Genomic DNA, 54,948 nt, shown 5'->3' with positions numbered 1-54,948 from the left:
CCCGGCACGAACTGTGCGTTCGCCGACGGCCTGCCCGTGCACCTGATCGACGAGGCGGTGTACGACGCCCGACCGACCCTGGTGATCGCCACCGTCGACAAGTTCGCCTCGATGCCGTGGCGTCCGGCGACCTCGGCCCTCTTCAACCTCGACGACCCCGACGGCGGAACCCCTCCCCCGGAGCTGATCGTCCAGGACGAATTGCACCTGATCTCAGGCCCGCTGGGGACCCTCACCGGCCTGTACGAAACAGCCGTGGACGCGCTCGCCGGCAAGCCCAAGGTGATCGCCTCCACCGCGACCATCCGTCGCGCCGCCGACCAGGGTCGCCACCTCTTCGCCCGTGGCGTGAGGCAGTTCCCGCCCGCCGGCCTGGACGCCCGTGACTCGTGGTTCGCGGTCGAGACACCGCGCGAGGAGAAGGCGAGCCGACGCTACGTCGGACTTCTCGCGCCCGGCACCAGTCAGTCCACCTTGCTGATCCGTACGTACGCCACCCTTCTGCACAGGGCCAAGCACGCCGAGACGGTGGCCGAGGTACGCGACGCGTACTGGAGTCTGGTCGGATACTTCAACAGCCTCCGGCTGCTCTCCGCGGCCGAACTCCAGGTCCATGACGACGTGGTGGCCTATCTGGAGCTGCTGGCCGAACGCGAGGAGGTGGCGGTCCGCTCGGTCGCCAACTACTCGGAGCTGACCAGCCGCGTCGACGCCAGCGAGATCCCCACCCGCCTCAAGGGCATTGAGAAGAAGCTCCCCGACGAGGACACGGTGGACGTCCTGCTGGCCACCAACATGATCGCGGTCGGAGTGGACGTGGATCGCCTCGGCCTGATGGCCGTGATGGGACAGCCGCAGACGACCGCCGAGTACATCCAGGCCACCAGCCGGGTCGGTCGCGCGCACCCCGGGCTGGTGGCGGTCATGCTCAACTCGTCCCGTTCACGGGACCGATCGCACTACGAGGGCTTCCAGCACTTCCACTCGGCTCTCTACCGCGAGGTCGAATCGACCTCCGTGACACCGTTCTCCGCCCGCGCTCGCGAGCGGGGCCTGCACGCGGTGATCGTCGCTCTCGCCCGCATCCTGATCCCGGCGGCGCGCCCCAACGAAGGCGCCGGCCGGATCGATTCGTACGAACACGTCGTCCGCGGCCGTATCAGGTCCGTGCTCCTCGACCGTGTGGCCGCGGTCACCCCGGAGGAGGCCGGCGCCACGGCCCAGGCCTTCGACGAGTTCGTCGACTGGTGGTGCGAGGAGGCCGACATCCACAGCGGCCTGCTCTTCGAACCTCGCAGGGGCAGTCGTGCCCCCGCGCTCCTCAAGACGTACGACGACGAGTCAGCGACTGCCCAGGGGATCTCCACGTTGTGGAGCCTGCGCGACGTCGATGCCGAGTCCGCCCTGTTCATGGAGGGAACCCGATGACCCCGCCCCCCGCCCGTCGCCGCCGGAACGCCGCGAACGGCAACGCGCCGGCCCACAACCTCCCGCGGCGCGGTACGGTCCGCCGTGCTCAGGCGATCACCACGTACGGCGTGGGATCGCTCATCGCCGTCGACCAGGAGTCCTTCGTCGTCTCCGGTCTGGACGGGGCGGACGAGAGCTGGAGCCTCGACGAGTCCCCGCGCATCCACGAACGGCGCCTGGCCCGTCTGCTCGACGTCGACTACTTCCGGCTGCCGCCCGCCTCCGACGACGGCAGCAAGGACGGCCTGCGCGTCCGGCGCTTCCCGTTGATGCACTCCTGCCCCGAGTGCAACGAACTCCAGCGACACCGAGACTTCAACCCCCCGGCCGGTCGCAGTGTCTGCGGCACGTGCGAGGTCGACCTCGTCCCCTCGCGTTTCGTGGTCGCCTGCGAGGCCGGACACCTCGGAGAGTTCCCTTACTGGCAGTGGGTGCACCGCTCTCCCGACCGGGGTGCCTCGGCAGCCGGCCAGTGCGGCGGGAAACTCATGCTGCGCACGTCCGGGCGTACCTCCTCGCTCCGCTCGATCATCGTCTCCTGCACCTGCGGGCAGGCACCCGAGGTGTCGATGGAGGGCTCGTTCCGCAGGAACGCGCTGAAGGACCTGGGGCTCACGTGCAGGGGAACCCGCCCGTGGCTGGGCACCTCGGCTCCCGCGTCGGACTGCGGACTCCCGCTGCGCACGTTGCAGCGTGGTTCCTCGTCCGTGTGGCAGCCCGTGCTGAAGTCGGCCCTCTCGATCCCGCCGTGGAGCGACGGCCGTGGAGATCCGCTCGCCGAACACTGGGACGCGCTCCGCCAGTACGACAGTCGGGAGCACGTCGAGTTCCACCTCAGGGTCGTCTTCAAGGGCGAAGCGTGCCCCGTCCCATTGGACGAGGTGATGGCGCTGCTCGACGCGGAGCGCGAGGAGGACCCCGACGGCGATGCGGAGCCGACCTTCGACCACCGCTACCGCGCGCTGCGCGAAAAGGAGTACGAGCGTCTCCGCTCGGGCAACCGCGAGAGCGAGCAGTCCCGCGACGAGCAGTTCGTCTGCGAGGCCCCCCTGGGTGACCAGAGCGTTCTGGGTCCGCTCGGCATCAGCGGCCCGATGCTGGTCAAGAAGCTGCGCGAGGTGCGCGCCCTGAAGGCGTTCACCCGGCTCGTCGACGCCGAGTCGACGACCGGGGCGAAGGAGATGCCGCTCTCCGATTCCCCGCTGCGCTGGCTCCCCGCGATGGAGGTGCACGGTGAGGGAGTCTTCCTCCGCCTGGACGAGGACCGGCTCGACGGTTGGGAGAAGACGACTGCCGTGGCCGCACGGATCGAACGGATGCGCACGGCGCATCAGCGGGCACTGGAACAGCGCGCAGACGATCCCACTCGGGTCGCCCCCTCTCCGGCCACCCCTCGCATGGTGCTGTTGCACACCTTGGCCCACATCCTCATCAACGAGTGGAGCCTCGAGGCGGGCTACCCGGCCGCGTCCTTGCGGGAGCGCCTGTACGCCGCCGACGACATGGCCGGGATACTCGTCTACACGGCCACGAGCGACTCGGCGGGCAGTCTCGGGGGTCTCGTCGCACAGGGTGAGCCGCAGCTCCTCGAAGGAACCCTGCGTTCAGCCGTCCGTCGCGCCGAGTGGTGTTCCTCGGATCCCCTCTGCATGGAGACGGTGGTGTCCGGCGCCGGTGGGACGAACCTCGCCGCCTGTCACGCCTGCGTGATGCTCCCCGAGACGAGCTGTGAGCACAACAACATCCTGTTGGACCGCGCGCTGCTCGTAGGGACCCCGGAAGACCCTGAGCTGGGCTTCTTCGCCGACATGGTGGCCCGCTGACGCCGAGGGAGAAGGTCGGGCTGCTTCGAGCACACCGTCAGGGGCTCGAAGCAGCCGCGGCCTCCGCTGCACGACGTCAGGACGCGTCCGACAGCAGATCGTCGGCCAGGGGATATCCCATGGTCCTCGCGGCCGCGACGACCTCGGGGACGGAGGCTTCGGGGTTGAGTGCGGCGACCAGCGTGCGCTCGAGCGGGCGCAGCTCGTACACCTGACGAAGTGCCTCGATGTCCACCGGCACCTCGTAGTAGTCCTCGGCGAAGCTCCTGAACGCCTCCGGGGTCGGGTCCAGGAGGAGTTCGAAGAGCCAGCTCGAACCGTCGGGATCCTCGTGGGGCGCGGGGAAGGTGATCCGGCCGGCTTGCCAGGACGGAGCGTTCGTCTCGCGCCACAGGCACACCGTCACCACAGGGCATCCGTTCTCGTCCATGAACGCGGGCTCGGCCACGTGACGCCGGAAGACCTCGGGCACCGAGTCCAGCACACCCGGCCAGGGCTGTGGCACGTCCTCGTGGCGGTACGGGCTCAGAGGGGACTCGTGGTCGAAGCCCCGGATGTACGCGCCTTCCGGGGCGAAGACGATGTCGTACTCGTCGCCCGAGCCATTGCGCATCGAGGCCGCCTGCTCGGTCTCCGACCACCGGGCGCTGTACGAGTGGACGCACTCGCCGTCGGGATTCAGGATCACCTCGGCCATGGCCATCGACCGGCAGAGGTTCTTCAGGGTGTCGATGTCGGGCAGGGCACCGGCGATGTCTGGGGCTGTCATGCCACCCATCCAATCGGGTGGCACCGACAGTCGGCCCCGGGTGCCGGGGCCCGAGCACGCCCCGGCTGCGGCAGGGCGCTAGCCTCGGGGAACGGACTAGGAGGCAGTCATGGCGAAGGTACCGGCCGCGGTGGTGGCCGCCGGGGGGCTTGTCGGTGGGTACGGTGTCGCCCGGTGGACGCGGAAGCGGCAGCTCGGCGGGGTCGTCCTCGCCGTCGCCGGCGTCGCCGCCGCCCGGCAGTGGAAGCAGGAGGCCGGCGGGGTCGCCGCCGGAGCGCTGACCGCCGGGTACGTCGCCGCGTTCGCCGGGTCGCATCCCCTGGCCAAGAAGGTCGGCGCCTGGCCCGCCGTCTTCGGTGTCGCCGGCGCCATGGCCCTCGCCTCCTGGGCCGTCGCAGACCGTCGCGGCTGAGGCCCCGTACAGGGCGCGCATCGGATCGGATCCGTCTGCGCCGCTGAGCCTCAGGAAGCCGGGTCCTCCGTGCCGCGGAATGCCCGGCGGTACGCGTACGGGCTCGTCCCCACCACCCGTCTGAAGCGGTCCCGGAACGCCGTCGGGGAGCCGAAGCCCGCCTGGGCGGCGATGCGTTCCACCGGGTACGTGGTCGTCTCCAGGAGGTACTGGGCGCGGCGGACCCGGGCCCGGTGCAGCCACTGGAGCGGGGTCGTGCCGGTCTGTTCGCGGAAGCGGCGGTTGAGGGTACGGATGCTCGTGCCCGCGTGGACCGCGATGTCCTCCAGGGTCAGCTCGCGCTCCGCGTTCTCCTCCAGCCACGCCAGAAGCGGCTCCATGGTCGCGCCCGCCGGGGCAGGCGGCCGGCCGTGGACGATGAACTGGGCCTGTCCGCCCTCCCGTTCGAGCGGCATCACGGACAGCCGGGCCGCGTGCGCCGCGACCGCCGAACCATGGTCCTTGCGGATCATGTGCAGGCACATGTCCAGCGCCGCCGCCGCGCCCGCCGAGGTCAGCAGCCGGCCGTTGTCGACGTAGAGCACGTTCGGGTCGACGGTCACCGCGGGGTGCCTGGCCGCGAGTTCCCCGGCCGCGGCCCAGTGCGTGGTCGCCCGCAGCCCGTCCAGCAGGCCGGTCGCGGCCAGGACGAACGCGCCGACGCAGACCGACGCGATCCTGGTGCCGTTCGCGGCCGCCGCGCGCAGCGCCTCCGCGACGCCCGGCGGGAGGGGAGCGGACGGGTCGGCCACGCCCGGCACGATGATCGTGTCCGCCTCCGCCAGGGCCTCAAGGCCGTACGGGGCGCGCAGGGTGAACGCGCCCGCGCTCACCTCCGCGTCCGCCGTCACCGAGCACACGCGCGTCCGGTACGCCGGGCTGCCGTCGGGCAGCCGGGCCCAGCCGAAGGTGTCGATCGGGGCGGCGAGATCGAACGGGATGACCTGGTCGAGGGCCAGTACGGCCACGGTGTGCATGACCGGAGTCTAGGTGTACGACGGGATCTCGCCATGTGGGTACACCTGCTGGATCCATGGTCTGTCCGCTTCGAGCAGACCTCCAGGGCCTGGCCAGAATCCGTTGGGTCCTGGCAGAAGTGCCACTTCTCCATGATCCGCCCGAGCATCTACCGTCACCCCGTGACCAAGTTCCTCCTCGCCGTCCACGTCATCGCCGCGATCGTCGCCATCGGGCCCGTCACCGTCGCCGCGAGCATGTTCCCGCCGGCCGCGCGCAAGGCGCTCGAAGCGCCGGACGACCCGGGTGCCCTCGCCACCGTCCGGCTGCTGCACCGGATCTGCCAGGTGTACGCGGTGGCGGGTGTCGTCGTGCCCGTGTTCGGGTTCGCCACGGCGAGCGACATGGGGGTCCTCGGCGACACCTGGCTGATCGTCTCGATCGCGCTGACCGCGCTCGCGGCCGTCGTCCTCGGCCTGCTCGTCCTGCCCCGGCAGAGCGCGATCCTGGAGGGAACGGCGGGCGGGACCACCGTGGATCGCGCCGCGACCGTGCGGCTCGCCATGTTCACCGGGATCTTCAATCTGCTGTGGGCCGTCGTCACCGTCTTGATGATCATTCGGCCGGGGTCCACGACGGGCGCCTAGCCGGTCGGGCGGCACCCGTTCCGGACACGGCCACCGGGCCCTAGGATCCCGCCATGGACGCGAACCAGCAGCAATCCCCGGCGGGCGCCTACCTTGCCTTCGTGGAACGGCAGTTGACCGCCGACGGGTGTGCCACGCGGTGGGAGGACTGGGCCGGGGTGCCCGTACTCGTGGGACGGCGGGGCGAGTTCCGGATGCGGTGGATGGGGACGAAGCTGCACCTGTTCACGGTGGCCGCGGCCGTCCCGGAGATAACCGTGCCGGCCATCTCCGGGTTCACCGACCAGGTGATGAAGTACGCCAAGGACACCAAGGGCGGTCTGCCCGTCGGCTTCCAGAACGGCATCGGCGCCTTCCCGTTGCTGGTCAGCGACCGGGTCGATCCGGCGGCCGTGCAGTGGGCCGAGGCGCAGCAGCGGGTCAAGTTCGCCTGTATGACACGGCCCGTCGTGGTCGACAGTTCGCGTCAGTACGTGGGGATGTACCGCGGCAAGCCGATGATCGGGCGCGTCTACGCCTCGTACTTCGATCAGAAGGGCGCGGCGTACTTCCACGGTCAGGGGCAGTGACCGTGCCGCCCGGCCGCCCGGGGCGTCTCACCAGCGGCCCGCAAGGGCCAGTTCCTCTTCCCCCGCGTCCATCAGATCCGGCCTGAACTGCCGTGCCACCGCGCTCGCGACCAGCACCGCCGCGGCGCCGAGCAGCGTGACGGCCGCCCAGGTCAGCGGCCAGGCGTCGGCGAAGCCGTCCGGGGGTCCTGGATGGGTCCGCAGGGACACGTAGAGCAGGGCGGCAGGAGGGGCCGCGACCAGGAGCAGGGGCCAGGCCAGCGCGTCCCTGAGTCCGAAGTGGACGGCCAGGAGCAGCAGGACGGCGGCGAGGGCGAGGACGCCCGTGCCCGTCACCGGGGTGGTCTCCACCTCGGAGCCGGGGGACGCGGGGCGGTTGCGCAGGTCCCAGGGGAGACAGGCGAGATACGCCGCGCAGGACAGGGCGGCGCCGAGCACACGCGTCAGCCAGCGTTCCGGCCAGGGGCGCGTTCGCAGGGGGCGGAGCAGCTTCTCGGTCATGCGTACGAGGGTCGCGCGCAGGGCGGGGCCGCGACAGAGTACGCGTACTCAGAAACACCGGCGCCCGGCCCGCTCAGCCCGCCCGTGCCGCCGGGGCCGACGACGAGGTGCCGGCCGGCGCGGAGGCCGTCGACAGCGGGGCGGCGATGTCCTCCAGGGAGCGGCCCTCGGCCCTGACCGCGAGGAACACGGCGACCAGGCCCGCGGCGCACATCAGGGAGGCGCCGATCTGGAACGCGAGCACCGTGTCGGCGACGACGCCGGACTTCGTGAGGTCGGCGAAGACCAGCGGGCCGCTGATACCGCCGGCCGCGGTGCCGATGGCGTAGAAGAAGGCGATCGCCATGGCCCTGGTCTCCATGGGGAAGACCTCGGAGACGGTCAGATACGCGCTGGAGGCGCCCGCCGACGCGAAGAACAGCACCACGCACCAGCAGGCCGTCATCGTCACCGCGTTCAGGGAACCCTGGTCGAAGAGCCAGGCGGTGACGAAGAGCAGCAGACCCGAGATCAGATAGGTCGAGGAGATCATCACGCGGCGGCCGACGGTGTCGAAGAGCTTGCCGAGCAGCAGCGGGCCGAGGAAGTTGCCGGCCGCGATGACGGCGAAGTAGTAGCCGGTGCCGCCGGTGGGCACGTCGAAGAACGTGGTCAGGATGGAGCCGAAGCCGAAGGTGATGGCGTTGTAGAGGAACGCCTGGCCGACGAAGAGGGCGAGGCCCAGCGCGGCCCGCTTCGGGTACGTGCCGAAGACCGTCCTCGCGATGGCGCCGAACCCGATGCCCTTGCGCTGCTCGATGGTGATGTCGCCCTGCGCCGCCGGCAGCGGTTCACCCCGTTCCTCCTCGATCTCCTCCTCGACGGAGGCGACGAGTTCCTCCGCCCGATCGCCGCGGCCGTGGATGAACTGCCAGCGCGGGCTCTCCGGAACGTGCCGCCTGACCAGCAGGATCACCAGGCCGAGGACCACTCCGAGGCCGAACGTCAGCCGCCAGCCGAGGTCCTCGGGGAAGATGTCCGTGTTCAGCATGACGATCGACAGCAGCGAACCGCCGATCGCGCCGAGCCAGTAGGTGCCGTTGATGATCAGGTCGACCCGGCCGCGGAACCGGGCGGGGATGAGCTCGTCGATCGCCGAGTTGATGGCCGCGTACTCGCCGCCGATGCCGAAGCCGGTGAGGAAGCGGAAGGTGAAGAACCACCAGGCGTCGAAGGACACGGCGGTCAGGGCCGTCGCCGCGAGGTACACGGCGAGCGTGATCATGAAGAGTTTCTTGCGGCCGTGACGGTCGGTCAGCCACCCGAAGAACAGGGCGCCGGCGCAGGCACCCGCCACGTAGAGCGCCGCCGCGACACCGGTGACCTGTGCCGAGGAGATGGACAGACCGCTGCCCGGCTCGGAGAGGCGGCCCGCGATGTTGCCGACGGTCGTGACCTCCAGGCCGTCCAGGATCCAGACGGTTCCCAGGCCGATCACGATCATCCAGTGCCAGCGGGACCAGGGCAGGCGGTCCAGCCGGGACGGCACGTCCGTGGTGACCGTGCCGGTCGCGGCGGGGCCGGGGGCCGGTGCGGCGGGGACTGGCATGAGGTTCCCTCTCCGTCGGGTGAACCCCGGCCGGGTTCCCGCCTCCCGGCCGGTTAAGCCCCCAGCGCGCGCGACACCACGTAGATCAGCAGTCCGGCCAGCGAGCCGACCACCGTGCCGTTGATCCGGATGAACTGGAGGTCGCGGCCGATGTGCGCCTCGATCTTGCGGGTCGTGTGCTCGGCGTCCCAGCCCGCGACCGTGTCCGTGATCAGCGAGGTGATCTCCTTGCGGTACGTCGTCACCACGTACACGGCGGCGCCCTCCACCCAGCTGTCCACCTTGGCCTGGAGCTTGGGGTCGGTGGCCATCCGGGCGCCCAGGGACAGCAGGGAGGCCCGCACGCGCAGCCGCAGTTCACTGCGCTCGTCCTCCGCCGCCGACACGATCATCGACCGTACGGCCGTCCAGGCGGAGGCGATGAGGTCCTGGACCTCGCCGCGGCCCAGCACCTCGCCCTTGAGGCGCTCCACGCGCGCGCGGGTGTCGGTGTCGGACTGGAGGTCGGAGGCGAAGTCGGTGAGGAACCGGTCCAGGGCCCCGCGGGCCGGGTGGGACGGGGAGTCGCGCATCTCGGTGACGAAGCGCAGCAGTTCCTTGTAGACCCGCTCGCCGACCTTCCTGTCCACGAAACGGGGGGTCCAGCCGGGCGCGCCGCCCTGGACGGCGTCCATCACCTGGGCGTCGTGGAACACCAGCCAGTCGTGGGCGCGGGTGACCACCAGGTCGACGAACCGCCGGTGACCGCCGTCCACGACGATCTTCTCCAGCATCTTGCCCATGCCGGGCGCGATCTCCTGGGCGTCCGCGCGGCGGGTGATCGCCTCCCCGACGACGGCCTGGACGTCGGAGTCGCGGAGCACGGTCAGCGCGCCCCGCAGGGCGGCGGCCAGTTCGGCCGTGACCCGGTCCGCGTGGTCGGGGTCGGCGAGCCAGGCGCCGAGTCTGCTGCCGATGCCCACCGCGCGCAGCCGCTGGCGGACCACCTCCTCGGAGAGGAAGTTCTCCCCGACGAACTCGCCCAGCGAGACGCCCAGCTGGTCCTTCTTGGTCGGGATGATCGCGGTGTGCGGGATGGGCAGGCCGAGCGGGTGCCGGAACAGGGCCGTGACCGCGAACCAGTCGGCCAGCGCGCCGACCATGCCCGCCTCGGCGGCCGCCGCGACATAGCCGGCCCAGGGGCCCGCGCCCGTGTTGGAGGCCCACTTGGCCAGGACGTAGACGAGGGCGACGAACAGGAGCAGACCGGTGGCGGTCGCCTTCATCCGGCGTACGCCCCGGCGCTTCTCCTCGTCGGCGGGGCTGAAGGTGTTCATCGTCCGGCCCGGTGGCGCGGCGGAGGCCGCCGAAGCACCCGCCGAAGCGCTTCCGGGGCTCGCCGCGTTCGCGGTCCCTCCGGCGCTGCTCGGGGTCCGCCCGTTCGCGGTCCCTCCGGCGCTGCTCGGGGTCCGCCCGTTCGCGGTCTCCCCTGCGCTCCTCGGGGTCCGCCCGTTCGCGGTCTCCCCGGCGCTCCCCCGGGCCCCCGCGTTCGCGGGGTCGTCCGGGCGGGCATGCTGCCCGATGCCGTCCGGGTCACCCGAATTCGTGCGTTCCATTCACTCCACCCGTTCGCCGGCCACGTCACACCCCGTGCACATTGTCCCTTTCTCCTCTCTTCCTGACCGACTCCTGGAACGCCCGGGGAGTTCCCGGCGTCTGTCCTGACGGGGAATCGACCAGGGGAACCTCAGGGTCCCCCCAGGGGGCGCGTCGGGGTCCTTCCGGTCCATGACGCATCATGGAGTGATCCCATCGGAGCCTCGCGCTCCCTCGTCCGAGGAGACACGCACCGCATGACCAAGCGTCACGGTTATGCCCTGCTCGCCGCGATCCTTGCCGTGGTCGTGGTCCTTTCCGCAGCCATATACGTCGGTGTCGCGGCCGACGACGGCCACGCCGCCAAGGCCGCCGTGACCGGTGGCCGCACGTCGCACGACGCCGCACCCGCCTCCACCGGCACCTGGGTCGGCGCCTGGTCCGCCTCCCCCGTCGGAGCCGAGCCCGGCACGGAGCCGGACGGACTCGCCGGCCGCTCCGTGCGCAACGTCGTGCACACGGCCGCCGCAGGTACGAGTGCCCGCATCACGCTGTCCAATCTCTTCGGACGGACCCCGCTGGTCGTCACGCACGCCACGATCGCCGTCGCCGCGACCGCGAACAACGCCGCCGCCGCGGCCGACACCATGCGCCGCCTCACCTTCGACGGCTCCATGACGGTCACGGTCCCGGCGGGACGACAGGTCATGAGCGACGCCGTCCGCGTACGCATCCCGCACGGCGTGGACGTCCTGGTCACGACGTACTCCCCGACCCCCTCCGGCCCCGTCACGTACCACCCGCGCGCCCAGCAGATCTCCTACGTGGCCGAGGGCGACCGCACGGAGGACGTGAGCGCCGCCCCGTACACCGAACAGAGCCCCTACTGGCGCTACCTGACCGCCCTCGACGTCCTCAGCGACGACGCCTCCGGCACCGTCGTCGTCCTCGGCGACTCGCTCACCGACGGCGTCACCTCCACCGTGGGCGCCAACCGCCGCTGGACCGACGTCCTCGCGGAGCGGCTGCGCGCCTCGGCCGGATCCGGCGACACACCCCGCTACAGCGTCGTCAACCAGGGCATCAGCGGGAACCAGGTCCTCCCCGCGGGGGCCGGCCGGCCGGCCGACAGCCCCAGCGGACTGAGCCGGTTCGGACGGGACGTGCTCGGCCGCACCAACGTCAAGGCCGTCGTCGTCGACCTCGGCGTCAACGACATCCTGCGCAACCCGGACCAGGTCGACCCGCGCACCGTGACCGACGGTCTGCGCGCCCTGGTACGGCGGGCCCACGCCCGCGGACTGCGGGTCGTCGGCGCCACCCTGATGCCCTTCCGGGGGCACCGCGGCTACACCCCCGCGCGGGACGCCGTACGGCAGGCCGTGAACGCCGAGATCCGGGCCGGGAAGGTGTACGACGCCTACGTCGACTTCGACGCGGCGCTGCGCGACCCCTACGACCCGCGCCGGCTGCGCCCCGACTACGACTCCGGCGACCATCTGCACCCGAGCGACAAGGGCTTCCGGCGGATGGCCGAGGTGTTCGACCTCAAGGCCCTGAAGGGCTCGGTCCCGGCGGACCTGTGACCCGGCGGATCCGAGCCCGGCGGACCTGTGATCGGGCGTGACCGGCGGACCAGTGCGCCGACGTGACCCTGCGGCGGACCTGTGACCCGGCGGAGTGCCGTTCAGTAGCCGCCGCGCCGCCGGTCGCGGTCCTCCCGGCGCTCGCGGTGCCGCTCCCTGCGCTCCTCGTGACGCAGCCGCCGCTCCTCATGACGCTCACGGCGCTCCTCGTGCCGCTCACGGATCAGATCGCGGGCCTCGTCGAGCGCGTCGAACATGTCCCCGAGGCCGTCCTCGCGCGAGCCCCGCAACTCCTTGCGGCCCTCCCGGCGCTCCAGCTTCTCCTGCCGGCGCTCCTCCTTCAGCCGCTGGCGCTCGGCACGGGTGAGCTTGCGCTCGACACCCACACCGCCCCAGAACGCGAAGCCCGTGACGACCACCCGGGGCGCGCCCGGGTCGCCCGGCCTGCCCTCCTCGCGGTGGTCGAAGCCGCCCATGATGCCGATGCCGCGGACCACGACCTCGACCCCGGGCGGCACGACGACGTTCAACCCGCCCATGAAAGCCACGCAGTTGATGATCACCTCGCGGTCCGCGAAGTTCGCCTCGCGCAGGTCGATCTCGCCGCCGCCCATGAAGGCGAAGGAGTTGAAGCGCCGCGGCACCGTCCAGCGTCCCTTGCGCTCGAAACCGCCGAGGACCGCCACGCCCCACGAGGACGAACCCTCGCCGCCGACGATCCGCGAACCCCAACTGCCGTCGTCCACCGGCTGCTTGACCATCGAGATCCGGGGAGCGGACGGCGCCGACCCCGGCAGGTCACGGGTGATAGGCGCCAACTCCCCGTATGTGCGGGCCGCGTACGTCGCCTCCAGCCGCTCCTCGAACTCCTCCATGTCGAGACGGCCCTCCGCGAGGGCGTCCCTCAGCTGTTCGGCGACTCGTTCACGATCGGCGTCGGAGGCACGCAGCTCCGGGAGTTCGTCGGTCATGGACAGCAGCCTACGAGGTCCCCCGTCCGCGTGCTATCCGGCCCGCCCTCCCGAAATCCTCCCTACGACACCGTCTTCCCCGCGTACATACGGCTGATGACCGCCTCGATGTCCGGCTCCCGCACCGAGAGGTCAACCAGCGGATACTCCGCCGCGATCCGCGCCACCAGCGGAGCCGCCGACGCCGAGGCCGGGAACGCCAGCCACTGGCGCGGCCCCTCCACCTTCACCACCCGCGCCGACTCCAGCTCGATCGGCGGCAGTTCACGCTCCAGGTCCACGACCAGGGTCCGCTCGCTCTCCCCCACCTCGTGCAGCCCGCTCAGCGCCCCGTCGTACATCAGCCGCCCGTGGTCGATGACCATCACCCGCCGGCACAGCTGCTCTATGTCGGTCAGATCGTGCGTGGTGAGCAGGACGGTCGTGCCGCGTTCGGCGTTCAGGTCCCGCAGGAACTCCCGCACCCGCACCTTGCTCACCACGTCGAGCCCGATCGTCGGCTCGTCGAGGTAGAGCACCTCGGGATCGTGCAGCAGCGCCGCCGCGATGTCGCCGCGCATCCGCTGCCCCAGCGACAGCTGGCGCACCGGCACGTCCAACAGGGCTCCCAGTTCCAGGAGTTCGACACACCGGTCGAGGTTCTCCCGGAACCGCGCGTCCGGCACCCGGTACATCCGGTGCATGAGCCGGTACGAGTCGATCAGCGGCAGGTCCCACCACAGCGTCGTGCGCTGCCCGAACACGACCCCGATCCGGCGCGCCACCCGGGTGCGCTCGCGGGACGGGTCGAGACCCGCGACCCGCAGCCGCCCGGCGGACGGCGTGAGGATGCCGGTCAGCATCTTGATGGTCGTCGACTTCCCGGCACCGTTGGGGCCGATGTAGCCGACCATCTCACCGCGCCCGACGGTGAACGAGATCGAGTCGACGGCCCGCACCTGCCGCCGCTCCCCCCGCAGGAACCCCGTCCTCTTGCGCACGTCGAAGACCTTCTCGACCCCGTCGAGCTCGATGAACCCGCCCCCGGGCCCCGGGTCCCCGCCCGCACCCGCCGGCTCCCTGTCCGCAGCGATGGCCACCACCGTTCTCCTAACTTCCCGTGCTCCGGTAGGCGCGCAGCCCCGCGCGCCAGGCGATCCCGGCGAGCGCGCAGCACAGCGCCGCCACCAGCGGCGGCGTGAACGCGGCCCACGCCGGCAGGTCGAGCGGATACGGCCGCCCCAGCACGTACAGCGCGGGCAGCCAGTTGACGAAGGCGAGCGGGAGGACGAACGTCACCCCGCGGAGCATGTCCTTGGCGAAGACGGTCGGCGGGTACTGGAGGAGCGTGTTGCCGCCGTACGTGAAGGAGTTCTGCACCTCGGAGGCGTCCTGGGCGACGAACTGGAACGCGCCGCCCGCCACGAACACCGCCGAGAAGATCGCCGCGCCGCTGAGCAGCATCATCGGCATCATCAGCACCTTGACCGGCGTCCAGTGGATGTCGAGGACGGCGAGGGCATACCCGAGGACGAGCAGCCCCTGGGTGATGCGGCCCAGGCGGCGCAGCGCGAAGCGGTCGGCGGCGACCTGTGCGAGCACCGGCACCGGACGCACCAGCAGGGTGTCGAGCGTGCCGTCGCGCACCCGGCGCCCCAGCCGGTCCATCGAGCCGAGCGCGAGGTCGGCGAACCCGAACGCGACCCCGGACACCCCGTAGAGCAGGGCGACTTCGGGCAGGCTGTAGCCGCCGAGCCGGTCGACCCGCGAGAACATCAGCAGGATCGCCACGAAGTCCAGGGCGGTCGCCGCGAAGTTCCCGAACGCGGTCATCGCGAACGACGCCCGGTAGGCCATCGTGGAACGGATCCACATCGCCGTGATCAGCCGGTAGGCGCGCAGCCCGTCCCGCAGCCGCTCGTACCGGCCCTGCCGCTCGAACGGACGGAACTCCACCGCCGGGACCGGCGCCTCACCGAGGGGCCCGGCCCGCGTCACCTTCTCCTCCACCGGGTCAGCCACCCTGGACCACCACCCTTCGTGTCGCCACCGACTGGACCAGCCGCCCGGCCGCCAGCAGCCCGGCCGCCCACGCGCCCTGCACCGCGTACGTGCCCAGCGGATCCGCCGTGCCCAGCAGGACGTCCACCGGCGCCTGGATCAGCGACGACCAGGGCAGTGCCCGTACGATCTCGCCGAGCGCCCCGGGGAACACGTTCAGCGGCAGCAGCATCCCCGAGCAGAAGATCCCGGCGATCGACGTCAGCTGCGCCACTCCCGCGCCGTCAAGCAGCCAGAACGCCGACAGCGCCACCAGGAACCGGATCGCGAACCCGACGACCACCCCGAGCGCGACCGCGACCAGGAACGCGAGCCAGGTCAGCGGATCCGACGGCAGCGCCAGGTCGAAGAAGAGCGCGCCGAACACCAGCGGGACCACTCCGCGGCCCAGCAGATGGAACAGCGCCCGCCCCATGTCCTGGGCGAGCCACCACAGCTGGAGATCGGCCGGACGGTACAGGTCGATCGCGATGTCACCCGTACGGATGCGTTCGATCAGTTCGTCCTCGAAGCCGCCGCCCATCATCGCGACCACCATCAGCAGGCCCTGGCTGACCCAGACGTACGTGAGGGCCTGCGCCTGGTCGTAGCCGCCGAGGTGCGGCCTGCTGTCCCACAGGGCCATGAACAGATACGCCAGGATCAGCCCGAAGACCGTGTTGGTGAAGACACCCGCCGCGGTGGCGACCCGGTAGGTGGCGTACCGCCGGAACCCGCCGGCCGCGACAGCCGCGTACAACCGCGCCGTGCCCACAACCCGTCCCCTTCCCCTGCGTTGAGCCAAAGCGCAGGAGCCTAGACCCGGCCGGGCGGGAGCCGCCACGCATTTTCCGGCACGACGCGTGCCGGGACGGGCGAGGGAACACATGGTGCGAGAGTCTTCATACGGGGCGCATCAGGCGTAAGAGGGCGCACGAGACCGTACGACGCGAAACGGGAGTCCGGCGAACAGATGAGCGACGAGCCGCAGCAGCGCAGCCAGGGCTGGGCATCCAGGGAACCGGGAACCGGCCCCCGCCCGGACCCGGCCCCCGCGGCGGGACCGCAGACAGGCCCGCGGCAGGGGCCGGGAGCAGGACCGGGCGGACCCGGCACCAGGCAGAAGCCGCAGGGCAGGGGCAGCGGGAAGGGCAAGGGGAGACAGCGGCCCAGGCGGACCGGCCTGCGCCGGCTCGTCCCGACCTGGCGCATGGTGCTCGGCACGATCCTCGGCACGGCCCTGCTCCTCACCGGCCTGTTCGCCCTCGGCTACTTCCTCGTCCGCATCCCCTCGGCGAACGCCGCGGCCGTCAAGCAGAGCAACGTCTTCCTGTACGCCGACGGCAGCCAGCTCGCCCGCGACGGCGACGTCAACCGCGAGAACGTCACCCTGGAGCACATCTCCAAGGCCGCCCAGCACGCCACCCTCGCCGCCGAGGACCGCGACTTCTACAGCGAGTCCGCCATCGACCCCAAGGCGATGATCCGCGCCGGCTGGAACACCGTCACCGGCAAGGGCCGCCAGTCCGGCTCGACCATCACCCAGCAGTACGTCAAGAACTACTACCTCGGCCAGGAACAGACCGTCACCCGGAAGGTGAAGGAGTTCTTCATCTCCGTGAAGCTCGACCGGGAGAAGAGCAAGGACGAGATCCTGGAGGGCTACCTCAACACCAGCTACTACGGCCGCAACGCCTACGGCATCCAGGCCGCCGCCCAGGCCTACTACGGCGTCACCGCCCGGGACCTCACCGTCGGCCAGGGCGCCTACCTCGCCGCCCTGCTCAACGCGCCCAGCGAGTACGACGTGATCGCCCACCCCGAGAACCGGGCCGGGGCCCTCGCCCGCTGGAACTACGTCCTCGACGGCATGGTCAAGAAGAAGTGGCTGACCCGCGCCGCCCGCGCCCGGGTCGCCTTCCCCGAACCCCGGCAGGCCAAGGGGTCGGCCGGTCTCTCGGGCCAGCGCGGCTATCTCGTCCAGGCCGTGACCGCCTATCTGACCTCGAACGGGATCCTCGACGAGGACACCCTCACCCGCGGCGGCTTCCGCATCACCACCACCCTCCAGAAGTCCAAGCAGGACGCCTTCGTCCAGGCCGTGAACGACCAGGTGATGGACCGGCTCGACCGCAAGAACCGCAAGGCGGACACCTACGTCCGCGCCGGCGGCGTCGCCGTCGACCCCGCCAGCGGCAAGGTCCTCGCGATGTACGGCGGCATCGACTACACCAAGCAGTACGTCAACAACGCCACCCGCCGCGACTACCAGGTCGGCTCCACCTTCAAGCCGTTCGTCTTCGCCTCGGCCGTCCAGAACGGCTCGGAGACCCAGGACGGCCGCCCCGTCACCGCGAACACGGTCTACGACGGCACCGACCAGCGCCCCGTCCAGGGCTGGAACGGCCCGGCCTACGCACCCGAGAACGAGGACGGCAAGTCGTACGGGGACATCTCCGTGCGCACCGCCACCGACCGGTCGGTCAACTCGGTGTACGCGCAGATGGCCGTCGACGTCGGCCCCGCGAACGTGGAACGGACCGCCGTGGCCCTCGGCCTGCCCTCCGACACCCCCGACCTGACCGCCTCCCCCTCCATCGCGCTCGGCCCGGCCACCGCCAGCGTCCTCGACATGGCGGAGGCGTACGCCACGCTCGCCAACCACGGCAGGCACGGCCCGTACACCCTCGTCCAGAAGATCACCAAGGAGGGTTCCGAGAGCGTCCGGCTGCCGGCCCGGGACGACACCACGGCCGAACGGCAGGCCGTGAGCCGCGAGGCCGCCGACACCACGACCTCCATGCTCCAGAGCGTCGTCGACGGCGGCACCGGCCAGGCCGCGCAGAACGCGGGCCGGCCCGCCGCGGGCAAGACCGGCACGGCGGAGGAGGACACGGCCGCCTGGTTCGCGGGCTACACCCCCGACCTCGCCACCGTCGTCGCCGTGATGGGCCAGGACCCCGACACCGGCGCCCACAAGCCCCTCTACGGCGCCCTCGGACAGGCCCGCATCAACGGCGGCGGCTACCCCGCGCAGATCTGGGCCCAGTTCACCCGGGACGCCCTGGAGGGGACCGACTACACGGACTTCGACCTCCAGCTCCAGCCGGGCTCGGAGGAACCGGACGAGTCCCTCTACGACCCCGGCACCACGGACCCCACCGGCGGCCAGGACGGCGGCGCCACCACCGACACCACCCAGGGCGGGGCCAACGGCAGCAGGCCCGCACCGTCGACCGGCAGGACGCCGGGCCACGGCCCCGCGCGGGAGCGGCCGCACGGGCGGACCGGCGGCGGCACGAGCGGCGGAACCAGTGGCACGGGCACGGGTGCCACCTCGGGTACCGGTGGCACGCGCACCGGCGGTGCTCACTCCGGCGGCACGCACACCGGTACCCGGGGCGGCACCGCCGGATCGGCCACCGGCGGCACCACGGGCGGCGCCGGGGGCGGCACCAGGGCGGTCAGATCCCCAGGTCCTTGATGATCTTCGCCACGTGCCCGGTCGCCTTCACGTTGTACAGCGCCCGCTCGACCTTGCCCTCCTCGTCCACGACCACCGTGGAACGGATGACACCGACGACCGTCTTGCCGTACAGCTTCTTCTCGCCGAACGCCCCGTACGCCTCCAGCACCGCCTTGTCGGGATCCCCGACCAGGGTGACCTTCAGCGACTCCTTCTCACGGAACTTCGCCAGCTTCTCCGGCTTGTCGGGGGAGACGCCGATCACGTCGTAACCGGCGCCCGCCAGCAGGTCGAGGTTGTCCGTGAAGTCGCAGGCCTGCTTCGTGCAGCCCGGGGTGAGGGCGGCCGGGTAGAAGTAGACGATGACCTTGCGGCCCTTGTGATCGGCCAGGGAGACCTCGTTGCCGTCGGCGTCGGGCAGGGTGAAGGCGGGGGCGGTGTCGCCGGGCTGGAGTCGCTCGCTCATCGGAACCTCACGTGGCCGGGGGGATGGAATGGATACGGAACGAGCGTAATGGGGGGTGCCGAGGGGTGCGGTCCGGTACGAACTGACAGACTGTCCGAATCAGGCAGTCACTACACGACCACGGAGGCAGCGCGGTGTCGGATACGTCGAGAACGCCGGATACCAGGACTCCGGCGCAGATCGAGGCGGACATCAAGCACCGCCGTACAACGCTCGCCGACACGCTCGACGAGATCGGCGTGCGGGTCCACCCGAAGACGATCGTCGGGGACGCCAGGGCGAAGGTCGCCTCGAACATCGACCACACCCTGGGAAGGGCCTACGTCGGCGTCAACCGTGTCGTCGGCGACGTGAAGGCCCAGTTCGTCACGGAGGACGGCGCGCCCCGGCTGGAGCGCATCGTGCCGGTGGCGCTCGTCGCGGTGGGGCTCGCCGGGCTGCTCGTGATGGGGACGCGTCGGCGCAAGGGCTGACCCGCCCGCGTACGGAACGGTCCGGGACAGGTAGGTTCGGGGCGTGAGCGCCAACCGTGAAACGCACAGCACCCATGACGACAAGCTGCCCATCCGGATGCTGCACGACCGCGTGCTGGTACGGCAGGACGCCGCCGAGGGCGAGCGGCGCTCCGGCGGCGGCATCCTGATCCCCGCGACGGCGGCCGTCGGGCGCCGGCTCGCCTGGGCCGACGTCGTCGCGGTCGGGCAGAACGTCCGTACGGTGGAGCCGGGCGACCGGGTCCTGTACGACCCGGAGGACCGGGCCGAGGTCGAGGTCCGCGGGGTCGCCTACGTGCTGATGCGCGAGCGGGACCTGCACGCCGTGGCCGCGGACCGCTTCGAGGGCTCCGAGGACTCGACCGGCCTGTATTTGTAGGGCGTACGGCCCCCGAAGGGGCCGGTGACCATGGTCACCGGCCCCTTCGTCATTCGTTTGCTACGGTGGAGGAACTCCCGACGAGACGCGCCGTACCGGGCTTCAGCAAAGACGACGCAGCCCTGTCCAGCCGTCGTCCCGTCTCCCGGAGGTACCCCCCATGGCCTGGGTTCTGCTGATCGTCGCCGGACTGCTCGAAGTCGGCTGGTCGATCGGGATGAAGTACACCGACGGCTTCACGCGGCCGGTCCCCAGCGTCCTGACGGGCGCGGGCATCGTGGCGAGCATGGTCCTCCTGTCCTACGCGGCCAGGTCCCTCCCCATCGGCACCGCCTACGGCGTATGGGTCGGCATCGGCGCGGCCGGCGCGGCCGTCCTCGGCATGACCCTCCTGGGCGAACCGGCCACAGCGGCCCGCATCTTCTTCATCTGCCTGCTCCTGCTCTCGGTAGTGGGCCTGAAGGCAACCTCGGGCCACTGACCCCACCGGAACACCCCTCACAGGGCGTAACCGTCCGATTAGTGGTTCGTTATTCCGTGCGAGGCAACGAACGTGTGGTCGAGATGAAGGGGGACACGGACGTGCGGAGCACAGGTGAACCGGCGGCGCGGGCCGTCCCACGGCAGGTGGCGCCGGACGCGGAACCGTACCGCAGGGAACGCCTCGCACCGGCCGTCGCCTCGGCGCGCAACTGGACCGATCTGATGCGGCGGCTCGGCCTGAGGCCGAGTGGAGGGCAGCGCCGCGTGCTCCAGGAGAAGGTGGCGGGCCACGGACTCGACACACGTCACTTCGTCAAGCGCAGCCCGTGGCACAAGTATCCGGATGCCGCGATCTCCGAGGCCGCCATGTCGTCGTCCTCGCTGCGCGAAGTCGCACTGAGGCTGGGAGCCACCCCGGCCACGGGAACGCTGTCCCACATCCGCCGGCGCATCGGCGCGGCAGGGATCGACATCAGCCATTTCCCGGGGATGGACCGGCCCGAGTCGGACCTGCCCTTCACCCCGGAGGAGTTGAGGGCGGCCGCGGCCGCGGCAACGAGTGTGCGGGGCGTGGCCCGCGCACTGGGCGTTCCTGACGACAGCCGCTCGCGTGCGACGCTGAGCCGGATGCTGGCGGCGCAGCACATCGACATCGGGCACTTCTCTCACCGGCGCACGTCGATCGCCGATGACACGTTGCGTGGTGTCGTGCAGAACTCCACCAGCTACGCCGACGTGATGCGCGGTCTCGGCATGGACGTCAACGACACCAATCACCGGCGCGTCCGGCGCGCGGCCTCCCGCCTGGGCCTCGACACCAGCCACTTCAAGCGCCGGGCCTGGGGGCGGCCTGAGCGCCCAGAACCTTCGGCAACGGCGCACCGGGTACTGGTCGTTCTGCCGGACCGGGCCGGCCGAACCAACAGAGCCCGGCTCCACCGCGCACTGAGCGAAGTGGGCGTGCCCTACGCATGCACGGAGTGCGGCAACGCCGGTACATGGATGGGTCGCCCGATGACCTTGCAGATCGACCACGTCAGCGGGGACTGGCGGGACAACCGCAGGGAGAACCTGCGGTACCTGTGCCCCAACTGTCACGCGATCACAAGCACCTGGTGCAGGGGAGGCAGAACACCGTGAGCGACTCCCGATACGATGGCAGGCGACTGGCGGCGGTGGCGCAACGGCTGACGCAGCAGACTTAGGATCTGTGGCCCGTGAAACGGCTTGAGGGTTCGAATCCCTTCCGCCGCACCCCGAACGGCCTGCGAATCGACAGATACGCAGGCCGTTCATTGTGTGCACTCAGCCCAACAGCTCCCGTACCACCGGTACCAGTGCCCGGAACGCCTTGCCTCGGTGGCTGATGGCGTTTTTTTCTGCGGGGGTCAGTTCGGCGCAGGTGCGGGACTCGTTCTCCGGCTGGAGGATCGGGTCGTAGCCGAAGCCGTTCGTGCCCGCCGGGGTGTGGCGGAGGGTGCCGAGGAGTTGGCCCTCGACCACGCGTTCCGTGCCGTCCGGCAGGGCGAGTGCCGCCGCGCAGGCGAAGTGGGCGCCCCGGTGGGGGGCGTCGATGTCGGAGAGCTGGGCGAGGAGCAGGTCCAGGTTGGCCTGGTCGTCGCCGTGGCGGCCGGCCCAGCGGGCCGAGAAGATGCCGGGGGCGCCGTTCAGAACGTCGACGCACAGGCCCGAGTCGTCGGCGACGGCCGGCAGGCCGGTGGCCCGGGCGAGGGCGTGGGCCTTCAGCAGGGCGTTCTCGGCGAAGGTGACGCCGGTTTCCTTGACGTCGGGGATGTCGGGGTAGGCGTCCGCGCCGACGAGGTCATGGGTGAGCCCTGCGTCGGCGAGGATCGCCTTCAACTCGGTGAGCTTTCCGGCATTGCGGGTGGCGAGGATCAGGCGGGTCATGCCCGCCAGTATCGCCGAGCCGCCCCCCTGACCCGGTCTCAGGTCACCCCTGACACCGGGTCCGGTGCCGCCGGTCAGCCGGGGCTCTACGGCGTGCACACCTTCGTCAGTTCGCCCGCCGCCGCCGTGACGGGGGTGATGTCGGGGGTCGTGTCGCCGTTCCTGACGGCGGTGCGGACGTTCGCGACGGCCTTGTTCAGCTCGTCGACCGCCTTGTTGACGTCGGCGTTGTCGGTCTTGTCGCCGATCTTGCCGAGGTTGTTCTCGATGGCGTTGAGGGACGCGTCGGTCTGCGTCGGGTCGTTCGCGGCGTTCTCGACGGCCTGTTGGAGCGCGGTGACGCTGTCGGCTATCGAGTCGGCGGTCTGCACGCAGTCGAGCGCCTTGCCGACCGCGTCGCAGCCGACGGCCGCCGGAAGGGCGACGAGTGCGGCGACGAGTGCGAGTGCGGCGGTACGGCGGCGGTTGCGGTGGCGCGCGGCCATGGAACGGTCCCTCCCCGTGGGCATGGTGTGGTGCGGCCACGTCGGAGGGCCGGACCGGTCCGCGGTGCGGTCGGCCCGGTCCGCCCTGGGAGGCCGGCAGGGCGCACGGCAGGACCGTACGCCCGTACCCATAAGAACGCGAAGGGTTAACCCGCGGTTGCCTGTGAGGCCTCTTCGAGTACCGCGCGCTGGATGGCGGCGAGTTCGTCGCAGCCCGCGACGGCGAGGTCCAGCAGGGCGTTGAGCTCCTTGCGGTCGAAGGGCTCGGCCTCGGCGGTGCCCTGGACCTCGACGAAACGTCCGTCGCCGGTGCAGACGACGTTCATGTCGGTGTCGGCCCTGACGTCCTCCTCGTAGCAGAGGTCGAGGAGGGGGACTCCGCCGACGATGCCGACGGAGACGGCGGAGACGGTGCCGGTCAGGGGCTTGCGGCCGGCCCGGACGAGCTTCTTGCCCTGGGCCCAGGTGACGGCGTCGGCGAGGGCGACGTACGCGCCGGTGATGGCGGCGGTGCGGGTGCCGCCGTCGGCCTGGAGGACGTCGCAGTCGAGGACGATGGTGTTCTCGCCGAGGGCCTTGTAGTCGATGACGGCGCGCAGCGAGCGGCCGATGAGCCGGCTGATCTCGTGGGTGCGTCCGCCGATCTTGCCGCGGACGGATTCGCGGTCGCCGCGGGTGTTGGTGGCGCGCGGGAGCATGGAGTACTCGGCGGTGACCCAGCCCTCGCCGCTGCCCTTGCGCCAGCGCGGTACGCCTTCGGTGACGGAGGCGGTGCAGAAGACCTTGGTGTCGCCGAAGGAGACGAGGACGGAGCCCTCGGCGTGCTTGCTCCAGCCACGCTGGATGGTGATGGGGCGCAGCTGTTCGGGGGTGCGGCCGTCGATTCGAGACATGGTGTCGAGCCTAGCCGCACGGGTGTGAGGGGCTGTCCGCCGGTGGCGGAATCAGCCCCTCACGGGTGAGCGGTGTCGCTGAGGCGCGGTGCGGCCGGTGCGGCCGGGGCGGCTTCAGCGGGTCGGGTCGCTCACATGAGGTCTTCGATGTCGGCGGCGATGGGGTCGGCGTCGGTCCCGATGACGACCTGGATGGCGGTGCCCATCTTGACGACGCCGTGGGCGCCGGCGGCCTTCAGGGCGGCCTCGTCGACGAGTGAGGGGTCCTTGACCTCGGTGCGGAGGCGGGTGATGCAGCCTTCGACCTCTTCGATGTTGTCGATGCCGCCGAGCCCGGCGACGATCTTCTCAGCCTTCGTGGCCATGTCCTACTCCCTGATCAGAACCGCTTTGTCGCAGTAACCCACAGTTGGCCCAGCTTCGCGAGCGGTCATGTCGTCGGTGCCGAATGATGGCGATCACGACAGAGCGACCCGTCGTCAACTGGTCTACACCAGTCGGCGGGCAGTCGCCAAACCGGCCCGCCCGGAGGACGCCGATGAGTGCCGTTAGTGACGTATCGCCCGCTCGTGCCCGCTGGAACACGGCGTTCCAGGGTCTTCAGAAGATGGGCCGCAGCCTTCAGCTGCCGATCGCGGTGCTGCCGGCGGCGGGCATTCTCAACCGGCTCGGCCAGCCCGACGTGTTCGGGGACGAGGGACTCGGCTGGAACAAGCTCTCCAAGGTCATGGTGGGCGCGGGCGGCGCCCTGCTCGACGGCTCGCTGGGCCTGCCCCTGCTGTTCTGCATCGGCGTGGCGATCGGCATGGCGAAGAAGGCGGACGGCTCGACGGCGCTCGCGGCGGTGGCGGGCTTCCTCGTCTACTACGGCGTGCTGCACCAGTTCCCCGAGGGCTGTCCGGGCGGTTCGAAGGCCATTCCGGGCATCGGCTGCCAGGTGAGCGAGACCGGCGGTGGCGTGACGGCGTTCACCTTCCAGAACCCGGGCGTGTTCGGCGGCATCATCATGGGTCTGCTGGCGGCCTGGTTCTGGGCCCGTTTCCACCGTACGAAGCTGGTGGACTGGCTCGGCTTCTTCAACGGGCGGCGTCTGGTGCCGATCCTGATGTCGTTCGTGGCGATCGGGTTCGCGGCGCTGTGTCTGTGGGTGTGGCCGCCGATCGGTCACGGCCTGGAGAACTTCAGCGACTGGCTGCACCACGCGGGTTCGTGGGGAGCGGGCGTGTTCGGTCTCGCGAACCGGGCCCTGCTGGTGATCGGTCTGCACCAGTTCCTGAACGTGCCCATCTGGTTCCAGTTCGGCAGTTACACCAAGCCGGACGGCACGGTGGTGCACGGTGACATCAACCAGTTCCTGGCGGGCGACCCGCACGCGGGGCAGTTCCTGACGGGCTTCTTCCCGATCATGATGTTCGCGCTGCCGGCGGCGGCGCTGGCGATGACGCACTGCGCGAAGCCGCACCGCCGCAAGGAGGTGGGCGGTCTGATGCTGTCGGTGGCGCTGACCTCGTTCGTCACCGGCATCACCGAGCCGATCGAGTACTCGTTCCTGTTCATCGCGCCGCTGCTGTACGCGGTGCACGCGGTGCTCACGGGTGTGTCGATGGCGGTGAGCTGGGGACTGGGCGTGCACGACGGCTTCAGTTTCTCGGCGGGTCTGATCGACTACGTCATCAACTGGAACCTGGCGACCAAGCCCTGGCTGATCATCCCGATCGGCCTGTGTTTCGCCGTCGTCTACTACGTCATCTTCCGGTTCGCGATCACGAAGTTCGATCTGAAGACGCCCGGGCGGGAGCCGGACGAGGAGGTCGAGGACACCACGAAGGCGTAGACCTCGGCGCGAACCGCCTGGCGCACGCGCGGCGAAGGCCCCTGGACCTGCTGGTCCGGGGGCCTTCGGCATGAACGGAATCTTCTCTTCCGGTTATGACCCGGCCCACAAAATTGGCACCTTCCTTATCCAGCCTTCACCGTGCTACAACAGGTCTACACCACTGGTGGTGTAGACCACACGGTCGCTGCCGAACCCCGTCGTACCCCTTTCCGTCCCCCGGGCAGCGCCCAGCGCATGGAGGAACTATGAGCACCGCCACCGTCTCGGCGGCACCCGCGAAGAAGCGGGGATCCGGCCTGTTCCAGGGCCTGCAGAAGATCGGCCGCAGCCTTCAGCTGCCGATCGCCGTGCTTCCGGCGGCGGGCATCCTGCTGCGTCTGGGAGTGCCGGACATCGCGCAGAAGCTGCACCTGCCCGACAAGGTCACGGAGGTGTTCGCCACCGCCGGCGGCGCGATCTTCGACAACCTGCCGATGCTGTTCTGCATCGGTGTCGCGATCGGCTTCGCCAAGAAGGCGGACGGCTCCACCGCCCTCGCCGCGCTGGTCGGCTTCCTGGTCTACAGCAACGTGCTCAAGGCCTTCCCGGTCACCGAGGCGAAGATCCAGAAGGGCGCCGACATAGCGGCGACCTACAACAACCCCGGTGTCCTCGGCGGCATCATCATGGGTCTGCTGTCCGCCGTGCTGTGGCAGCGCTTCCACCGCAAGAAGCTGGTGGACTGGCTCGGCTTCTTCAACGGCCGTCGCCTGGTGCCGATCATCATGGCGTTCGTCGGCACGGCCATGGGTGTCTTCTTCGGCCTGGTCTGGGAGCCGATCGGCACCGGCATCTCCAACTTCGGTGAGTGGATCACCGGTCTCGGCACGGTCGGCGCGGGTCTGTTCGGTCTCATCAACCGCGCGCTCATCCCGGTCGGCATGCACCAGTTCGTGAACGCCGTGTCCTGGTTCCAGATCGGCGACTTCAAGAACTCCGCCGGCGTCGTCGTCCACGGTGACCTCAACCGGTTCTTCGCCGGTGACCCGAGCGCCGGAATGTTCATGTCGGGCTTCTTCCCGATCATGATGTTCGGTCTGCCGGCCGCCGCGATCGCCATCGCGCACTCCGCCCGCCCCGAGCGCCGCAAGGCCGTGATGGGCATGATGATCTCGCTGGCGCTGACCTCGTTCGTGACGGGTGTGACCGAGCCGATCGAGTTCTCGTTCATGTTCATCGCCCCGCTGCTGTACGCGATCCACGCGGTGCTGACGGCCCTGTCCCTGGCGGTCACCTGGGCGCTCGGTGTCCACGCGGGCTTCACGTTCTCCGCGGGCTTCATCGACTACGCGCTCAACTGGAACCTGGCCACCAAGCCCTGGCTGATCATCCCGATCGGTCTGGTGTTCGCCGCGATCTACTACGTGGTGTTCCGCTTCGCGATCACCAAGTTCAACCTCCCCACCCCGGGCCGTGAGCCCGAGGAGGAGATCGAGGACCTCACCAAGGCGTGAGCCGTCCCTCCCGACAGCCGAAGGCCCCCGGAACCGTCTGGTTCCGGGGGCCTTCGCCGGTTCCGGGGTCCCCGGGCCGTGTCGACGGTCCTTCGGCCGTGCGGCGCGGCCGGTCAGATCTCGTACGTCGCCCCGGGTGCCGCCAGTTCCACCGGGCCCGGGTACGCCGATCGGGCGTCCCTCAGGTTGGTGGCGGCGTCCGTCCACGGGGGGATGTGGGTGAGGACCAGACGGCGGGCGCCCGCGCGGGCGGCGGTCTCGCCGGCCTCCAGACCGTTGAGGTGCAGGCCGGGGATGTTCTCCTTGCCGTGGGTGAACGCGGCCTCGCACAGGAACAGGTCCGTGTCACGGGCGAGTTCGTCCAGGACCTCGGTCGCCCCGGTGTCGCCGGAGTACGTCAACGACCGTCCCCCGTGCTCCACCCGGATGCCGTACGCCTCCACCGGGTGCGCCACCCGTTCGGTGTGCACGGTGAACGGGCCGACCTCGAAGGTGGACGGCTTGACCGTGTGGAAGTCGAAGACCTCGCTCATGGACGAGGCGGTGGGGGTGTCGGCGTAGGCCGTGGTGAGACGGTGCTCGGTTCCCTCGGGGCCGTAGACCGGCAGCGGGGCGCAGCGGCCTCCGTCGTGCCGGTAGTAGCGCGCGACGAAGTAGGCGCACATGTCGATGCAGTGGTCGGCGTGCAGATGACTCAGGAAGATCGCGTCGAGGTCGTAGAGACCGCAGTGGCGCTGCAGCTCTCCCAGGGCACCGTTGCCCAGGTCGAGGAGCAGCCGGAAGCCGTCGGCCTCTACGAGGTAGCTCGAGCAGGCCGATTCCGCGGACGGGAACGACCCCGAGCAGCCGACGACGGTGAGCTTCATAAAGCAGAAACCTCCGCTGGCGGGTAACGGCTGGGAAGGTGGGAGACGGGGGTCGTGCGGTCCGTCGAGCGTAAGGCGCAAAAGGGCCGGTCGCTCCTCCGCCAGGGGCTGTTGTGGGCGAACTCACCTGTGCTGTCACCGGTTCGGATGGACCTGCGGGTCGGCGTTTGGATCAGTTCGGACAGCGTTCCGGGAACGCCGGGGTGCGTCGCAGGGCGGGCGGGGGTACGCGCGCGCCGGTACCTTCTGTGCTGTGGACACGTCCTGGTGGATCGCGTTGGCGGCGGTGGTTCTGCTCGCGCTGGTCGCGACGCTGGTGGACGGCTGGGGGCGCCGCGGGCGCCGGCCGGCCGGGCGGACGCGTCCGCCGGGCCGGGGCCGGGGACCGCGCCGGGCCGCGCGCGGGCGCGGCGGGCCGTTGCCGCGGGCGGCGGAGATCTGGTGGGCGAACGTGCCGTACGAGGACGGTCCCGGCGCCAAGGACCGGCCGTGTCTGGTGCTGGTGGTGCGCGGGAAGCGGGTGACCGTCGCGAAGATCACCAGCAAGTACCACGACGAGCGGCCCGGGGTGATCCCGCTGCCTCCGGGTGCGGTGGGGGACGCCCAGGGGCGGCCGAGCTTCCTGGAGACGGACGAGCTGCGCGAGGTGCCGGTCGGCGACTTCCGGCGGCGGGTCGGTGTGGTGGACCCGGTGTTGTGGGACCAGGTCAGATACCTGGCCCGCTGAGCCGCTCCCTCGGGCCGACCGCCGGCACACTGAGCCGCTCCCCCGGGGCCGGCCGTCCGGCACGCCGAGCCGCTCCCCCGGGGCCGACGGAAACGCCGAGGGGCGCGGGGGGGGGGGGGGGGCCGTCGGGGCCCCCCCCCCCCCGCCCCTCGGTGAACACAGTCCGCGGCTAGGCCCAGAGCTGGCCCTGGAGTGTCTCGATGGCCGCTTCCGTCGTCGCCGCGGTGTAGACGCCCGTCGACAGGTACTTCCAGCCGCCGTCCGCGACCACGAAGGCGATGTCGGCCGTCTCTCCCGCCTTGACGGCCTTGTTGCCGACGCCGATCGCCGCGTGCAGCGCGGCTCCGGTGGAGACGCCCGCGAAGATGCCCTCCTGCTGGAGGAGTTCACGGGTGCGGGTGACCGCGTCCGCCGAGCCGACGGAGAAGCGGGTGGTGAGGACGGAGGCGTCGTACAGCTCCGGTACGAAGCCCTCGTCGAGGTTGCGCAGGCCGTACACCAGGTCGTCGTAACGGGGCTCCGCGGCGACGATCCTGACGTCCGGCTTGTGTTCGCGCAGGTAGCGGCCGACGCCCATGAGGGTGCCGGTGGTGCCGAGGCCCGCCACGAAGTGCGTGATGGACGGGAGGTCGGCGAGGATCTCCGGGCCCGTCGTGGCGTAGTGGGCGCCGGCGTTGTCGGGGTTGCCGTACTGGTAGAGCATCACCCAGTCCGGATGCTGGGCGGAGAGTTCCTTGGCGACGCGCACGGCGGTGTTGGAACCGCCGGCGGCCGGGCTGGGAACGATCTCGGCGCCCCACATGCCGAGCAGGTCACGGCGTTCCTGCGAGGTGTTCTCGGGCATGACGCAGACCATGCGGTAGCCCTTGAGCTTCGCCGCCATGGCCAGGGAGATGCCGGTGTTGCCGCTGGTCGGCTCCAGGATCGTGCAGCCCGGGGTGAGCCTGCCGTCCTTCTCCGCCTGCTCGATCATGTGGAGGGCCGGCCGGTCCTTGACGGAGCCGGTCGGGTTGCGGTCCTCCAGTTTCGCCCAGATTCGGACGTCCGCGGACGGCGACAGCCGCGGCAGGCGCACCAGGGGGGTGTTGCCCACCGCGGCGAGCGGGGAGTCGTAGCGCATCGGAGACCAGGGCCCGATCAGGCCATGCCGCCGGCGACGGCCGGCAGGATGGTGACGCTGTCGCCGTCGGTCAGCTTGGTGTTGATGCCGTCGAGGAAGCGGACGTCCTCGTCGTTGAGGTAGACGTTCACGAAGCGGCGCAGCTCGCCGCCGTCGACGATCCGGGCCCGGATGCCCGTGTGACGGGTGTCGAGGTCGGTGAACAGCTCGGCGAGGGTCGCTCCGCCGCCCTGGACGGCCTTCTCGCCGTCGGTGTAGGTGCGGAGGATGGTGGGGATGCGGACCTCGATGGCCATGGTTGCGGGCTCCTGTCGGAAGGTGTGTCAGGTCGGAAGACGCGCGGCGGCGCGGGCGGGGAAGGGGTACGCGGGTTGCGGAGCCGCGGCTCTCCGGCCGTACGACGGCGGCAGGTCAGTGCGTACAGATGGCGCTCTGCAACCTACAGAGGTCGACGTGCAGCCGCGCCACGAGCAGCATGCCCGGCGTCTTGTCGCTCACGTCGTTCAGAACCATGGGCTCATCGTATCGATTCCCGGTACGGCCCCCGGAGTGTGATCTCGCATTCCGGACGCTTTTCGGCCGATGGGTGAGATCAGTAGCTCTCCACGACCTTGACCTCCTCCTCCGTGACCTCCCCGTCCACGATCCGGTAGGAGCGGAACTGGAAGGGACCGGCGTCGTCGGTGTCCGCCGTGGAGACCAGGACGTAGTGCGCCTCGGGCTCGTTGGCGTAGGCGAGGTCGGTGCGGGAGGGGTATGCCTCGGTCGCGGTGTGCGAGTGGTAGATGACGACGGGTTCCTCGTCGCGGTCGTCCATCTCGCGGTAGAGCTTGAGCAGATCGCCGGAGTCGAACTCGTAGAACGTGGGCGAGCGGGCCGCGTTGAGCATCGGGATGAAGCGTTCGGGGCGGCCGGTGCCGGCGGGCCCGGCGACGACGCCGCAGGCCTCGTCGGGGTGGTCCTGGCGAGCGTGGGCGACGATCTGGTCGAACAGGGCCTCGGTGATGGTCAGCATGCTGGTCAGGATAGACAGAAGGGCCGTCCCGTACCGAGGAGTGGTACGGGACGGCCCGTATGCCGGACGTCCTGAGCGGTGGCCCGACGGCCGGGCGTCCGTGGTGGCGGTCAGCCGACCTTTTCGAGCTCCGGCTCGCGGCGCTGGGTGACCTGGGGGTTGCGTGCCTTGAGGACCGCCCAGCCGACGGCCAGGGCGGCGGCCCAGACGGCCATCACGTACAGGCAGATGCGGGAGTCGGCGTCGTAGGCGATCAGGCCGGTGACGAACAGCAGGAACGCGACGGCGACGTAGCTGCACTTGGCGCCGCCCGGGGCGGGGAAGGACGAGGCCGGGAGCCGGCCCGCGTCGACCGCGCGGCGGTAGAGGATGTGGCTGACCAGGATCATCAGCCAGGTCCAGATGCCGGCCGCGGTGGCCACCGAGGTGACGTAGCCGAAGGCCTTCCCGGGGGCGACGTAGTTGAGGACCACGCCGATGCCCATGAACAGCACGGAGACGGTGACGCCGAACGCGGGCGTCTTGCTGGCCGACAGCCTGCTGAAGACCTTGGGGGCCTCGCCGCTCTCGGCCAGGTTCCGCAGCATGCGGCCCGTGGAGTACATGCCCGAGTTGCAGGAGGAGAGGGCGGCGGTGAGGACCACGAAGTTGACGATGCCGGCGCCGGCCGGGATGCCGATCTTCGCGAAGGCCGCGACGAACGGGCTCACGCCCGGCGCGAACTCCGTCCACTTCACGACGCAGAGGATGACCGTGAGGGCACCGACGTAGAAGAGGGCGATGCGCCACGGAAGGGTGTTGATGGCCTTCGGGAGGGTCTTCTCCGGGTCCTCGGACTCGCCCGCGGTGACGCCGACGAGCTCGACGGCGAGGTAGGCGAACATGACGCCCTGGAGGGTCATCAGGGACGAGCCGATGCCGTTGGGGAAGAAGCCGTCGAACTGCCACAGGTTGCTGACGGAGGCGGTGTCACCGGCGGAGCTGAAGCCGAAGGTCAGCACGCCGATGCCGATGATGATCATGCCGAGCAGGGCGGTGACCTTGACCATCGAGAACCAGAACTCGATCTCGCCGAAGAGCTTCACCGAGATCAGGTTCGCCACGAACAGGACGACCAGGAAGACCAGCGCGGTCACCCATTGGTGGATGGCCGGGAACCAGTAGTGGACGTAGATGGCGGCGGCCGTGAGCTCGGCCATGCCGGTGACCACCCACATCAGCCAGTACGTCCAGCCGGTGAAGTAGCCGAAGAACGGGCCGAGGAACTCGCGGGAGTACTCGGCGAAGGAGCCCGAGACCGGGCGGTAGAGCAGGAGCTCGCCGAGCGCCCGCATGATGAAGAAGATGATCACGCCGGCGAGGGCGTACATCACGATCAGGCTGGGTCCGGCCTTGGCGATGTTCGCCCCGGCTCCCAGGAAGAGGCCGACGCCGATGGCGCCGCCGATCGCGATCATCTGGACCTGACGGCTGCCGAGCCCGCGCTCGTACCCCTCTTCGGGGGCGTCGCCGCCCACGGCCTCACTGCCGTCGTGGATCTTGCCGACCTGCGATGAGGTCATGTCTGGTGCGCCTTTCTCCAAACCGGTCCGAGCCGGTCCCACGGCTTCGAATCGGCTTCCGATCCCCCCGGACAGGTGGAGCTTGTGCCTGGCCGGCGGTCCGCCGGCTCGGTGGCGCACCCGGCGGGACATGGGTGGTGTCCTGCCGGGCGGTCGTGAAGATTTATCACGGTGGCGGCGCTGATCGGGGAAGGCCGGTGTTGCGCAGACCACAGGAAGAACCGGACAAAACGATGAACCGCGCCCCAAAGGACGCGGTTACGGTGACGTGATCGTTATCCGGATTTGAGCGTCCGCTGAGCGACCGCGGGCCCTGTCGTCCGCCTCCCGCGGGTCAGGGCAGCAGCGTGGTGACCAGCGTCTCCTGGAGGCCGCCCAGCCAGAGGTACGCCATCACCATCGGCTTGCGCGGGTCCTCGTCGGGGAGGCGGTAGAGGAGCTCGGTGTCCTCCTCGTCGACGACGTCGAGCCGTGAACCGATCGCCAGACGAAGGTCGTTGAGGGCGCGGAGCCACTGCCCGGACTGGGCGGGGGTCAGTTCCAGGACCGCTCCGCCGTCGCCGCCGGGTGTCAGCGCGTCGAGCGAGCGGATCACCGTGAGGGCGTTCTCGCGCTTGCCGGCGCGCAGGTCGTTCTCGGTGAAGCGGCGGAACTCGGCGGAGTGGGCCTGCTGCTCGTCGGCCTGCTCGGGCGTGTCGGCCTCGACGCCGGGTCCGCTGTAGGCGTCGGGGAACAGACGCCTGAGGACCGGGTCGCTCGGCGGCTCGCTGGGGCCCTCGGCGAACAGCTCGGCGAGCGGGTCGGCGGAGGCGTTCTCCGCGGGGCCGGGACCGATGAGTTCCAGGAGCTGGACGGCGAGGGTGCGGATGATGGAGATCTCGACCTCGTCGAGCGCGACGGCCGCGCCGCCGCCGGGGAGCGGTTCGAAGTGTCCGGGCATGGAGTGAGTTCGCTACTTCCGGTCCTGCGGGCGGTCGGTTGACAGGGGGCCGGCTACTTCCGGTCCTGCTGAAGGGTCGCCCACAGACCGTAGCCGTGCATGGCCTGCACGTCGCGTTCCATCTCCTCGCGCGTGCCGCTGGAGACGACGGCCCGGCCCTTGTGATGGACGTCCATCATCAGCTTGGTGGCCTTGTCCTTGGAGTAGCCGAAGTACGTCTGGAAGACATACGTCACATAGCTCATGAGGTTGACCGGGTCGTTGTGGACGATCGTGACCCAGGGGACGTCCGGCTCGGGTACGGCGAAGACCTCCTCCGCCGACTCGGTCTTCTCGATCTCTAGAGGTGCGGGAGCCGTCACACCGCCCATGCTCCCACCAGAGGGGGTCACCCGCATAAACGGACCCCGGGAACGGGCCGCCACCACGGGAATCGCCGACCAGGAAACAGAAATCGTCAAACTGACGAGATGGGGGTACGATCCCTGCCATGAACACAGCGGACCTTGGGCTGCCGGTGGATGTTCCGTCTACGGCGCTCTTCACGGACCAGTACGAGCTGACGATGCTGCAAGCCGCGCTCGCGGCCGGGACCGCCGGGCGGCGCTCGGTCTTCGAGGTCTTCACCCGCCGGCTGCCCGAAGGACGGCGCTACGGGGTTCTCGCGGGCACCGGACGCGTCCTGGACGCCGTCGAGAACTTCCGCTTCGACCCGGACCTCCTCGGCTTCCTGCGCGAGCGCGGGATCGTGGACGAGCCGACCCTCGAGTGGCTCGCCTCCTACCGCTTCGGCGGGGACATCTGGGGCTACCCCGAGGGCGAGGTGTACTTCCCGGGCTCGCCCGTCCTGCGGGTCGAGGGCAGCTTCGCGGAGTGCGTGCTCCTGGAGACGGTGATCCTCTCGGTCCTCAACCACGACTCCGCCATCGCGGCGGCCGCCTCCCGCATGGCCTCCGCCGCGGGCGACCGGCCGCTGATCGAGATGGGCGCCCGGCGCACCCACGAGCTGGCCGCCGTGGCCGCCTCGCGCGCCGCGTACATCGGCGGGTTCACCAGCACCTCCGACCTGGCCGCCGGTTTCCGTTACGGCATCCCGACCGTGGGCACCTCCGCGCACGCCTTCACGCTCCTGCACGACCACGAGCGGGACGCCTTCCGGGCCCAGGTGGACTCGCTGGGCCGCGGCACCACCCTGCTCGTGGACACCTACGACGTCGCCGAGGCGGTCCGCACGGCCGTCGAGGTCGCCGGGCCCGGACTCGGCGCGGTGCGCATCGACTCCGGCGACCTGCTGCTCGTCGCCCACCGGGTGCGCCGGCAGCTGGACGAGCTGGGCGCGACCGGCACGAAGATCGTCGTGACCTCGGACCTCGACGAGTACGCCATCGCCTCGCTCGCCGCGGCGCCCGTGGACGCGTACGGCGTCGGCACCCAGCTGGTGACGGGATCCGGCCATCCGACGTGCTCGATGGTCTACAAACTGGTCGCCCGTGCCGAGTCGGCCGACCCGAAGGCGCCGCTGGTGCCGGTGGCCAAGAAGTCCACGGGCGGCAAGACGTCCGTCGGCGGCCGCAAGTGGGCCGCGCGCCGCCTGGACGGCCAGGGGGTCGCGGAGGCCGAGGTCATCGGCGTCGGACCGGTGCCCGCGGAACTCTCCGACCAGCAGCTCCTGGTCCAGCTGGTCAAGGGCGGACAGGTCCTGGCCCGCGAACCGCTCGACGTCGTACGGGACCGGCACGCGGAGGCCCGCGCCCGGCTGCCGCTGTCGGCGACGCAGCTCTCGCGCGGCGAACCGGTGATCCCCACCGAATACGTCTGAGGCGTCCGGGGCGGATGGTGCGGGCGGTACCGGAGTGGCACCGCGCATGAACCCTCGGTGAGCGGGAATGCAACGGCAGCGTGCCCGAGCGGGCCGCGAAGCCGAATACCCCCTCCCGCACCGCCCCGGAATTCTCTAGGCTCGGAAGTTCAACGGCCGGGCCCGCACCCTTGTCTGCCGCACCCATAGCCGAAGGACACAGCCCATGCGCCGCGCCTTGATCGTCGTAGACGTGCAGAACGACTTCTGCGAGGGAGGCAGCCTCGCGGTGGCCGGCGGCGCCGACGTGGCCGCCGCCGTCACGGAGCTGATCGGGCAGGCTCCCGCCGGATACCGGCACGTGGTCGCCACCCGTGACCTCCACATCGCCCCCGGGGGCCACTTCGCCGACAACCCCGACTACGTGCACTCCTGGCCCGCGCACTGCGTGGCCGGCACCGAGGGGGTGGGCTTCCACCCGAACTTCGCCCCGGCCGTCGCCTCCGGCGCGATCGACACGGTCTTCGACAAGGGCGCCTACGCGGCGGCCTACAGCGGCTTCGAGGGCGCCGACGAGAACGGGATGGCCCTCGGCGACTGGCTGCGGGCCCGCGGGATCGGCGAGGTGGACGTCGTCGGCATCGCGACCGACCACTGCGTGAAGGCCACGGCCCTGGACGCGGCCCGGCAGGGCTTCCGCACGACCGTCCTGCTGGACCTGACCGCGGGAGTGGCGGAGGAGACGACCCAGCGGGCGCTGGAGGAGATGCGCGCCGCCGGGATCGAGCTCACGGGCAAGCCCGTGGTCTAGGGCCCTTCCGGAGCCGCCGTGGCCCGCCGTGGACCGTCACGGCCTGTCGCGGCCCGGGACAGGAGACGGCCCGGACCACGTGACAGCCCGGGGGCACGTCACGGCCGGAGACGGCGTCACGGCTGGGGTGCCGGGCGTCTGAGGAGGGTTCTGGCCGGGTGCCAGAGCTCCTGGGAGAGCTCGGTGCAGCCGCTCTCGGGCGCCGTGCGCCATATGAGCCCGTCGGGATGGTGCAGGACGGCGGTGATCTCGTCGGGGGTCGGCGGGGCCGCGTTGCCCCGCAGATAGACGGCACGCAACCCCAGGTTGCGCAGCCGGGTCAGGGCACGGGCCCGGTTCGGGGCGAGGACCAGGAACCGCACGCAGCCGCCCGCCCCACCTGCCGGACTGGGCAGGTTCAGCGCCACGACGACGCTGCCGTTGGGCAGTCTGGAGAAGCCTCCTGCGGCCATGCGGTCACACCCCCGTGTGAGTCGATGTCGATGTCGGTGTCAATAAGCCGGGCACAGGACGCACCTAAACACGATCGGCGGCAACCCGCCAGGGGTTGCCGCCGATACGCTTCTGACCTGCGCAAATACCGATTACTTCACTGCGGGGCCGACCTTGAGGGAGATCGTCGAGCCATCCTTGGCCTGCTTGACGATCTCGATCTTGGTGTTGGTGTCAGTGACCTTGACGCCGCCGGTCGGGTTCCGGTTGTCGTAGTAGTCGCTCGTGTGGTCGTTGAAGACCGACACGCCCTTCGACGACGGGATCTTCGTGGCGACGTCGGCGCTGTGCAGCGTGATGCCGCTCGTGCGGTACAGGCTGAACGGGGAGTCGTAGGCCTGGATGCGGTTGCGCATCAGCGTGCCGTTGTCCCACCACAGGGCCTTCGGGTGCGAGTCGACCGGAAGCGCGAGGCCGACACCCGGGTGCTGACTGGTGTTGTTGTCGGCCTGCGAGGTGTCCCACTTCCAGATCAACAGACCGGTCTGGTACGGGTAGTGCTCCACCCAGTCCGGACGGGTCGTGGAGAAGCCGAAGTTGTACGGGCCGACCTTGAGGGTCTTGTCGTACGAGACGTACTGGCGGTTCTCCGCGATGTAGTACTGCGCGTAGGCCTTGGTGAACGAGGAGCCGATGCGCGAGAAGCCGGCGGCGGTCCAAGCGGGGTCGGCCGTCTCGGCGTTGTCCGAGAAGAGCGCGGTGCCGTCGGCGGTCACGCTGATCTCGTCGGCCGCGAAGCCCTTGAGCGCCACGCCGCCGTCGCTCTGGTAGCGGAAGCGGATGTCGATCTTCTTGCCCGCGTAGGCGTCGAGCGGGTACACGAGCTTCTTGTACGCGTCGACCGTGCCGGTGAGGGCGGGCTTGTCGCTGCCGTCGCGCGGGATGGCGGCGCCGTCCACCGTGCCGTCCAGGGCGGTCCAGTTGGCGCCGCCGTCGGTCGAGACCTCGGTGTACAGGTAGTCGTAGTTCGCCTCGATGTCGTACCAGCCGTCGAGGGTCAGCTTCGCCGAGGACTTGCCCGTGAGGTCCACGGACCGGGTCAGCGTGTTCTTCAGGTTGTCACCGCTGCCGCTCCACCACTGGGACGAGCCCTGCGCGGGGTTGACGACCGTGGTCGTGACGTCCTTCTCCGGCAGGTCGACGACGAGTGCCTGCTTGTTCCAGGTGTTGTACTCGGCGACGCCCAGCTTGTGGGTGGACTGCTTGCCGGCCTTGGCGGTGTCGTAGTTCAGCCAGCCGAGCTGGAGCTTGTCCCAGGCGTTGAAGTCGCCGGGGAGGTCGCCGATGGACTGCTTGCCGGTGCCGAGCCACGAACCGGAGGACATCAGGGTCCAGAAACCGGTGGAGTTGTCGCCGCCGGCGGTGTCGTAGTGGTCCGGCAGACCGAGGTCGTGGCCGTACTCGTGGGCGAAGACGCCGAGTCCGCCGTTCTCCGGCTGGATGGTGTAGTCGCCGACCCAGATGCCGGAGTCGCCGATCTGCGCGCCGCCGAGCTTGTTGTCCGCGGGGCCCGTGGCGCCGGCGTCGGTGCCGAAGGCGTACCAACGGTGGGCCCAGATCGCGTCCTTGCCCTGGGCGCCGCCGCCCGCGGACTCGTCCTCACCGGCGTGGACGATCTGGAAGTGGTCGATGTAGCCGTCCGGCTCGTTGAAGTTGCCGTCGCCGTCGTAGTCGTAGCGGTCCCACTGGTCGAACTGGGCCAGGTCCGCCTTGATGGCCGCGTCGGTCTTGCCGGCCGCCTTCTGCTGGGCGACCCAGGCCGTGACGCCGTCCTTGACGACGTTCCACACGCTCGGGCAGTTGGTGCTGCCGCAGGCGTTGTTGCCGTAACGCGCCTCGTTGTAGGGCACCTTGACCCAGTCGGCGACCTCGCCGTCGACCGAGTAGCGGCCCGAGGACTGCGTCTCGTAGAACTTCTTCATCGACTCGGTGTTCTTGCCGGTGCCGAAGTAGAGGTTCTGGAAGTGCTTCTGGTTGTAGTCCGCCTGCCAGGCCGTGCTGTTGTCCTTCGCACGGTCCGGCGCGGCTATCTGGTTGTGCGCGGGCCCGGCGGTGCCACCGAACTTGGGGTCCGTCTTGTCGCCGAACTCGACCAGGATCGTGAAGATCTTGTCGGTCTTCTCGCGGCCGAGCTCCACGTACTTGGAGTCGCCCTTCTTGCTCTTCAGCTGGACGACCTTGGAACCGTGACGGTCCTGCACCTTGGCGTCGCCGGAGATGACCTGGTTCAGCGCCTCCTGGCGCTGGGCGTTCTGGGTCTTGCTCAGCGGTCCGTCCAGGTCGTGATCGACCGTGTTCCGGACCGGCTGGGGGTCGTGGCGTTCCACGACCGGTGACGCGTGGGCCGCATCGGCCTGCGCCACGGCGTACGTCGAGAACGTGGCGGTGGCCGCCGCGAGGGCGACGCCCACCGCGGCTGCTCTGAACGTCCATGGTCTGTTGGTCACTTGATGTCCTCCCCCGCGCACGTTCGCGCGGAGGGGGTTTCCGGGTCATGGAGGTCCGCGCGCGCCACGCGATTCAAGTGACGACATTTGACCGGAGTTACCAAAGAAAAAACAGATCTTGACTTGAACCTGGCAAGTGCATTATGCGGAGCCTACGTTCGGTATCCGGACGACTCCAAAACGGTCAACAGGCGCGCTCTCCCGTCCACTTGGTGGACGTGATGACTCCGTGCGCCCCCTGTGCTCCGGCACCGTGGGTAAGGTCACGCTTACCGGACGTTCCACTCGGGCATGCAGGCGAATAGAGTCGATTGGCGAAGCGTCGGAAGCCGGCGGACAGCCACGTCGACACCGTTGTCCCACCCCCGACATCTATCCGCACCCTCCCCCATCGCGAGAGGCACCGGGGGGAGAACCCCCATCCGAGGACACGATTGCCATGCCTCGTCCGACCGCCGCACAGCTCGCCTACGGTTCCTGCACCGTGATCTTCTCCACCCTCGCCATGCTGCTGCTGTCACAGACGAGTTCGAGTCTGGGGATCGTGCTGATCACCCTCTCGGCGCTCGCGCTCGGACTGCTGGTGGCCATGACGGTCCCGCTGCCGAAGCCCGCGCCGGCCGCAGCCGCGCCCGTCGTCCCCGAGCGAGTGCCGGCGCGGCGCGAGACCGCGTCCGTGTCCGCCCCCGTACCCGCCTCCGTGTCGGCAGCCGCGTCCGCGGCGCCCGAGCCGGTGCGCGAACCCGCGGGGCCCTGAGACCTCCTGCGCACGCCCGCGCGACCCGGTCCCCCCGTGGACCGGCGGAGCGCCGGCATCCCGGCCGCGTACCGCGACGGCGGGCCCGTGAACCCACGGGCCCGCCGTCGCGTCGTGCTCCCCCGCCGCCCGGCCGCCGTCCGCGCCGTTGCGGGGCGGTGTCCGGCCGTCGTGCGCGGCGGTGTCCGGCCGTCGTTGCGCGGCGGTGTCCCGCGCGAGCCGTCAGCCGGTGGCGTCGACCACCACCGTCTTGGCCGCCTTGTCGTGCAGTCCCTGCTTGTAGGGCTTGTCGAAGAAGCTCCAGCCGCCCGCGATCGCCGTCCAGATGCAGGCGCAGCAGAACGCGAACGGGATCCACAGGACCAGGGCGCGGACCAGGGAGGTCTGCACGGACGGGGTCGAGCCGTTGTCCAGGTTGGCGACCCGGTGGTTGAACAGCCGCTTGCCGAGGGTCTGGCCCGTCTTGCTGATCATCACGGTGTCGTAGGCGACGTAGAGCACGGCGGCCACCAGGGACTGCCCGAGCGACTTGCTGTACTCGATCTTGTTCGAGTCCACGTTGTACTCGGTGACCCCGAACGCCCAGGACAGCAGCCAGACCACGATGCCCACCAGGATCATGTCCAGGATCCTGGCCAGCACCCGCTTCCCGCTGTCCGCGAGCGGCGGCATGCCGGCGAGCGGGTCGCCTCCGTACGGGCCGCCACCGCCGTAGGGGTCACCGCCACCCTGGTACGGTCCCCCGCCCTCGCCGTAGGGGCCGCCGGCGAACGGGGGCGGCTCGCTGCCGTAGGGCGGCGTCCGGTCAGCCGGCGGGGGCGGCGGGTCGTAGGGGGAACCGCCGCCGGACGGGGGCGGCGGGTCGTACGGGGAGCCCGCGCCCTCTCCTGGCGGCGGCTGCTTCTTGAACGGGTCGTCGTCCGGTGGCCGGCCGGGGCCCGGGGGCGGCGGTTCGCTGCTCATGGCCCGAGTCGACCGCGAACCCCCCGGCTCCGCATCCGGCGAAGGGCCGTACGGGGGACCGGATTACCGGGCCGGCCCCGCCACGAAGGTGTGGGCCGCCTTGTCGTGCCAGCACTGGCCCCAGGGCTTGTCGAACAGACCCCACAGGACGCCGAGGAAACCGACCACCAGCAGGCACGGCACGGTGAGGACGAGCCAGCGGACCAGGGCCCGCCCGAAGCCCGGCGGTTCATGGCCCTCGATGTCCTGCACCTCGATGCCGCACAGCTTCTTGCCGAGCGTACGGCCCCACTTGGCGGTGGGCAGGACCTCGTAGAGGACGCCGAGGACGAGCAGGATCGCGAGGACGGCGCCGAGGCAGGAGGCGGTCGTGCCGTCCAGGAGCCAGACGGTGACCTTCTCGCCCGAGAGCTTGGCCGCGTCGATCTTCTCGTCGATGTGGTCGGCGGCCCTGATACCCAGCGGCACCGCGGCCGCGGCGGTCACACCGGCGACGACGACGGTGTCCAGCAGCCGGGCGGCCAGCCGTCGGCCGACACCGGAGGGACGGGCCGCCGCCTGGCGGCGCGCGGCGGCCTGGAACACGTCGTCGACCGGCGGCTTCCACGGCGTCACCCGCCCGCCGTCCTCGGCCGGTTCGCCCGCGAGCCGGTGCACCTGCTGCGCCCAGGAGGGCTGGCCGCCGCCGGCCCCGGAGGCCATGGGGGCGGAACCGCCGGGCTGCTGGGGCACGGCGGGGGCGGGCGCGGCCGCCACGGGACCGGGGCCGTCACCGGCGGACGCGGCGGAAGGAGCGGGAGCGGCCGTACCCGTTCCCGGGCCGGTGCCGGCCGGCGCGGGGGATGCGGCGGACGCGGGAGATGCCGGAGATGTGGCGGACGGGCCGGAAGGGGCCGTGCCGGTTCCGAAGCCGCCGCCGGCCGGCGCGGCGGGTGAGCCTGGTGCGGAGGGTGCGGCGGACGGGCCGGGCGCGGGCGTCGGGTGCGCGGCGGACACACCCGGCGCACTCGCCGGGTCTGTGCCCCCGCCGGGCCGCTCCGTACGCGGGGAGGGCGCGCGCAACGCCGTGTCGCCCCCTGGGGGAAGGGGGTCCGGTGCGGCGGGAGTCGCGACGGGACGCCCCGGCCCGGACTGCCCGGCACCCACGGCGGCCCCGGCGCCGGTCCCGGACCCGGAGCCCACGGCGGACCCGAACCCGGAAGCGGAATCAGTCCCGGCTCCGAACCCGGATGCGGACCCGGTCCCGGCGCCGGACCCCGGACCGGCTCCGAACCCGGAAGCGGCCCCCGTCCCTGCGCCGGTCCCGGAAGCGGACCCGGTCCCGGAACCGAACCCGCCGGAAGCGGACCCCGTCCCGGCGCTGCTCCAGGCGTCGGCCGCGCCCGAACTCGCCTCACCCGTACGGCTCGTACCACTGGTGCCGTCCGTACCGCTCGCGCTCCACGCGCCCTCGGGTCCCTCGGACGCGGCCGGTTCCGCGGGGCGGCGGAAGTCCACGGAACCCGCGGACGCCGGGGGCCGCGCGGTGCCGCCGGAGCCGGCCGGCGGGATCGTCGCCGTGCCGTCCGTGCTCGCCGAAGCCCCGTCGGGCGGGCTCGCCGCCTCGGGAGCGGACCCCGCGGACTCCCCCGCACGCGGGTCGGACCTGGGCGAGCCCCAGGACACCCTGCGGTCCTGGTCGCCGCCGAAGCCGGACTGCCGGGAGCGGTCTGCGCCCCAGGAGGCGGCGGGCTCGGGCCGGCTGCCGTGCTGGGACTCGGCGGCGGCGCGGGGCTGCGGGTCCTCGTCGAAGAAGTGCGGCCCCGTCTCCTCCGTGACGGGGACACCCGTCTGCCCCCGGGCGGCCGTGAACTCGGGGGACGACGCCGGAGCGGGCACGTGCGCGGAACGCACCACGGCCGGCGGGGCGAGCGCCTCGCCGGCCGACGGCGCCGGGCGGCTCGTGCCCGGCACCCAGGCGGCGCCGTTCCAGTACCGGACGTATCCAGGGATGGAGGGGTCCGGGTAATACCCCTCGCGGGGCCTGTCGTCACCGGGGGCCGGGGTTGGGGCACTCATGTCCGTCGTCCCGTATCTGCTCGGGGGTCGTGTGGGAGGTCCACATCTACCAGACCGGCGCACGCGTCACGGCCGGTCCCGCGGTACCCACTCCTTCGGGGCATGGTTCCTCCCCGGCCCGCGGCCCGGCGCCCGAGGCTGTACGCGGTGCACCGGAGAGGAGGGCGGGGCGGGCCCGGAAATTTTCCCGAACCCGCGTAATGGCAGCGGCGCGAGGCGCTCTCCACTCGTACGGGCCCACCCGCAGGAGCCCGTACGACGAAAGGGAGCGCTTCGACATGCACACCGTGGTGGAACGCGAGCTTGAGCTTCATCTCGTCCTGTCGCCCGAACACAGCGTCCCGGTGCCGGCGCGGCTGAGCTACCGCGCCGACGACCCGTACGCCGTCCGCATCATCTTCCACGTCGGTTCCGACCATCCCGTCAAGTGGACCTTCGCCCGCGAGCTGCTGGTCGAGGGGGTGTTCCGGCCGTGCGGCCACGGCGACGTACGGGTGTGGCCGACGAAGGTCGGCGGCCGGAGCGTGGTCCTGATGGCGCTGAGCTCACCGGACGGCGACGCGCTGCTGGAGGCGCCCGCCGCGCAGATCACCGCCTGGCTGGAGCGCACCCTCAGGGCGGTCCCGCCGGGCACCGAGACCGGGCGGCTCGGCCTCGACGACGGTCTGGCCGAGCTGCTCGCGCCGTCCCCGCGGCTCTCGCCCTCGCTCGACCAGACGGGAGCCCCCTCCCCCGACGACCTGTGGCTGCGCGACCCGTGGCCCTCCGACGAGTCGGCGGACGGCGAACCGTCCTGACGGGCCGTGGGACGACCGGGCCCCGGCGTCAGAACAGCTTGCCGGGGTTCAGCAGGCCCAGGGGGTCGAACGCCGACTTGACCGCCCGCTGCATCTCCACGCCCACCGGACCGATCTCGCGGGCCAGCCACTCCTTCTTCAGCACGCCCACGCCGTGCTCACCGGTGATCGTGCCGCCGAGCTCCAGGCCGAGGGCCATGATCTCGTCGAAGGACTCGCGGGCGCGCCGGGACTCGTCGGGGTCGGTCGCGTCGAAGCAGACGGTGGGGTGCGTGTTGCCGTCGCCCGCGTGGGCGCACACGCCGATGGTCAGGGCGTACTTCTCGGCGACGCGCTCGATGCCGTCGAGCATGTCCCCGAGCCGGGAGCGCGGCACGCACACGTCGTCGATCATCGTGGTGCCCTTGACCGCTTCGAGCGCGGTGAGCGACAACCGCCGTGCCTGGAGCAGCAGTTCGGACTCGGCGACGTCCTCGGCGGGGACGACCTGGGTGGCGCCGGCGGCCTCGCAGAGGCCACCGACCAGGGCGAGGTCGGCCGCCGGGTCGTGGGTGTCGAAGGCCGCGAGCAGCAGCGCCTCGGTGGTCTCCGGGAGGCCCATGTGCGCGAGGTCGTTGACGGCCTTGACGGTCGTACGGTCCATCAGTTCGAGCAGGGACGGGACGTGGCCGCCCTCCATGATCCGGCAGACGGCGTCGCAGGCGGCCCGCGCCGAGGCGAACTCGGCGGCCAGGACGAGCTGTTGGGGCGGCTTCGGCTTCAGGGCGAGGACGGCCCGTACGACGATGCCGAGCGAGCCCTCGGAGCCCACGAAGAGGCGGGTGAGGTCGTAGCCGGCGACGCCCTTGGCGGTCCTGCGTCCGGTGGACATCAGCCGGCCGTCGGCGAGGACGACGTCCAGGCCGAGGACGTACTCGGCGGTCACGCCGTACTTCACGCAGCACAGGCCGCCGGAGGCCGTGCCGATGTTGCCGCCGATGGTGCACGTCTCCCAGCTGGAGGGGTCCGGCGGGTAGTACAGGCCGTGTTCGCCGACGGCGCGGGAGAGCGTGGCGTTGACGACGCCGGGTTCGACGACGGCGACGCGGTCGACCGGGCTGATCTCCAGGATGCGGTCCATCCTGACCAGCGACAGGACCACGCAGCCGTCGGTGGCGTTGGCCGCTCCGGACAGGCCGGTGCGGGCGCCCTGTGGGACGACGGGGACGCGCAGGGCGGTCGCGACGCGCATGACGTGCTGGACCTGCTCGACGGTGCGCGGCAGGACCACCACGGCGGGTCTTCCCGCCTCGCAGAAGCTCGCCATGTCGTTGGCGTAGGAGGCCGTGACGTCCGGGTCGGTGAGGACGGCCTCGGCCGGCAGGCCGCTCAGCAGACGGTCGAGGAGGCTTCCGGCCGCTGCCGGGTCCTCGTCGTGCGGGGCTTCGATACGGCTCATGATCACAGCGTCGCACCAAGGGCCATCGGTGTGAACCCCATCCGCCCGGGGCTTCGCATGCCCGGATCCGGTCATCGTATTGACGCACAGTGAGCGGCATGGAGATCGAAGAGCGACAGCCGGTGTCCGCCGGGGCGGGGCGCGAGGTGCCCGCCGGTCCGCGGTCCGGGGAACCCGCCGGCGAGCAGTCCCCGGAGCCGTCCGGCCCGCGCCGCTCCCCGTTCGTCCGGCGCCCGCTGATCGCGGCGGCGGCCGGCTGTGCCGTGCTCGGCGGTGTGCTGATGCTGCTGCCCTCCGCGGACCGGGACGGGGCGGCGCGGCCCGCCCCGGGGCCGGTGGCGCGGGCGGTGACCGCGGTGGGGTCGGGGGTGCCGGCGGCGCTGCCGGATCTCGTCGCGCTCGTCCACGACCACGAGGCCCGGGTGCGGGCGCGGCCGCGCGACGACGTGGCGTGGGCGGTGCTCGGGGCCGCGTACACGGAGCAGGCGCGGCGGACGGCGGCCGTGGCGTCCTACCCGAAGGCGGAGAAGGCGCTGCGGACCTCGCTGAGGCTGCGGCCCGGGGACAACACGGCGGCGCTGGAGGGCCTGGCCTCCCTCGCCGGGGCGCGGGGCGACTTCCGGGCCGAGAAGCAGTGGGCCGAGGCCGCGGCGAAGCTGGCGCCGAAGCGGTGGACGGCGTATCCGGCGCTCGTCGACGCGTACGACGGGCTCGGTGACTACAAGGCCGTGGGCAGGACCCTGGACACCCTGCTGGCGCTGCGCACCGGGCCTGCGGCCCAGGCCGTCGCGGCGCGGGTGTACCGGGACCGTGGCCGGCGCGAGGACGCGGCGGCGGCGGTCTCGGACGCGGCGGCGGGCGCGGCCGGCCCGGCCGAACAGGCGGCCTACCTCACGCAGGCGGGGGATCTCGCGTGGGAACGCGGCGACCGCCGGGCGGCCCTCGACCACTACCGGGCCGCGGTGGCCACGGACGCGTACGCGTACGAGGCGCTGGCCGGGCAGGGGCGCGCGCTGGCGGCGCTGGGGCGCACGGCGGAGGCGCTGCGGGCGTATCGGAGGGCGCTCGCCGAACGGCCCGAGCCGCGTTACGCGCTGGAGCTGGGCGAGGTGTACGAGAAGCTCGGGCGCGGTGCGGAGGCGCGTGCGCAGTACGGGCTGCTGCGGGAGCTGGTGCGGCGGGACGGCGCGGCGGGCGTGGACGACCAGCCGGTCCTCGGGCTCTTCGAGGCGGACCACGGCGACCCGCGGGCGGCGGTCCAGGCGCTGCGGGCCGAGTGGCGGCGGCAGCCCGGCCTCGCGGTGGCGGACGCGCTGGGCTGGGCGCTGCACCGGGCCGGGGACGACAAGGAGGCGCTGGAATTCGCGGTGCGGGCCACGGACCAGGAGCACGGGGGCGGGGTGCGCAGTGCGCTGTTCGCGTACCACCGGGGGCGGATCGAGCGTGAGCTGGGACTGTTCGGTCCGGCCCGCCGGCACCTCGCCGAGGCGCTGCGGATCAGCCCGTACTTCTCGCCGCTGCTGGCGCCCGAGGCCCGGGAGTCGCTGACGGCGCTCGGGGATCCGCCGGCCGGCGGTCCGCCGGACGAGTCGGGCGACGCGGAGGGGGCGGGGGATCCGGGCGGAGCGGCCGACACCGCCGGCTCCGACCGCTCCGGCACGTCCGGGGAGTCCCGGACACCCGAGGACGGCCCGGGCGAGGCGACGGGCGCGGCCGGTCCTTCCGCGGGCGCGGCGGGCCCTTCCACGGCGGGGACGACGGGCGCGGCGGGCACGTCCGCCCCCTCCGGCCCCGCGTCCCCGGCCGCCCGGCCGGAGCGCCCCGCACCCCACTGACCCGCTGACCCACTGACCCACGGCACCGACGTGCCCCCGCCGGGCGGCGGCACGGGCGGGTCCCCGCCGAGCGGTCGAGCGGGCAAGCCCAGCCGGACGGCGGAACGCACGAGCCCCGAGTCCCGCCCGGGCGGCCGAACGGGCGGGCCCCGCGGAGCGGCGGAAGCCGGGCGGGCCCCACCGGACGATTGAACCGGCGGGCCGGACGGTTGAACCGGCCCGCCCCGCCGGCGGGAGAACGGCCGAGTCCCGGGGGACGCCGTGGGGGCGTTCACCGGGACTCGGGGGAACCGCTCGGGCCCCGGGCCGGAGCGGAGCGCTCAGGATCCCGGGCCGGGTCGTCGGCTCAGAGGTTGCCGCGCTTGTCCTGCTCGCGCTCGATCGCCTCGAACAGGGCCTTGAAGTTGCCCTTGCCGAAGCCCATCGAGCCGTGGCGCTCGATGATCTCGAAGAAGACGGTCGGACGGTCCTGGACCGGCTTGGTGAAGATCTGGAGCAGATAGCCGTCCTCGTCGCGGTCGGCGAGGATCTTCTGCTCGCGCAGGACGTCCACGGGGACCCGGGTGTCGCCGACCCACTCGCCGAGCGTGTCGTAGTACGAGTCCGGGGTGTCGAGGAACTGGACGCCGGCCGCGCGCATGGTCCGTACGGTCGCGACGATGTCGTTCGTGTTCAGCGCGATGTGCTGGACGCCCGCGCCGCCGTAGAACTCCAGGTACTCGTCGATCTGGGACTTCTTCTTGGCGATGGCGGGCTCGTTGATCGGGAACTTGACCTTGAGCGTGCCGTCGGCGACGACCTTCGACATCAGGGCGCTGTACTCGGTCGCGATGTCGTCGCCCACGAACTCCTTCATGTTCGTGAAGCCCATGACCTCGTTGTAGAAGCCGACCCACTCGTTCATCCGGCCGAGCTCGACGTTGCCGACGCAGTGGTCGATGGCCTGGAAGGTGCGCTGGGCGGGCGGCTCGACGATCGGGGCGGCGGCCACGTACCCGGGCAGGTAGGGGCCGTCGTAGCCGGAGCGCTCGACGAGGGTGTGGCGGGTCTTGCCGTACGTGGCGATGGCCGCGAGGACGACGGTGCCGTTCTCGTCCTTCAGCTCGTACGGCTCGGCGACCGAGGTGGCGCCGTGCTCGATCGCGTAGGCGTACGCGGCACGGGCGTCCGGGACCTCGATGGCGAGGTCGACGACGCCGTCGCCGTGCTCTGCCACGTGCTCGGCCAGGAAGTGGCCCCAGGTGGTGGCGGGCTTGATCACCGAGGTGAACACGAAGCGCGCCGAGCCGTTCTCGAGGACGTACGAGGCCGTCTCGCGGCTGCCGTTCTCCGGTCCGGAGTAGGCGACGAGCCGCATGCCGAAGGCCGTGGAGTAGTAGTGCGCGGCCTGCTTGGCGTTGCCGACGGCGAAGACGACCGCGTCCATTCCCTTGACCGGGAAGGGATCGGCCTGCCGGGCGGTGTCGGGAGTGTGGTGTGTGGTCTGCGTCATGGCCGCAGGCTCCCTCCGTTCCGCAAGGTGCGCAATAGTTCGCCTGTCGGCTGGACAATATGTTCAGCGAGGAGCCTGGACAGCCGGGCTTTCTGTACATGATGACCATCCCGGAGGCCGCCATGGCGATCGATCATCTGGACGGGCGGCTGCTGGTGCTGCTGGCGAAGGAGCCGCGCATCGGGGTCCTGGAGATGTCGCGGCGGCTCGGGGTGGCGCGGGGCACCGTGCAGGCCCGGCTGGACCGGCTTCAGTCGAACGGAGTCATCCGGGGCTTCGGTCCGCAGGTCGACCCGGCCGCGCTCGGCTATCCGGTCACGGCGTTCGCCACGCTCCAGATCCGGCAGGGGCAAGGCGCGGACGTACGCGCCCACTTGACGACCGTGCCCGAGGTGCTGGAGCTGCACACCACGACCGGCAGCGGGGACATGCTGTGCCGGCTGGTGGCCCGCTCGAACGCCGATCTCCAGCGGGTGATCGACCGGGTTGTCGGTTTTGATGGCATCGTCCGGGCCTCCACGGCGATCGTCATGGAGAACGCGGTTCCCCTGCGGATCATCCCGCTCGTGGAACAGGCGGCGACCGAGCGCTGAACCGAAGGAGCGGGGTGATGGCGTGAACTTCTGGCAGTACCTGAGCAGCCGCCACGAGCAGCTGCTCACGGACGCCTACCAACACGCCAGCGCGGTCTTCCAGTGCATGGTGGTGGCGACCTTCATCGGTGTGCTGATCGGCGTGGTCACCTACCGCAGCGACTGGGCGGGCAACCTCGCCACCACCACGACCTCCGCCATCCTGACCATTCCGTCGCTGGCCATGATCGGTCTGCTGATCCCGATCGTGGGCCTGGGCGTCCCGCCGACCGTCATCGCCCTGACGCTGTACGGGCTGCTGCCGATCGTGCGCAACTCGATCGTCGGACTGCGCGGTGTCGATCCCTCGCTGGTCGACGCGGCCCGGGGCATCGGCATGTCACGGGTGGCCCGGCTGATGCGGGTCGAACTGCCGCTGGCCTGGCCTCCGATCCTGACCGGCATCCGGATCGCCACCCAGATGCTGATGGGCATCGCGGCCATCGCGGCCTACGCCTCAGGGCCCGGCCTCGGCAACGAGATCTTCCGCGGCATCAGCTCGCTGGGCAGCAAGAACGCGCTCAACCAGGTGCTCGCGGGCACGGTCGGGATCATCATCCTCGCGCTGCTCTTCGACGCCGCCTACGTCCTGCTCGGCCGGCTGACCATTCCGAGGGGGATCCGTGTCTGAGACGGCGGAGACGTCCGGGGGACCCGTGGGCGCCGAGGGCTCCGGCCGCCCGGCGGGGGCCCCGCAGCCGGCGGGCGGGGGCACCACGTCCACCACCGGCGCCACGATCGAGCTGGAGAACCTCACCAAGCGCTACCCCGGCAGCCGCGACGCGGCCGTCGACAGCGTCAACATGGAGATCAAGGCGGGTGAGCTGGTCGTCTTCGTCGGCCCGTCCGGCTGCGGAAAGTCGACCACCCTGAAGATGATCAACCGGCTGATCGAGCCGAGCGGCGGCCGGATCCGGATCGGCGGCGAGGACGTCACCGACATGGACCCGGTGAAGCTGCGCCGCAAGGTCGGCTACGCCATCCAGTCCTCCGGGCTCTTCCCGCACATGACGGTCGCCCAGAACATCGCGCTGGTCCCGCGGATGACCGGCTGGCCGAAGGCGCGGATCACGGCCCGGGTCGAGGAGATGCTGGACCTGGTCGGGCTCGACCCCACCGAGTTCCGGGGCCGCTACCCGCGCCAGCTCTCCGGCGGCCAGCAGCAGCGCGTCGGCGTGGCGCGGGCGCTGGCCGCGGACCCGCCCGTGCTGCTCATGGACGAGCCGTTCGGCGCGGTGGACCCGATCACCCGCGATCACCTCCAGGACGAGCTGATCCGCCTCCAGTACGAGCTGCACAAGACGATCGTGTTCGTGACGCACGACTTCGACGAGGCCATCAAGCTGGGCGACCGGATCGCGGTGCTGCGCGAGCACTCCCACATCGCGCAGTTCGACACCCCGGAGGCGATCCTCACCAACCCGGCCGACGACTTCGTGTCGGGGTTCGTGGGCGCGGGCGCCGCCCTGAAGCGGCTCAACCTCAGCCGCGTACGGGACGTGGAGATCAGCGGCTGTCCGACGGTGACCGTCGACGATCCGCTCCAGGAGATCTTCGGCAAGCTCCGCTCCAGCGGTACGAACGAGATCCTGCTGCTCGACCGGCGGGGCCGCCCCTACAAGTGGCTGCGGCGCGGCGACCTGATGCGGGCCAAGGGCTCGCTGGCGCGGGCGGGCACGCTGGTGCACGACACCGTGACCCGGGACGCGACCCTGCGCGACGCGCTGGAGGCGGTGCTCACGGACAACTCGGGCCGGGTCCCGGTCACCGGGCGGCGCGGCGAGTACACCGGGGTGGTCGACATGGAGACGCTGATGAACTCCGTCCACGAACTCCTGGAGGCCGACCGCCTTGAGGCCCTGGAGCACCAGCACGAACTGGAGGAGGCGCGCGCCCAGCAGACCCAGTTCGAGCAGGAGGGCGCCGACGGCGGGGAGGCGAAGGCGTGAGCACACCGCCCGCCGACCGGCGTCCCGAGGGCGAGCACGAGGTCAAGGGGGTGGCCTTCCGCGACGACAGCGAGGGGGACGGCACGGGCGAGCGGGAGGCGCCGCCGCCGGCGCCGACGGCCCCGGTGCGGCGGATCGGCTGGAAGAAGCTGACCTTCCTGCCCGCCGTGCTGATCGCCCTGCTGCTGGGCACCTGGATCTGGTTCCAGCAGGCCGACCTCGACGCGATCTCCAAGAACGCCCTGTCCAACGGCCAGGTGTCCAAGGCCCTGTGGCAGCACATCCAGCTGACGGTGATCTCCACGTTCTTCGTGCTGATCATCGCGATCCCGGCGGGGATCCTGCTGACCCGCAAGGCGTTCCGCAAGCTGACCCCGCTCGCGATGACGTTCGCCAACATGGGGCAGGCGACCCCGGCGATCGGTCTGCTGGCGCTGCTCGTGATCTGGCTCGGCACCGGCGAGAAGTCGGCCCTGATCGGCATCACGATCTACGCGATCCTGCCGGTGCTGTCCAACACGATCACGGGTCTGAAGGCCAACGACCCGACGCTGCTGGAGGCGGCGCGCGGTATCGGCATGTCCCCGCTGGGCGTGCTCACCCGGGTCGAACTGCCGCTGGCCGTACCGCTGATCCTCGCGGGTGTCCGTACGGCGCTGGTGCTGAACGTGGGCACCGCGACGCTGGCCACGTTCGGCGGGGGCGGCGGTCTTGGCGTCCTGATCACCACGGGCATCACCACCCAGCGCATGCCGGTCCTGGTCCTCGGCGCGATCCTCACCGTCGCCCTCGCGCTCCTGGTCGACTGGCTGGCCTCGCTGGCCGAACTGCTGCTGCGGCCGCGCGGTCTGGAGGTGGGGACATGAGACGGGTGCGTGGTCCCGCGGCGCTGGCCGCCGTCCTCGTCCTGGCGTCCGCGTGCGGGCTGACCAGCGGCTCCCCCATGACCGACAACGTCAAGCCGGGGACCATCGGACAGGGCGAGCCGCTCAAGGGCGCCGACCTCACGGTGGCGTCGAAGGAGTTCACCGAACAGCTGATCCTCGGCGCGATCATGGGCATCGCGTTCCAGGCGGCGGGCGCGAAGGTGATCGACCGCACCGGCATCCAGGGGTCGATCGGCGCGCGCGAGGCCATCAAGAACGGTGACGCGGACGCCATGTACGAGTACACGGGCACCGCGTGGATCACGTATCTCGGCAACAGCGAGCCGATCCCGGACCCGCAGAAGCAGTGGCAGGCCGTGCACGACGCCGACCCGAAGAACGGGGTCACCTGGCTGCCGCCGTCCGCCCTGAACAACACCTACGCGCTCGCCATGAACCAGGCCAACTTCAAGAAGTACGGCACGACCACGCTGTCCGGCGTGGCCGCGCTGTCGAAGTCGGACCCGAGCGCGGTGACCCTGTGCGTGGAGAGCGAGTTCGCGAACCGGGCCGACGGGCTGCCGGGCATGGAGAAGGCGTACGGGATGCACATCCCCGCGAAGAACATCACGCAGATGGACACCGGGATCATCTACACCCAGGTGGCGAAGGGGAGTTGTACGTACGGGGAGGTGTTCACCACCGACGGGCGCATCAAGTCGATGAACCTGGTGGTGATGAAGGACGACAAGAAGTTCTTCCCCAACTACAACGCGGCTCCGGTCATCAACACCAAGGCCCTGAAGAAGTATCCGCAGATCGCCGAGGTCATCGAACCGGTGACGAAGAAGCTGAACAACACGGTGGCGCAGGACCTCAACGCGAAGGTCGACGTGCAGGGCCAGGACCCGCACGAGGTGGCGCTGGACTGGATGACGTCGGAGGGGTTCGTGAAGCAGGACTGACCGGGTTCGTGGAGGTTCGACCGACCGCGCGGCGCGATCCAAAGAAGTAGTTGCAAAGAACCCGTTGCAAGGGAGTCTTTGCAAGGCTATCTTTGTACACATGACGGAGCAGCCACCGCTTCCCCCGGAAGCACCCCTCCCCCCGCAGCCGCCGCTGCCGCCCGAGCCGCCCCAGCACCGCCGGCTCGACGCCCGCTCGCTGCGGGGGATCGCCCATCCCCTGCGGATGGAACTGCTGAGCAGCCTGCGGCAGAAGGGGCCGGCCACCGCCTCGATGCTCGCCGAGCGGCTGGGCGAGTCCAGCGGGGCGACCAGCTACCACCTGCGGCAGCTCGCCGCGCACGGCTTCGTCGAGGACGCCCCCGAGCGGGGCAAGGGACGCGAACGCTGGTGGCAGGCCGTGCACCAGGGTCTGGACTTCGGCGAGGACCTGCTCAGCGACCCGGACCCGGCGGTGCGCGGGGCGGCCGACATGTTCCTGCACGAGGTCGCCACGACCCATGCGCGTGAACTGTCGACCTGGCTCGGCACCCGCGGCGACTGGCCGGACCAGTGGACCCCCGCCTCCGACATGAGCGACTTCACGATACGGCTGACCCCGGCGCAGTCCAAGGAGCTCATCCAGAAGATGCACGACCTGCTCGACAGCTACTGCGCCCTGGAACGACCCGAGGACGACCCCGAGGCGGAGAAGGTGCGCTTCCACACGCACGTCTTCCCGCAGTCCTCGGACTGATCCACCCGCTCGGACACCGCGCACGACCCGATCACACCGACGGAGAGGACACCGCCATGCATCCCGAGACCCACCTCCAGCTGCAGCACGTGCGCGCCGCCGACCTTCGCGCCGAGGCCGACGCGTACCGGCTCACGACCGAGGCCGTGAACACCCGTCGGCTGCGCGCCCGCGTCGGCTGGACGCTGGTGGAGGTCGGCCTGCGGCTGGCGTCCGCGCCGAGGACTGCCGTCGCCGTCGCCTGCTGACGGAGCGCGCCACCGGCGGGCGAGAGGCCCCGCCCGCCAGGAAGTGGGACAGACGGCCCTAGCAGCTCGGGACCGAGCCCCTGTTCTTCTCCAGGGCCACGAGGGCGTTCACCGCTCCGTCGAGGCTGGTCACCGGGATCAGCCGGAGGTTCTTCGGCAGCTCCGCCTTCGCGTCCGAGCACTCCGCCTTCGGCACCAGGAACACGGTCGCCCCGTCACGGTGGGCCGCCTGGGTCTTGAGGCTGACACCGCCGACCGCGCCGACCTTGCCGTCGGCGTCGATCGTCCCCGTACCCGCGACGACCCGGCCGCCCGTGAGGTCGCCGCCGCTGCCGTCGCCGTCCAGCTTGTCGACGATCCCGAGCGAGAAGAGCAGTCCCGCGCTCGGTCCGCCGACGTCGGCGAGCTTGAGCGTGACCTTCACGTCGCCCTTCTCGTGCAGGTACCCGAGCGCCGCCTCGGTGGCGCTGTCCTGGGACTGCTTCATCTCGTTCGCGTTGTGCTGCTCGATCTCCTTGACGCTGCCGCCGCCCGGATAGACCGAGTCACGGGGCATCACGGCCTTGTCCGTGGCGAACCAGGCGCTCAGCACGTCACCGAGGGAGACGCTCGCGTCCGGGCCGGTGGCCTCGATCGTCGTCATCCGCAGCTGGCCGCTGGTCTTCCTGGTGGGCGCGCCGGTGATGGTGATCACCGGTTCGCCCTTGTTCTCGCCGAGGACGTTCGCCGTCAGGCCGGGCTGCGCCAGGGAGAACGGCAGCGGCGCGAACACCGCCGTGGCGAGCAGGGCCACGACGGGGACGGCGCAGACGGCGACGGCTTTGGGGCGCGTGAGGCGAGAGAGCACGGGGTCAATCTAACGTCACCGCCCGGGGGAACCTCCCCACAGGCCCCGGCCTCCACGCCCCCCGGTCAGCGCAGGGCGTCCGCGACCTCGCGGGCCGCGTCGACCACGCGGGGGCCGACCCGCTCCGGTACGGCGTCCGCCAGCATGACGACGCCCACGCTGCCCTCGACCCCCGTCACCCCGATCAGCGCGGCCGCGGCCCCGCACGCGCCCGCCTCCAGCTCTCCGTGGGTGAGCGTGTACCCGGGCTCCCCCACCGGCGTCTGCCGGGCGGCGAGGATCGCACGGCCGGCCGCGCCCCGGTCCAGGGCGTGCCGGAAGCCGGCGCGGTAGGCCACGTGATAGTCCGTCCACGTCGGTTCGACGACCGCGACGGCGAGCGCCTCGGTCCCGTCGACCAGCGTCAGATGGGCCGTCGCGCCTATGTCCTCGGCGAGCGCCCGCAGCGCGGGCAGGGCGGCCTCCCGTACCAGCGGATGCACCTGGCGGCCCAGCCGCAGCACACCGAGCCCGACCCGGGCACGGCCGCCCAGATCACGGCGTACGAGGGCGTGCTGCTCCAGCGTGGCCAGCAGCCGGTACACCACGGTCCGGTTGACGCCCAGTTTGTGCGAGAGTTCGGTGACGGTCAGCCCGTGATCGGTGTCGGCGAGCAGCTTGAGGACCCGCAGTCCCCGGTCGAGCGTCTGAGAGGTCTCCGCGGTCACGACGCCCACTCCTTAGTGGTGAGGTCGGCGGCCCTCGTACGGCGGATGCG

At 71.1% G+C, this 54,948-nt stretch carries 57 protein-coding genes, 1 tRNA gene, 1 pseudogene and 1 riboswitch (1 of these 60 cut by a window edge); of the genes and pseudogenes, 28 read left to right on the top strand and 31 right to left on the bottom strand.

Annotated elements, in window-relative coordinates; translation table 11 throughout:
- Both ACFWI4_RS09865 and drmB read left to right on the top strand, forming a co-directional pair.
- Positions 1-1,428: the 3' portion of a helicase-related protein gene (locus ACFWI4_RS09865; protein WP_387193015.1), read on the top strand. The gene continues 1,821 nt to the left of window position 1, outside the view; only the last 1,428 of its 3,249 coding nucleotides appear in the window; its start codon lies off the left edge, out of view; its stop codon occupies positions 1,426-1,428.
- Positions 1,425-3,293 (top strand): DrmB family protein, encoded by a 1,869-nt coding sequence (drmB, locus tag ACFWI4_RS09860; RefSeq protein WP_387193012.1) that lies wholly within the window; start codon positions 1,425-1,427, stop codon positions 3,291-3,293. The genes ACFWI4_RS09865 and drmB overlap by 4 nt, the downstream gene beginning before the upstream one ends.
- A 76-nt stretch (positions 3,294-3,369) precedes the next feature.
- Here the strand turns inward: drmB and ACFWI4_RS09855 are convergent, their stop codons facing one another.
- Positions 3,370-4,062 (bottom strand): hypothetical protein, encoded by a 693-nt coding sequence (locus ACFWI4_RS09855; RefSeq protein WP_387193009.1) that lies wholly within the window; start codon positions 4,060-4,062, stop codon positions 3,370-3,372.
- A gap of 109 nt (positions 4,063-4,171) precedes the next feature.
- Between ACFWI4_RS09855 and ACFWI4_RS09850 the strand changes: the two genes are divergently transcribed.
- Positions 4,172-4,474: a hypothetical protein gene (locus ACFWI4_RS09850; RefSeq protein ID WP_385407687.1), complete on the top strand. Its 303-nt coding sequence runs from the start codon at positions 4,172-4,174 to the stop codon at positions 4,472-4,474.
- 50 nt (positions 4,475-4,524) lie between these two features.
- On the opposite strand, the gene ACFWI4_RS09845 is transcribed toward ACFWI4_RS09850, so the two are convergent.
- Positions 4,525-5,490 (bottom strand): GlxA family transcriptional regulator, encoded by a 966-nt coding sequence (locus tag ACFWI4_RS09845; protein ID WP_387193006.1) that lies wholly within the window; start codon positions 5,488-5,490, stop codon positions 4,525-4,527.
- 162 nt (positions 5,491-5,652) lie between these two features.
- Between ACFWI4_RS09845 and ACFWI4_RS09840 the strand changes: the two genes are divergently transcribed.
- Positions 5,653-6,117 (top strand): hypothetical protein, encoded by a 465-nt coding sequence (locus ACFWI4_RS09840; protein ID WP_385407691.1) that lies wholly within the window; start codon positions 5,653-5,655, stop codon positions 6,115-6,117.
- Positions 6,118-6,170: 53 nt separating this feature from the next.
- Complete coding sequence (locus ACFWI4_RS09835) at positions 6,171-6,686, top strand: levansucrase (protein WP_387193002.1); 516 nt, start codon at positions 6,171-6,173, stop codon at positions 6,684-6,686.
- Between the two features lie 27 nt (positions 6,687-6,713).
- Here the strand turns inward: ACFWI4_RS09835 and ACFWI4_RS09830 are convergent, their stop codons facing one another.
- From ACFWI4_RS09830 to ACFWI4_RS09820, 3 genes are all read right to left on the bottom strand, one after another.
- Positions 6,714-7,187, bottom strand: coding sequence for a hypothetical protein (locus ACFWI4_RS09830; RefSeq protein WP_387193000.1), 474 nt, complete (start codon positions 7,185-7,187; stop codon positions 6,714-6,716).
- A gap of 73 nt (positions 7,188-7,260) precedes the next feature.
- Positions 7,261-8,775, bottom strand: a complete 1,515-nt coding sequence (locus ACFWI4_RS09825) for an MFS transporter (RefSeq protein ID WP_387192997.1) — start codon at positions 8,773-8,775, stop codon at positions 7,261-7,263.
- A 53-nt stretch (positions 8,776-8,828) separates the two neighbouring features.
- Positions 8,829-10,370 (bottom strand): DUF445 domain-containing protein, encoded by a 1,542-nt coding sequence (locus ACFWI4_RS09820; RefSeq protein ID WP_387192994.1) that lies wholly within the window; start codon positions 10,368-10,370, stop codon positions 8,829-8,831.
- A 237-nt stretch (positions 10,371-10,607) separates the two neighbouring features.
- Between ACFWI4_RS09820 and ACFWI4_RS09815 the strand changes: the two genes are divergently transcribed.
- The gene (locus ACFWI4_RS09815; protein ID WP_387192992.1) at positions 10,608-11,936 is read left to right on the top strand and encodes an SGNH/GDSL hydrolase family protein; all 1,329 of its coding nucleotides are present in this window, start codon (positions 10,608-10,610) and stop codon (positions 11,934-11,936) included.
- A 101-nt stretch (positions 11,937-12,037) separates the two neighbouring features.
- Here the strand turns inward: ACFWI4_RS09815 and ACFWI4_RS09810 are convergent, their stop codons facing one another.
- The 4 genes from ACFWI4_RS09810 to ACFWI4_RS09795 form a co-directional block, all read right to left on the bottom strand.
- Complete coding sequence (locus ACFWI4_RS09810; protein ID WP_387192989.1) at positions 12,038-12,907, bottom strand: DUF1707 domain-containing protein; 870 nt, start codon at positions 12,905-12,907, stop codon at positions 12,038-12,040.
- A gap of 62 nt (positions 12,908-12,969) precedes the next feature.
- Positions 12,970-13,980, bottom strand: a complete 1,011-nt coding sequence (locus tag ACFWI4_RS09805; RefSeq protein WP_387193155.1) for an ATP-binding cassette domain-containing protein — start codon at positions 13,978-13,980, stop codon at positions 12,970-12,972.
- Between the two features lie 16 nt (positions 13,981-13,996).
- Positions 13,997-14,842, bottom strand: a complete 846-nt coding sequence (locus tag ACFWI4_RS09800; RefSeq protein WP_387193152.1) for an ABC transporter permease — start codon at positions 14,840-14,842, stop codon at positions 13,997-13,999.
- Positions 14,843-14,900: 58 nt separating this feature from the next.
- Positions 14,901-15,701 carry an ABC transporter permease gene (locus tag ACFWI4_RS09795; RefSeq protein WP_385407708.1) on the bottom strand — a complete coding sequence of 267 codons (801 nt, stop codon included), beginning with the start codon at positions 15,699-15,701 and terminating at the stop codon, positions 14,901-14,903.
- 198 nt (positions 15,702-15,899) lie between these two features.
- On the opposite strand from ACFWI4_RS09795, the gene ACFWI4_RS09790 reads away from it, so the two are divergent.
- Entirely contained in the window at positions 15,900-18,410 is a 2,511-nt protein-coding gene (locus tag ACFWI4_RS09790) for a transglycosylase domain-containing protein (RefSeq protein WP_387192986.1), read from the top strand.
- Here the strand turns inward: ACFWI4_RS09790 and bcp are convergent.
- Positions 18,391-18,858 (bottom strand): thioredoxin-dependent thiol peroxidase, encoded by a 468-nt coding sequence (bcp, locus tag ACFWI4_RS09785; protein ID WP_387192983.1) that lies wholly within the window; start codon positions 18,856-18,858, stop codon positions 18,391-18,393. The two genes, ACFWI4_RS09790 and bcp, sit on opposite strands and share 20 nt — an antisense overlap.
- A gap of 134 nt (positions 18,859-18,992) precedes the next feature.
- Here bcp and ACFWI4_RS09780 point away from each other — a divergent pair, with 134 nt between their 5' ends.
- The 5 genes from ACFWI4_RS09780 to ACFWI4_RS09760 all read left to right on the top strand — a co-directional run bounded on the left by ACFWI4_RS09780 (position 18,993) and on the right by ACFWI4_RS09760 (position 21,468).
- On the top strand, positions 18,993-19,331 hold the full coding sequence (locus ACFWI4_RS09780) for a DUF3618 domain-containing protein (protein WP_387192980.1): 339 nt from the start codon (positions 18,993-18,995) through the stop codon (positions 19,329-19,331).
- A gap of 97 nt (positions 19,332-19,428) precedes the next feature.
- Complete coding sequence (locus ACFWI4_RS09775; protein WP_202555156.1) at positions 19,429-19,731, top strand: co-chaperone GroES; 303 nt, start codon at positions 19,429-19,431, stop codon at positions 19,729-19,731.
- 52 nt (positions 19,732-19,783) lie between these two features.
- A riboswitch (guanidine-III (ykkC-III) riboswitch) is annotated at positions 19,784-19,852 on the top strand.
- Positions 19,853-19,891: 39 nt separating this feature from the next.
- Positions 19,892-20,212: a DMT family transporter gene (locus ACFWI4_RS09770; protein ID WP_387192977.1), complete on the top strand. Its 321-nt coding sequence runs from the start codon at positions 19,892-19,894 to the stop codon at positions 20,210-20,212.
- 266 nt (positions 20,213-20,478) lie between these two features.
- The gene (locus ACFWI4_RS09765; protein ID WP_387192974.1) at positions 20,479-21,354 is read left to right on the top strand and encodes an HNH endonuclease; all 876 of its coding nucleotides are present in this window, start codon (positions 20,479-20,481) and stop codon (positions 21,352-21,354) included.
- Positions 21,355-21,383: 29 nt separating this feature from the next.
- Positions 21,384-21,468, top strand: a tRNA-Leu gene (locus ACFWI4_RS09760).
- A gap of 51 nt (positions 21,469-21,519) precedes the next feature.
- On the opposite strand, the gene rdgB is transcribed toward ACFWI4_RS09760, so the two are convergent.
- The 4 genes from rdgB to ACFWI4_RS09740 all read right to left on the bottom strand — a co-directional run bounded on the left by rdgB (position 21,520) and on the right by ACFWI4_RS09740 (position 23,865).
- Complete coding sequence (rdgB, locus tag ACFWI4_RS09755) at positions 21,520-22,122, bottom strand: RdgB/HAM1 family non-canonical purine NTP pyrophosphatase (RefSeq protein ID WP_385407722.1); 603 nt, start codon at positions 22,120-22,122, stop codon at positions 21,520-21,522.
- An 86-nt stretch (positions 22,123-22,208) separates the two neighbouring features.
- Positions 22,209-22,607 (bottom strand): hypothetical protein, encoded by a 399-nt coding sequence (locus ACFWI4_RS09750; protein ID WP_387192970.1) that lies wholly within the window; start codon positions 22,605-22,607, stop codon positions 22,209-22,211.
- Between the two features lie 146 nt (positions 22,608-22,753).
- Complete coding sequence (rph, locus tag ACFWI4_RS09745; RefSeq protein WP_385407726.1) at positions 22,754-23,500, bottom strand: ribonuclease PH; 747 nt, start codon at positions 23,498-23,500, stop codon at positions 22,754-22,756.
- Positions 23,501-23,631: 131 nt separating this feature from the next.
- A complete protein-coding gene (locus ACFWI4_RS09740; protein ID WP_019065908.1) occupies positions 23,632-23,865 on the bottom strand; it encodes a PTS glucose/sucrose transporter subunit IIB in 234 nt (77 codons plus the stop codon).
- A 173-nt stretch (positions 23,866-24,038) separates the two neighbouring features.
- On the opposite strand from ACFWI4_RS09740, the gene ACFWI4_RS09735 reads away from it, so the two are divergent.
- Both ACFWI4_RS09735 and ACFWI4_RS09730 read left to right on the top strand, forming a co-directional pair.
- A complete protein-coding gene (locus ACFWI4_RS09735) occupies positions 24,039-25,334 on the top strand; it encodes a PTS transporter subunit EIIC (protein WP_387192966.1) in 1,296 nt (431 codons plus the stop codon).
- A 248-nt stretch (positions 25,335-25,582) separates the two neighbouring features.
- Positions 25,583-26,830: a PTS transporter subunit EIIC gene (locus tag ACFWI4_RS09730; protein ID WP_385407732.1), complete on the top strand. Its 1,248-nt coding sequence runs from the start codon at positions 25,583-25,585 to the stop codon at positions 26,828-26,830.
- Between the two features lie 113 nt (positions 26,831-26,943).
- On the opposite strand, the gene ACFWI4_RS09725 is transcribed toward ACFWI4_RS09730, so the two are convergent.
- On the bottom strand, positions 26,944-27,696 hold the full coding sequence (locus tag ACFWI4_RS09725; protein WP_387192963.1) for an MBL fold metallo-hydrolase: 753 nt from the start codon (positions 27,694-27,696) through the stop codon (positions 26,944-26,946).
- A 253-nt stretch (positions 27,697-27,949) separates the two neighbouring features.
- Between ACFWI4_RS09725 and ACFWI4_RS09720 the strand changes: the two genes are divergently transcribed.
- Complete coding sequence (locus tag ACFWI4_RS09720; RefSeq protein ID WP_387192960.1) at positions 27,950-28,423, top strand: type II toxin-antitoxin system PemK/MazF family toxin; 474 nt, start codon at positions 27,950-27,952, stop codon at positions 28,421-28,423.
- 169 nt (positions 28,424-28,592) lie between these two features.
- Here the strand turns inward: ACFWI4_RS09720 and ACFWI4_RS09715 are convergent, their stop codons facing one another.
- The 7 genes from ACFWI4_RS09715 to clpS form a co-directional block, all read right to left on the bottom strand.
- Positions 28,593-29,543, bottom strand: a complete 951-nt coding sequence (locus ACFWI4_RS09715; RefSeq protein ID WP_387192957.1) for a PLP-dependent cysteine synthase family protein — start codon at positions 29,541-29,543, stop codon at positions 28,593-28,595.
- 17 nt (positions 29,544-29,560) lie between these two features.
- Positions 29,561-29,839, bottom strand: a complete 279-nt coding sequence (locus ACFWI4_RS09710) for a MoaD/ThiS family protein (RefSeq protein WP_385405216.1) — start codon at positions 29,837-29,839, stop codon at positions 29,561-29,563.
- Between the two features lie 115 nt (positions 29,840-29,954).
- On the bottom strand, positions 29,955-30,056 hold the full coding sequence (locus tag ACFWI4_RS09705) for a putative leader peptide (RefSeq protein ID WP_339129578.1): 102 nt from the start codon (positions 30,054-30,056) through the stop codon (positions 29,955-29,957).
- 79 nt (positions 30,057-30,135) lie between these two features.
- Complete coding sequence (locus tag ACFWI4_RS09700; RefSeq protein WP_387192954.1) at positions 30,136-30,558, bottom strand: Mov34/MPN/PAD-1 family protein; 423 nt, start codon at positions 30,556-30,558, stop codon at positions 30,136-30,138.
- 110 nt (positions 30,559-30,668) lie between these two features.
- Positions 30,669-32,120 carry an amino acid permease gene (locus ACFWI4_RS09695; protein ID WP_387192951.1) on the bottom strand — a complete coding sequence of 484 codons (1,452 nt, stop codon included), beginning with the start codon at positions 32,118-32,120 and terminating at the stop codon, positions 30,669-30,671.
- Positions 32,121-32,454: 334 nt separating this feature from the next.
- Entirely contained in the window at positions 32,455-33,060 is a 606-nt protein-coding gene (locus tag ACFWI4_RS09690; protein ID WP_385405208.1) for a DUF2017 domain-containing protein, read from the bottom strand.
- 53 nt (positions 33,061-33,113) lie between these two features.
- The gene (gene clpS / locus ACFWI4_RS09685) at positions 33,114-33,431 is read right to left on the bottom strand and encodes an ATP-dependent Clp protease adapter ClpS (RefSeq protein WP_355760981.1); all 318 of its coding nucleotides are present in this window, start codon (positions 33,429-33,431) and stop codon (positions 33,114-33,116) included.
- Between the two features lie 119 nt (positions 33,432-33,550).
- Between clpS and ACFWI4_RS09680 the strand changes: the two genes are divergently transcribed.
- Together ACFWI4_RS09680 and ACFWI4_RS09675 are read left to right on the top strand one after the other, a co-directional pair.
- Positions 33,551-34,879, top strand: coding sequence for a nicotinate phosphoribosyltransferase (locus ACFWI4_RS09680; protein ID WP_387192947.1), 1,329 nt, complete (start codon positions 33,551-33,553; stop codon positions 34,877-34,879).
- Between the two features lie 205 nt (positions 34,880-35,084).
- Positions 35,085-35,669 (top strand): isochorismatase family protein, encoded by a 585-nt coding sequence (locus ACFWI4_RS09675; protein ID WP_387192944.1) that lies wholly within the window; start codon positions 35,085-35,087, stop codon positions 35,667-35,669.
- A 116-nt stretch (positions 35,670-35,785) separates the two neighbouring features.
- Here ACFWI4_RS09675 and ACFWI4_RS09670 read toward each other — a convergent pair whose 3' ends face one another.
- Both ACFWI4_RS09670 and ACFWI4_RS09665 read right to left on the bottom strand, forming a co-directional pair.
- Positions 35,786-36,121 carry a hypothetical protein gene (locus ACFWI4_RS09670; protein ID WP_385405201.1) on the bottom strand — a complete coding sequence of 112 codons (336 nt, stop codon included), beginning with the start codon at positions 36,119-36,121 and terminating at the stop codon, positions 35,786-35,788.
- A gap of 132 nt (positions 36,122-36,253) precedes the next feature.
- Positions 36,254-38,608 (bottom strand): immune inhibitor A domain-containing protein, encoded by a 2,355-nt coding sequence (locus tag ACFWI4_RS09665; RefSeq protein WP_387192941.1) that lies wholly within the window; start codon positions 38,606-38,608, stop codon positions 36,254-36,256.
- 439 nt (positions 38,609-39,047) lie between these two features.
- On the opposite strand from ACFWI4_RS09665, the gene ACFWI4_RS09660 reads away from it, so the two are divergent.
- Complete coding sequence (locus ACFWI4_RS09660) at positions 39,048-39,365, top strand: hypothetical protein (RefSeq protein WP_387192938.1); 318 nt, start codon at positions 39,048-39,050, stop codon at positions 39,363-39,365.
- 222 nt (positions 39,366-39,587) lie between these two features.
- On the opposite strand, the gene ACFWI4_RS09655 is transcribed toward ACFWI4_RS09660, so the two are convergent.
- Entirely contained in the window at positions 39,588-40,328 is a 741-nt protein-coding gene (locus ACFWI4_RS09655; protein ID WP_387192936.1) for an RDD family protein, read from the bottom strand.
- 63 nt (positions 40,329-40,391) lie between these two features.
- A complete protein-coding gene (locus ACFWI4_RS09650; RefSeq protein ID WP_387193148.1) occupies positions 40,392-41,084 on the bottom strand; it encodes an RDD family protein in 693 nt (230 codons plus the stop codon).
- 661 nt (positions 41,085-41,745) lie between these two features.
- Between ACFWI4_RS09650 and ACFWI4_RS09645 the strand changes: the two genes are divergently transcribed.
- Positions 41,746-42,336, top strand: coding sequence for a hypothetical protein (locus ACFWI4_RS09645; protein ID WP_387193174.1), 591 nt, complete (start codon positions 41,746-41,748; stop codon positions 42,334-42,336).
- Here ACFWI4_RS09645 and ACFWI4_RS09640 read toward each other — a convergent pair.
- Positions 42,291-42,386, bottom strand: a pseudogene (locus ACFWI4_RS09640) (DUF2510 domain-containing protein); the annotation flags it as partial. The gene ACFWI4_RS09645 and the pseudogene ACFWI4_RS09640 sit on opposite strands and share 46 nt — an antisense overlap.
- 278 nt (positions 42,387-42,664) lie before the next feature.
- Here ACFWI4_RS09640 and ACFWI4_RS09635 point away from each other — a divergent pair.
- Positions 42,665-43,183: an SsgA family sporulation/cell division regulator gene (locus ACFWI4_RS09635; RefSeq protein ID WP_385405189.1), complete on the top strand. Its 519-nt coding sequence runs from the start codon at positions 42,665-42,667 to the stop codon at positions 43,181-43,183.
- Between the two features lie 28 nt (positions 43,184-43,211).
- Here the strand turns inward: ACFWI4_RS09635 and ACFWI4_RS09630 are convergent, their stop codons facing one another.
- The gene (locus tag ACFWI4_RS09630) at positions 43,212-44,627 is read right to left on the bottom strand and encodes an FAD-binding oxidoreductase (protein ID WP_387192932.1); all 1,416 of its coding nucleotides are present in this window, start codon (positions 44,625-44,627) and stop codon (positions 43,212-43,214) included.
- Between the two features lie 92 nt (positions 44,628-44,719).
- On the opposite strand from ACFWI4_RS09630, the gene ACFWI4_RS09625 reads away from it, so the two are divergent.
- Positions 44,720-46,456, top strand: a complete 1,737-nt coding sequence (locus tag ACFWI4_RS09625) for a tetratricopeptide repeat protein (RefSeq protein ID WP_387192929.1) — start codon at positions 44,720-44,722, stop codon at positions 46,454-46,456.
- 346 nt (positions 46,457-46,802) lie between these two features.
- On the opposite strand, the gene hppD is transcribed toward ACFWI4_RS09625, so the two are convergent.
- Entirely contained in the window at positions 46,803-47,948 is a 1,146-nt protein-coding gene (gene hppD, locus ACFWI4_RS09620) for a 4-hydroxyphenylpyruvate dioxygenase (protein ID WP_387192926.1), read from the bottom strand.
- Positions 47,949-48,070: 122 nt separating this feature from the next.
- Here hppD and ACFWI4_RS09615 point away from each other — a divergent pair, with 122 nt between their 5' ends.
- The 7 genes from ACFWI4_RS09615 to ACFWI4_RS09585 all read left to right on the top strand — a co-directional run bounded on the left by ACFWI4_RS09615 (position 48,071) and on the right by ACFWI4_RS09585 (position 53,344).
- A complete protein-coding gene (locus tag ACFWI4_RS09615; RefSeq protein WP_385405180.1) occupies positions 48,071-48,541 on the top strand; it encodes an Lrp/AsnC family transcriptional regulator in 471 nt (156 codons plus the stop codon).
- A 22-nt stretch (positions 48,542-48,563) separates the two neighbouring features.
- A complete protein-coding gene (locus ACFWI4_RS09610; protein WP_387192924.1) occupies positions 48,564-49,211 on the top strand; it encodes an ABC transporter permease in 648 nt (215 codons plus the stop codon).
- Between the two features lie 106 nt (positions 49,212-49,317).
- Positions 49,318-50,529: a betaine/proline/choline family ABC transporter ATP-binding protein gene (locus ACFWI4_RS09605; protein ID WP_387193145.1), complete on the top strand. Its 1,212-nt coding sequence runs from the start codon at positions 49,318-49,320 to the stop codon at positions 50,527-50,529.
- Positions 50,526-51,395, top strand: coding sequence for an ABC transporter permease (locus tag ACFWI4_RS09600; protein WP_387192921.1), 870 nt, complete (start codon positions 50,526-50,528; stop codon positions 51,393-51,395). Before ACFWI4_RS09605 ends, ACFWI4_RS09600 begins: the two co-directional genes overlap by 4 nt.
- Positions 51,392-52,360, top strand: a complete 969-nt coding sequence (locus ACFWI4_RS09595; RefSeq protein ID WP_387192918.1) for a glycine betaine ABC transporter substrate-binding protein — start codon at positions 51,392-51,394, stop codon at positions 52,358-52,360. The genes ACFWI4_RS09600 and ACFWI4_RS09595 overlap by 4 nt, the downstream gene beginning before the upstream one ends.
- 100 nt (positions 52,361-52,460) lie before the next feature.
- Positions 52,461-53,096, top strand: coding sequence for an ArsR/SmtB family transcription factor (locus ACFWI4_RS09590; RefSeq protein WP_387192915.1), 636 nt, complete (start codon positions 52,461-52,463; stop codon positions 53,094-53,096).
- Between the two features lie 56 nt (positions 53,097-53,152).
- Entirely contained in the window at positions 53,153-53,344 is a 192-nt protein-coding gene (locus ACFWI4_RS09585) for a hypothetical protein (protein WP_387192912.1), read from the top strand.
- Between the two features lie 58 nt (positions 53,345-53,402).
- Here ACFWI4_RS09585 and ACFWI4_RS09580 read toward each other — a convergent pair whose 3' ends face one another.
- Entirely contained in the window at positions 53,403-54,191 is a 789-nt protein-coding gene (locus ACFWI4_RS09580; protein ID WP_387192909.1) for a S16 family serine protease, read from the bottom strand.
- A 65-nt stretch (positions 54,192-54,256) separates the two neighbouring features.
- The gene (locus ACFWI4_RS09575; protein WP_385405164.1) at positions 54,257-54,898 is read right to left on the bottom strand and encodes a helix-turn-helix domain-containing protein; all 642 of its coding nucleotides are present in this window, start codon (positions 54,896-54,898) and stop codon (positions 54,257-54,259) included.
- Positions 54,899-54,948 lie beyond the last annotated feature (50 nt).

The sequence above is a fragment of the Streptomyces sp. NPDC127038 genome, assembly GCF_042725875.1.
GTDB lineage: Bacteria > Actinomycetota > Actinomycetes > Streptomycetales > Streptomycetaceae > Streptomyces.
The sequence above is the reverse complement of the archived record's forward strand: the minus strand, read 5'-3'. Positions and strand labels throughout refer to the sequence as shown.

Bases quoted from the DNA above. Each gene is read 5' to 3' on its own strand.
- ACFWI4_RS09815 (WP_387192992.1), top strand. From the start codon at position 10,608: ATGACCAAGCGTCACGGTTATGCCCTGCTCGCCGCGATCCTTGCCGTG.
- ACFWI4_RS09750 (WP_387192970.1), bottom strand. From the start codon at position 22,607: ATGGCCGCGCGCCACCGCAACCGCCGCCGTACCGCCGCACTCGCACTC.
- ACFWI4_RS09715 (WP_387192957.1), bottom strand. From the start codon at position 29,543: ATGCGCTACGACTCCCCGCTCGCCGCGGTGGGCAACACCCCCCTGGTG.
- ACFWI4_RS09695 (WP_387192951.1), bottom strand. From the start codon at position 32,120: ATGACCTCATCGCAGGTCGGCAAGATCCACGACGGCAGTGAGGCCGTG.
- ACFWI4_RS09740 (WP_019065908.1), bottom strand. From the start codon at position 23,865: ATGGCCACGAAGGCTGAGAAGATCGTCGCCGGGCTCGGCGGCATCGAC.
- ACFWI4_RS09655 (WP_387192936.1), bottom strand. From the start codon at position 40,328: ATGAGCAGCGAACCGCCGCCCCCGGGCCCCGGCCGGCCACCGGACGAC.
- ACFWI4_RS09670 (WP_385405201.1), bottom strand. From the start codon at position 36,121: ATGGCCGCAGGAGGCTTCTCCAGACTGCCCAACGGCAGCGTCGTCGTG.
- ACFWI4_RS09725 (WP_387192963.1), bottom strand. From the start codon at position 27,696: ATGAAGCTCACCGTCGTCGGCTGCTCGGGGTCGTTCCCGTCCGCGGAA.
- bcp (WP_387192983.1), bottom strand. From the start codon at position 18,858: ATGAGCGAGCGACTCCAGCCCGGCGACACCGCCCCCGCCTTCACCCTG.
- ACFWI4_RS09635 (WP_385405189.1), top strand. From the start codon at position 42,665: ATGCACACCGTGGTGGAACGCGAGCTTGAGCTTCATCTCGTCCTGTCG.
- ACFWI4_RS09825 (WP_387192997.1), bottom strand. From the start codon at position 8,775: ATGCCAGTCCCCGCCGCACCGGCCCCCGGCCCCGCCGCGACCGGCACG.
- ACFWI4_RS09660 (WP_387192938.1), top strand. From the start codon at position 39,048: ATGCCTCGTCCGACCGCCGCACAGCTCGCCTACGGTTCCTGCACCGTG.
- ACFWI4_RS09705 (WP_339129578.1), bottom strand. From the start codon at position 30,056: ATGGTTCTGAACGACGTGAGCGACAAGACGCCGGGCATGCTGCTCGTG.
- ACFWI4_RS09775 (WP_202555156.1), top strand. From the start codon at position 19,429: ATGCTGCACGACCGCGTGCTGGTACGGCAGGACGCCGCCGAGGGCGAG.
- clpS (WP_355760981.1), bottom strand. From the start codon at position 33,431: ATGGGCGGTGTGACGGCTCCCGCACCTCTAGAGATCGAGAAGACCGAG.
- ACFWI4_RS09585 (WP_387192912.1), top strand. From the start codon at position 53,153: ATGCATCCCGAGACCCACCTCCAGCTGCAGCACGTGCGCGCCGCCGAC.
- ACFWI4_RS09710 (WP_385405216.1), bottom strand. From the start codon at position 29,839: ATGGCCATCGAGGTCCGCATCCCCACCATCCTCCGCACCTACACCGAC.
- ACFWI4_RS09595 (WP_387192918.1), top strand. From the start codon at position 51,392: ATGAGACGGGTGCGTGGTCCCGCGGCGCTGGCCGCCGTCCTCGTCCTG.
- ACFWI4_RS09625 (WP_387192929.1), top strand. From the start codon at position 44,720: ATGGAGATCGAAGAGCGACAGCCGGTGTCCGCCGGGGCGGGGCGCGAG.
- ACFWI4_RS09855 (WP_387193009.1), bottom strand. From the start codon at position 4,062: ATGACAGCCCCAGACATCGCCGGTGCCCTGCCCGACATCGACACCCTG.
- ACFWI4_RS09830 (WP_387193000.1), bottom strand. From the start codon at position 7,187: ATGACCGAGAAGCTGCTCCGCCCCCTGCGAACGCGCCCCTGGCCGGAA.
- ACFWI4_RS09690 (WP_385405208.1), bottom strand. From the start codon at position 33,060: ATGCCCGGACACTTCGAACCGCTCCCCGGCGGCGGCGCGGCCGTCGCG.
- rdgB (WP_385407722.1), bottom strand. From the start codon at position 22,122: ATGACCCGCCTGATCCTCGCCACCCGCAATGCCGGAAAGCTCACCGAG.
- ACFWI4_RS09845 (WP_387193006.1), bottom strand. From the start codon at position 5,490: ATGCACACCGTGGCCGTACTGGCCCTCGACCAGGTCATCCCGTTCGAT.
- rph (WP_385407726.1), bottom strand. From the start codon at position 23,500: ATGTCTCGAATCGACGGCCGCACCCCCGAACAGCTGCGCCCCATCACC.
- ACFWI4_RS09835 (WP_387193002.1), top strand. From the start codon at position 6,171: ATGGACGCGAACCAGCAGCAATCCCCGGCGGGCGCCTACCTTGCCTTC.
- ACFWI4_RS09680 (WP_387192947.1), top strand. From the start codon at position 33,551: ATGAACACAGCGGACCTTGGGCTGCCGGTGGATGTTCCGTCTACGGCG.
- hppD (WP_387192926.1), bottom strand. From the start codon at position 47,948: ATGACGCAGACCACACACCACACTCCCGACACCGCCCGGCAGGCCGAT.
- ACFWI4_RS09590 (WP_387192915.1), top strand. From the start codon at position 52,461: ATGACGGAGCAGCCACCGCTTCCCCCGGAAGCACCCCTCCCCCCGCAG.
- ACFWI4_RS09615 (WP_385405180.1), top strand. From the start codon at position 48,071: ATGGCGATCGATCATCTGGACGGGCGGCTGCTGGTGCTGCTGGCGAAG.
- ACFWI4_RS09730 (WP_385407732.1), top strand. From the start codon at position 25,583: ATGAGCACCGCCACCGTCTCGGCGGCACCCGCGAAGAAGCGGGGATCC.
- drmB (WP_387193012.1), top strand. From the start codon at position 1,425: ATGACCCCGCCCCCCGCCCGTCGCCGCCGGAACGCCGCGAACGGCAAC.
- ACFWI4_RS09700 (WP_387192954.1), bottom strand. From the start codon at position 30,558: ATGCTGACCATCACCGAGGCCCTGTTCGACCAGATCGTCGCCCACGCT.
- ACFWI4_RS09675 (WP_387192944.1), top strand. From the start codon at position 35,085: ATGCGCCGCGCCTTGATCGTCGTAGACGTGCAGAACGACTTCTGCGAG.
- ACFWI4_RS09810 (WP_387192989.1), bottom strand. From the start codon at position 12,907: ATGACCGACGAACTCCCGGAGCTGCGTGCCTCCGACGCCGATCGTGAA.
- ACFWI4_RS09735 (WP_387192966.1), top strand. From the start codon at position 24,039: ATGAGTGCCGTTAGTGACGTATCGCCCGCTCGTGCCCGCTGGAACACG.
- ACFWI4_RS09820 (WP_387192994.1), bottom strand. From the start codon at position 10,370: ATGGAACGCACGAATTCGGGTGACCCGGACGGCATCGGGCAGCATGCC.
- ACFWI4_RS09850 (WP_385407687.1), top strand. From the start codon at position 4,172: ATGGCGAAGGTACCGGCCGCGGTGGTGGCCGCCGGGGGGCTTGTCGGT.
- ACFWI4_RS09770 (WP_387192977.1), top strand. From the start codon at position 19,892: ATGGCCTGGGTTCTGCTGATCGTCGCCGGACTGCTCGAAGTCGGCTGG.
- ACFWI4_RS09790 (WP_387192986.1), top strand. From the start codon at position 15,900: ATGAGCGACGAGCCGCAGCAGCGCAGCCAGGGCTGGGCATCCAGGGAA.